This window comes from Variovorax atrisoli, assembly GCF_014195185.1.
Lineage (GTDB): Bacteria > Pseudomonadota > Gammaproteobacteria > Burkholderiales > Burkholderiaceae_C > Variovorax > Variovorax atrisoli.
Genome location: NZ_JACIBG010000003.1, coordinates 441,193 through 497,526, shown reverse-complemented (window position 1 = coordinate 497,526; position 56,334 = coordinate 441,193). Strand labels below are relative to the sequence as shown.

General features: G+C 61.5%; 52 protein-coding genes and 3 pseudogenes (2 of these 55 cut by a window edge). 30 read left to right on the top strand and 25 right to left on the bottom strand.

Annotated features, from left to right (window positions below; genetic code table 11):
- Positions 1 to 751 carry the 3' portion of a 2-methylaconitate cis-trans isomerase PrpF family protein gene (locus tag FHY06_RS13490; protein ID WP_184605452.1) on the top strand. Its footprint begins 443 nt before the window's first position, so 751 of the gene's 1,194 nt are visible here — the last part of the coding sequence; its start codon lies off the left edge, out of view; the stop codon is at positions 749 to 751.
- Positions 748 to 1,527: an SDR family oxidoreductase gene (locus FHY06_RS13485; RefSeq protein WP_184605451.1), complete on the top strand. Its 780-nt coding sequence runs from the start codon at positions 748 to 750 to the stop codon at positions 1,525 to 1,527. The genes FHY06_RS13490 and FHY06_RS13485 overlap by 4 nt, the downstream gene beginning before the upstream one ends.
- A gap of 74 nt (positions 1,528 to 1,601) precedes the next feature.
- On the opposite strand, the gene FHY06_RS13480 is transcribed toward FHY06_RS13485, so the two are convergent.
- Entirely contained in the window at positions 1,602 to 2,408 is an 807-nt protein-coding gene (locus tag FHY06_RS13480) for an AraC family transcriptional regulator (RefSeq protein WP_184605450.1), read from the bottom strand.
- A 145-nt stretch (positions 2,409 to 2,553) separates the two neighbouring features.
- Between FHY06_RS13480 and FHY06_RS13475 the strand changes: the two genes are divergently transcribed.
- The 8 genes and pseudogenes from FHY06_RS13475 to FHY06_RS13440 all read left to right on the top strand — a co-directional run bounded on the left by FHY06_RS13475 (position 2,554) and on the right by FHY06_RS13440 (position 10,633).
- The gene (locus FHY06_RS13475) at positions 2,554 to 4,575 is read left to right on the top strand and encodes an FUSC family protein (RefSeq protein ID WP_184605449.1); all 2,022 of its coding nucleotides are present in this window, start codon (positions 2,554 to 2,556) and stop codon (positions 4,573 to 4,575) included.
- Positions 4,572 to 4,778 carry a DUF1656 domain-containing protein gene (locus FHY06_RS13470; protein ID WP_184605448.1) on the top strand — a complete coding sequence of 69 codons (207 nt, stop codon included), beginning with the start codon at positions 4,572 to 4,574 and terminating at the stop codon, positions 4,776 to 4,778. Before FHY06_RS13475 ends, FHY06_RS13470 begins: the two co-directional genes overlap by 4 nt.
- A 27-nt stretch (positions 4,779 to 4,805) precedes the next feature.
- Complete coding sequence (locus FHY06_RS13465) at positions 4,806 to 5,792, top strand: HlyD family secretion protein (protein ID WP_184605447.1); 987 nt, start codon at positions 4,806 to 4,808, stop codon at positions 5,790 to 5,792.
- Positions 5,789 to 7,243, top strand: a complete 1,455-nt coding sequence (locus FHY06_RS13460; protein WP_260310333.1) for an efflux transporter outer membrane subunit — start codon at positions 5,789 to 5,791, stop codon at positions 7,241 to 7,243. The genes FHY06_RS13465 and FHY06_RS13460 overlap by 4 nt, the downstream gene beginning before the upstream one ends.
- Positions 7,244 to 7,293: 50 nt before the next feature.
- On the top strand, positions 7,294 to 8,232 hold the full coding sequence (locus tag FHY06_RS13455; protein ID WP_311733689.1) for a LysR family transcriptional regulator: 939 nt from the start codon (positions 7,294 to 7,296) through the stop codon (positions 8,230 to 8,232).
- A 118-nt stretch (positions 8,233 to 8,350) separates the two neighbouring features.
- Positions 8,351 to 8,956: pseudogene (locus tag FHY06_RS13450) on the top strand (transposase).
- Between the two features lie 64 nt (positions 8,957 to 9,020).
- Entirely contained in the window at positions 9,021 to 10,247 is a 1,227-nt protein-coding gene (locus tag FHY06_RS13445; RefSeq protein WP_260310332.1) for an NAD(P)/FAD-dependent oxidoreductase, read from the top strand.
- A gap of 56 nt (positions 10,248 to 10,303) precedes the next feature.
- A complete protein-coding gene (locus FHY06_RS13440; protein WP_184605444.1) occupies positions 10,304 to 10,633 on the top strand; it encodes a EutQ-related cupin domain-containing protein in 330 nt (109 codons plus the stop codon).
- Between the two features lie 19 nt (positions 10,634 to 10,652).
- Here FHY06_RS13440 and FHY06_RS13435 read toward each other — a convergent pair whose 3' ends face one another.
- Positions 10,653 to 11,303, bottom strand: coding sequence for a TetR/AcrR family transcriptional regulator (locus FHY06_RS13435; protein WP_184605443.1), 651 nt, complete (start codon positions 11,301 to 11,303; stop codon positions 10,653 to 10,655).
- Between the two features lie 204 nt (positions 11,304 to 11,507).
- On the opposite strand from FHY06_RS13435, the gene FHY06_RS13430 reads away from it, so the two are divergent.
- The 3 genes from FHY06_RS13430 (at position 11,508) to FHY06_RS13420 (ending at position 16,370) form a co-directional block, all read left to right on the top strand.
- Positions 11,508 to 12,842 carry an MFS transporter gene (locus FHY06_RS13430; RefSeq protein WP_184605442.1) on the top strand — a complete coding sequence of 445 codons (1,335 nt, stop codon included), beginning with the start codon at positions 11,508 to 11,510 and terminating at the stop codon, positions 12,840 to 12,842.
- A gap of 58 nt (positions 12,843 to 12,900) precedes the next feature.
- Positions 12,901 to 13,935 carry a dipeptidase gene (locus FHY06_RS13425; RefSeq protein ID WP_260310330.1) on the top strand — a complete coding sequence of 345 codons (1,035 nt, stop codon included), beginning with the start codon at positions 12,901 to 12,903 and terminating at the stop codon, positions 13,933 to 13,935.
- 263 nt (positions 13,936 to 14,198) lie between these two features.
- Positions 14,199 to 16,370: a DUF6351 family protein gene (locus tag FHY06_RS13420; RefSeq protein WP_184605441.1), complete on the top strand. Its 2,172-nt coding sequence runs from the start codon at positions 14,199 to 14,201 to the stop codon at positions 16,368 to 16,370.
- 389 nt (positions 16,371 to 16,759) lie between these two features.
- Here the strand turns inward: FHY06_RS13420 and FHY06_RS13415 are convergent.
- Positions 16,760 to 17,032, bottom strand: a pseudogene (locus tag FHY06_RS13415) (IS66 family transposase); the annotation flags it as partial.
- 380 nt (positions 17,033 to 17,412) lie between these two features.
- Here FHY06_RS13415 and FHY06_RS13410 point away from each other — a divergent pair.
- Positions 17,413 to 18,708, top strand: a complete 1,296-nt coding sequence (locus tag FHY06_RS13410; protein WP_184605440.1) for an MFS transporter — start codon at positions 17,413 to 17,415, stop codon at positions 18,706 to 18,708.
- 203 nt (positions 18,709 to 18,911) lie between these two features.
- On the opposite strand, the gene FHY06_RS13405 is transcribed toward FHY06_RS13410, so the two are convergent.
- Complete coding sequence (locus tag FHY06_RS13405; protein WP_184605671.1) at positions 18,912 to 20,585, bottom strand: FAD-dependent oxidoreductase; 1,674 nt, start codon at positions 20,583 to 20,585, stop codon at positions 18,912 to 18,914.
- Between the two features lie 71 nt (positions 20,586 to 20,656).
- On the opposite strand from FHY06_RS13405, the gene FHY06_RS13400 reads away from it, so the two are divergent.
- Positions 20,657 to 21,595 (top strand): LysR family transcriptional regulator, encoded by a 939-nt coding sequence (locus tag FHY06_RS13400; RefSeq protein WP_184605439.1) that lies wholly within the window; start codon positions 20,657 to 20,659, stop codon positions 21,593 to 21,595.
- A 20-nt stretch (positions 21,596 to 21,615) separates the two neighbouring features.
- Here the strand turns inward: FHY06_RS13400 and FHY06_RS13395 are convergent, their stop codons facing one another.
- From FHY06_RS13395 to FHY06_RS13330, 14 genes are read right to left on the bottom strand one after another with little or no spacing between them, the layout of a single operon-like run.
- Positions 21,616 to 22,335, bottom strand: a complete 720-nt coding sequence (locus FHY06_RS13395) for a class II aldolase/adducin family protein (protein ID WP_184605438.1) — start codon at positions 22,333 to 22,335, stop codon at positions 21,616 to 21,618.
- A 7-nt stretch (positions 22,336 to 22,342) separates the two neighbouring features.
- Complete coding sequence (locus tag FHY06_RS13390) at positions 22,343 to 23,812, bottom strand: NAD-dependent succinate-semialdehyde dehydrogenase (protein WP_184605437.1); 1,470 nt, start codon at positions 23,810 to 23,812, stop codon at positions 22,343 to 22,345.
- Positions 23,812 to 24,615, bottom strand: a complete 804-nt coding sequence (gene hpaI, locus FHY06_RS13385) for a 4-hydroxy-2-oxoheptanedioate aldolase (RefSeq protein WP_184605436.1) — start codon at positions 24,613 to 24,615, stop codon at positions 23,812 to 23,814. Before hpaI ends, FHY06_RS13390 begins: the two co-directional genes overlap by 1 nt.
- Positions 24,616 to 24,624: 9 nt before the next feature.
- Positions 24,625 to 25,425 carry a 2-oxo-hept-4-ene-1,7-dioate hydratase gene (hpaH, locus tag FHY06_RS13380; RefSeq protein ID WP_184605435.1) on the bottom strand — a complete coding sequence of 267 codons (801 nt, stop codon included), beginning with the start codon at positions 25,423 to 25,425 and terminating at the stop codon, positions 24,625 to 24,627.
- A 5-nt stretch (positions 25,426 to 25,430) separates the two neighbouring features.
- Positions 25,431 to 25,841 (bottom strand): 5-carboxymethyl-2-hydroxymuconate Delta-isomerase, encoded by a 411-nt coding sequence (locus tag FHY06_RS13375; protein ID WP_184605434.1) that lies wholly within the window; start codon positions 25,839 to 25,841, stop codon positions 25,431 to 25,433.
- Between the two features lie 22 nt (positions 25,842 to 25,863).
- Positions 25,864 to 26,787 (bottom strand): 3,4-dihydroxyphenylacetate 2,3-dioxygenase, encoded by a 924-nt coding sequence (gene hpaD, locus FHY06_RS13370; protein ID WP_184605433.1) that lies wholly within the window; start codon positions 26,785 to 26,787, stop codon positions 25,864 to 25,866.
- Between the two features lie 2 nt (positions 26,788 to 26,789).
- Positions 26,790 to 28,250 carry a 5-carboxymethyl-2-hydroxymuconate semialdehyde dehydrogenase gene (gene hpaE, locus FHY06_RS13365; protein WP_184605432.1) on the bottom strand — a complete coding sequence of 487 codons (1,461 nt, stop codon included), beginning with the start codon at positions 28,248 to 28,250 and terminating at the stop codon, positions 26,790 to 26,792.
- A 17-nt stretch (positions 28,251 to 28,267) separates the two neighbouring features.
- A complete protein-coding gene (locus FHY06_RS13360; protein ID WP_184605431.1) occupies positions 28,268 to 29,038 on the bottom strand; it encodes a fumarylacetoacetate hydrolase family protein in 771 nt (256 codons plus the stop codon).
- Positions 29,035 to 29,718, bottom strand: coding sequence for a fumarylacetoacetate hydrolase family protein (locus tag FHY06_RS13355; RefSeq protein ID WP_311733688.1), 684 nt, complete (start codon positions 29,716 to 29,718; stop codon positions 29,035 to 29,037). Before FHY06_RS13355 ends, FHY06_RS13360 begins: the two co-directional genes overlap by 4 nt.
- A 56-nt stretch (positions 29,719 to 29,774) precedes the next feature.
- On the bottom strand, positions 29,775 to 29,957 hold the full coding sequence (locus FHY06_RS13350) for a hypothetical protein (protein ID WP_184605429.1): 183 nt from the start codon (positions 29,955 to 29,957) through the stop codon (positions 29,775 to 29,777).
- Between the two features lie 13 nt (positions 29,958 to 29,970).
- Positions 29,971 to 30,552 (bottom strand): 3-phenylpropionate/cinnamic acid dioxygenase subunit beta, encoded by a 582-nt coding sequence (locus FHY06_RS13345; protein WP_184605428.1) that lies wholly within the window; start codon positions 30,550 to 30,552, stop codon positions 29,971 to 29,973.
- Positions 30,553 to 30,574: 22 nt separating this feature from the next.
- Entirely contained in the window at positions 30,575 to 31,363 is a 789-nt protein-coding gene (locus FHY06_RS13340) for an SDR family NAD(P)-dependent oxidoreductase (RefSeq protein WP_184605427.1), read from the bottom strand.
- Between the two features lie 2 nt (positions 31,364 to 31,365).
- Positions 31,366 to 32,733, bottom strand: a complete 1,368-nt coding sequence (locus FHY06_RS13335; protein WP_184605426.1) for an aromatic ring-hydroxylating oxygenase subunit alpha — start codon at positions 32,731 to 32,733, stop codon at positions 31,366 to 31,368.
- A gap of 37 nt (positions 32,734 to 32,770) precedes the next feature.
- Entirely contained in the window at positions 32,771 to 33,766 is a 996-nt protein-coding gene (locus FHY06_RS13330) for a 2Fe-2S iron-sulfur cluster-binding protein (protein ID WP_184605425.1), read from the bottom strand.
- Between the two features lie 126 nt (positions 33,767 to 33,892).
- Between FHY06_RS13330 and FHY06_RS13325 the strand changes: the two genes are divergently transcribed.
- The 7 genes from FHY06_RS13325 to FHY06_RS13295 all read left to right on the top strand — a co-directional run bounded on the left by FHY06_RS13325 (position 33,893) and on the right by FHY06_RS13295 (position 42,021).
- Entirely contained in the window at positions 33,893 to 34,666 is a 774-nt protein-coding gene (locus FHY06_RS13325) for an IclR family transcriptional regulator (protein WP_184605424.1), read from the top strand.
- A gap of 152 nt (positions 34,667 to 34,818) precedes the next feature.
- Entirely contained in the window at positions 34,819 to 35,820 is a 1,002-nt protein-coding gene (locus FHY06_RS13320) for a Bug family tripartite tricarboxylate transporter substrate binding protein (RefSeq protein WP_184605423.1), read from the top strand.
- Positions 35,821 to 35,840: 20 nt separating this feature from the next.
- Positions 35,841 to 36,815: a tripartite tricarboxylate transporter substrate binding protein gene (locus FHY06_RS13315; RefSeq protein ID WP_184605422.1), complete on the top strand. Its 975-nt coding sequence runs from the start codon at positions 35,841 to 35,843 to the stop codon at positions 36,813 to 36,815.
- An 11-nt stretch (positions 36,816 to 36,826) separates the two neighbouring features.
- Positions 36,827 to 37,798, top strand: coding sequence for a Bug family tripartite tricarboxylate transporter substrate binding protein (locus tag FHY06_RS13310; protein WP_184605421.1), 972 nt, complete (start codon positions 36,827 to 36,829; stop codon positions 37,796 to 37,798).
- Positions 37,799 to 37,913: 115 nt separating this feature from the next.
- Positions 37,914 to 39,605: a thiamine pyrophosphate-dependent enzyme gene (locus FHY06_RS13305; protein WP_184605420.1), complete on the top strand. Its 1,692-nt coding sequence runs from the start codon at positions 37,914 to 37,916 to the stop codon at positions 39,603 to 39,605.
- On the top strand, positions 39,602 to 41,020 hold the full coding sequence (locus tag FHY06_RS13300; RefSeq protein ID WP_184605419.1) for an aldehyde dehydrogenase family protein: 1,419 nt from the start codon (positions 39,602 to 39,604) through the stop codon (positions 41,018 to 41,020). The genes FHY06_RS13305 and FHY06_RS13300 overlap by 4 nt, the downstream gene beginning before the upstream one ends.
- A gap of 125 nt (positions 41,021 to 41,145) precedes the next feature.
- Positions 41,146 to 42,021, top strand: coding sequence for a Bug family tripartite tricarboxylate transporter substrate binding protein (locus FHY06_RS13295; protein WP_221404238.1), 876 nt, complete (start codon positions 41,146 to 41,148; stop codon positions 42,019 to 42,021).
- Between the two features lie 192 nt (positions 42,022 to 42,213).
- Here the strand turns inward: FHY06_RS13295 and hisC are convergent, their stop codons facing one another.
- Positions 42,214 to 43,326: a histidinol-phosphate transaminase gene (gene hisC, locus FHY06_RS13290; protein WP_184605417.1), complete on the bottom strand. Its 1,113-nt coding sequence runs from the start codon at positions 43,324 to 43,326 to the stop codon at positions 42,214 to 42,216.
- A 94-nt stretch (positions 43,327 to 43,420) separates the two neighbouring features.
- On the opposite strand from hisC, the gene FHY06_RS13285 reads away from it, so the two are divergent.
- Entirely contained in the window at positions 43,421 to 44,350 is a 930-nt protein-coding gene (locus tag FHY06_RS13285) for a LysR family transcriptional regulator (protein WP_184605416.1), read from the top strand.
- Between the two features lie 21 nt (positions 44,351 to 44,371).
- Here FHY06_RS13285 and FHY06_RS13280 read toward each other — a convergent pair whose 3' ends face one another.
- The 3 genes from FHY06_RS13280 to FHY06_RS13270 all read right to left on the bottom strand — a co-directional run bounded on the left by FHY06_RS13280 (position 44,372) and on the right by FHY06_RS13270 (position 48,620).
- Positions 44,372 to 45,346: a Bug family tripartite tricarboxylate transporter substrate binding protein gene (locus FHY06_RS13280; RefSeq protein ID WP_184605415.1), complete on the bottom strand. Its 975-nt coding sequence runs from the start codon at positions 45,344 to 45,346 to the stop codon at positions 44,372 to 44,374.
- Positions 45,347 to 46,246: 900 nt separating this feature from the next.
- On the bottom strand, positions 46,247 to 47,188 hold the full coding sequence (locus FHY06_RS13275; RefSeq protein ID WP_184605414.1) for a hypothetical protein: 942 nt from the start codon (positions 47,186 to 47,188) through the stop codon (positions 46,247 to 46,249).
- A 1,006-nt stretch (positions 47,189 to 48,194) separates the two neighbouring features.
- Positions 48,195 to 48,620 (bottom strand): low affinity iron permease family protein, encoded by a 426-nt coding sequence (locus tag FHY06_RS13270; protein ID WP_132797368.1) that lies wholly within the window; start codon positions 48,618 to 48,620, stop codon positions 48,195 to 48,197.
- 408 nt (positions 48,621 to 49,028) lie between these two features.
- On the opposite strand from FHY06_RS13270, the gene FHY06_RS13265 reads away from it, so the two are divergent.
- The 4 genes and pseudogenes from FHY06_RS13265 to FHY06_RS13250 all read left to right on the top strand — a co-directional run.
- Positions 49,029 to 49,364, top strand: coding sequence for a hypothetical protein (locus FHY06_RS13265; RefSeq protein WP_126185469.1), 336 nt, complete (start codon positions 49,029 to 49,031; stop codon positions 49,362 to 49,364).
- Positions 49,365 to 49,419: 55 nt separating this feature from the next.
- Entirely contained in the window at positions 49,420 to 49,857 is a 438-nt protein-coding gene (locus FHY06_RS13260; protein ID WP_184605413.1) for an Hsp20/alpha crystallin family protein, read from the top strand.
- Positions 49,858 to 49,923: 66 nt separating this feature from the next.
- Entirely contained in the window at positions 49,924 to 50,298 is a 375-nt protein-coding gene (locus FHY06_RS13255) for an Hsp20/alpha crystallin family protein (RefSeq protein ID WP_051127589.1), read from the top strand.
- 39 nt (positions 50,299 to 50,337) lie between these two features.
- Positions 50,338 to 50,508, top strand: a pseudogene (locus FHY06_RS13250) (Hsp20/alpha crystallin family protein); the annotation flags it as partial.
- Between the two features lie 291 nt (positions 50,509 to 50,799).
- Here the strand turns inward: FHY06_RS13250 and FHY06_RS13245 are convergent.
- The 3 genes from FHY06_RS13245 to FHY06_RS13235 all read right to left on the bottom strand — a co-directional run bounded on the left by FHY06_RS13245 (position 50,800) and on the right by FHY06_RS13235 (position 51,674).
- Complete coding sequence (locus FHY06_RS13245) at positions 50,800 to 51,033, bottom strand: hypothetical protein (RefSeq protein WP_184605412.1); 234 nt, start codon at positions 51,031 to 51,033, stop codon at positions 50,800 to 50,802.
- Between the two features lie 149 nt (positions 51,034 to 51,182).
- Positions 51,183 to 51,320 carry a hypothetical protein gene (locus FHY06_RS13240; RefSeq protein WP_260310324.1) on the bottom strand — a complete coding sequence of 46 codons (138 nt, stop codon included), beginning with the start codon at positions 51,318 to 51,320 and terminating at the stop codon, positions 51,183 to 51,185.
- Between the two features lie 78 nt (positions 51,321 to 51,398).
- Positions 51,399 to 51,674 carry a hypothetical protein gene (locus tag FHY06_RS13235; protein ID WP_019654781.1) on the bottom strand — a complete coding sequence of 92 codons (276 nt, stop codon included), beginning with the start codon at positions 51,672 to 51,674 and terminating at the stop codon, positions 51,399 to 51,401.
- Positions 51,675 to 52,187: 513 nt separating this feature from the next.
- Here FHY06_RS13235 and FHY06_RS13230 point away from each other — a divergent pair.
- The 3 genes from FHY06_RS13230 to FHY06_RS13220 form a co-directional block, all read left to right on the top strand.
- On the top strand, positions 52,188 to 53,783 hold the full coding sequence (locus FHY06_RS13230) for a methyltransferase regulatory domain-containing protein (RefSeq protein WP_184605411.1): 1,596 nt from the start codon (positions 52,188 to 52,190) through the stop codon (positions 53,781 to 53,783).
- Between the two features lie 58 nt (positions 53,784 to 53,841).
- Positions 53,842 to 55,578, top strand: coding sequence for a gamma-glutamyltransferase (gene ggt / locus FHY06_RS13225; RefSeq protein ID WP_126185474.1), 1,737 nt, complete (start codon positions 53,842 to 53,844; stop codon positions 55,576 to 55,578).
- Between the two features lie 61 nt (positions 55,579 to 55,639).
- Positions 55,640 to 56,334: the 5' portion of a pseudouridine synthase gene (locus tag FHY06_RS13220; protein WP_019654785.1), read on the top strand. 55 nt of this gene lie beyond the right edge of the window; only the first 695 of its 750 coding nucleotides appear in the window; its start codon is at positions 55,640 to 55,642; its stop codon lies off the right edge, out of view.

Here is a 56,334-nt window from a genome sequence, read left to right as displayed (position 1 = left end):
AGACAGCGAAGTGGATGGCGTGCCCGGCACCGGCGCAGAGGTGGCGCTGGATTACTCCGACACCAGCGGCTCCACGACCGGCAAGCTGCTGCCCACCGGGCAGGCGCGCGATTGGGTCCACGTGTCGAAGCTCGGCCGCGAAATACCGGTGTCGGTGGTCGATGTCGGCACGGCGTGCGTGTTCATCCGCGCGGCGGACCTGGGCATCAACGGCACGGAACTGCCGGGCCAGCTCGGCCCCGAGATCTACGAGATGGCCGAGGAGGTGAGGCGCTGGGTTGTCGAACGCTGCAATCTTCCTTCGTCGGGCATCCTGACGCCGTACCAGATCCTGATCAGCGAAGCCCAGGACTACCGGACCATTGCCGGCGACCGCATCGTGCAGTCATCGGAAATCGACTTCGTCGCGCGCATGGTGCTCAACGGTGGCGCCATGCACAAGGCGTTTCCTGGCGGCGGCTCGGTATGCCTCTCGGTCGCGGCGCAGATCGCGGGAACCATTCCGGCCGAAGCGCGAGGCACGCACGCCGGCCCGACGCGCATCCGCATCGGCCATCCGAGCGGGGTGCTCAAGATCTTCGCGAATGTCGAGCATGCGGGCGATAACGAATGGACTGTGCGCGAAGTGCACTTCACGCGCACGGCGCGGCGGCTTTTCGACGGAACGGCCTATGTGCGGCGATCGCGCCTCGAGGTGCCCGCAGAAGAAGGCACGTCCATGCGTGCGAGTACGGCGGTGATGTCGCCATGAGTACCCAGGATCTTTTCTCGCTGCAGGGCCGAACGGCGCTCATCACCGGTGGCTCGCGAGGCATCGGCCGCATGATCGCCGAGGGGTTCCTGGCGCACGGCGCACGTGTCTACATCAGCGCGAGAAAGGCCGAGGCCTGCGACTTGGCCGCGCGCGAACTCGCGGGCACGGGCCACTGCGTATCGCTGCCGCACGACGTGTCCACGGTCGCGGGCTGCCAAGCGATGGCCGACGCCTACGCCCGCCATGAATCGACGCTGGACATCCTGGTCAACAACGCCGGAGCCGCATGGGGAGAAGACTTCGATGCTTTTTCGGAGAGCGGCTGGGATAAGGTGGTCGACCTGAACCTGAAGACGCCTTTCTTCCTGACGAAGGCGCTCGCCGGACCGCTGCGCGCCGCGGCCAAGGCGCGGGTCGGGAAGATCATCAACATCGCTTCGACCGACGGCATCGGGCTCAACCCACAGGAGAACTACTCCTACGTTGCGAGCAAGGCAGGACTGGTTCACCTGACGCGACGCATGGCGATGCGCCTGGCACAGGACAACATCGCGGTCAGCGCCATTGCGCCGGGTGCATTTCCCTCCGAGATGAACCGCAATGCTCGCGACCATGGGGAGGTGCTGTCTGGGCACATTCCCGCCCGTCGCATCGGCACGCCGGACGACATCGCAGGCGCAGCCATATTCCTGGCTTCGCGCGCGGGAGACTACGTGATGGGTGCCACCCTGGTGGTGGACGGCGGCGTGACCCACGCGCGCCCCTACCGGTGAAGTCCTGAGGCGGAACTTCGGCTGCGTTCATGCCGGCACGACGTGATGCCGGCCGATGAGCGCCCCGGGGGGCCTCATCCTCCGGCCATCAGCCGGTCATTGATGTACGTGGCGGGAGGCTTGCCGAACGCCTTCTTGAACATCGTGATGAAGGCCGAGGGCGACTCGTAGCCGAGGTCGTAGGCGACCTGCTGCACGGTCGCTCCTCCGGACAGTTCCCGAAGCGCGACCATCATGTGCAGCTGGCGCCGCCAGCGTCCGAAGCTCAGGCCGGTCAAGGCTGTGCACAGCCGGTTCAGCGTCCGCTCGCTCATGCCGAGCTGGCGCGCCCAATCTTGCTGCGTACGGCGGTCGGACGGATCCCGCATCATGGCGCGGGACACCTTTCGCAGCCGCGCATCCTCGGGCATGGGCAAGGAGACTTCCTCCTTTGGCATGGCGCAGAGCTGGTCCAGCAGCACATGGGCGAGCCGATCGGTCGGCCCGCCTGGCTCGTAGGAGGGCGGTTGTTCCGCCAGGTACTGGATCATCTCGCCGAGCATCGGGCTGATGCGCAAGGTGCAGCAGCTGGCAGGCAAGGGCGCGGCATCGCGCGCAACGAACAGATAGAAGATCACCGCGTTCGCCGTGCTGTGGTTGCTGTGCGGCGTGCCGCCCGGAATCCACACGCCCGCCTGGGGCGGAACCATCCACATTGCACCGGGTACGTCGCAGGAGACCGCCCCCCGCAGCGCCATCACCAACTGGCCCGATCGATGCACGTGAATCGGAACCTCGCGCTCGCGCTCCTCGACATCCACGCGATGTGCCATGACGGGCACCGAAGGTTCGTAGTCCAGGTCGAGGTTGGCGCGAGACGTGGTACGGACGGAGCGGTTCATTCCCGGTGACCGAAAAGAGAAATCATTTGTCCAAGTTTACGATTCTTGCCTCGCATGAGGATGCCTAGCATCTGCACATGCAAATGATTCGCAACAAGTTCGAAGCCGGATCGACGCCCTCGAACACGATCTCCAGGGGCGCCGCATGATCACGCGGCCTCGTTTCTCCAGGCAGGAGTGGCTCTTCTCGCTCAAGAGCTTTTTCGCGGCCATGCTCGCGCTTTACCTGTCCAGCCGTTTCGGGCTGCCCCGACCCTTCTGGTCCATGATGACCGCGTACATCGTCGCCCATCCCCTGGCAGGCCATGTGCGGTCGAAGTCGCTTTACCGCCTGTGCGGCACCGTGCTGGGATGTGCGGCCACCGTAGTGCTGATCCCGTCGCTGTCCGGGTCGCCGGTGCTTCTGTCGCTCGCGCTGGCGCTGTGGGTGGGCTCGTGCCTCTACCTGTCGCTGATGGACCGGAGCGCGCGCTCCTATGCCTTCATGCTCGCAGGCTACTCTGCGGCGCTGATCGGCTTTCCGCTGGTGGAGGCACCCGCGGCGATGTTCGACACCGCCATCGCCCGAACCGAGGAGATCGCGCTCGGCATCGTCTGCGCGAGTCTCGTGCACAGCGTCGTGTTGCCCACCAGCCTTGCGCCTTCACTCCTCGGGCTGATCGACCGCACGCTGGGCGATGTACGCCGGTGGGCCGGCGACCTGATGAGCGCTGGTGCCGAGGAGGAGGTTCGCAAGCGGCTGGCACAGGACAGGCGGCGTATCGCCACCGACATCACCCAGTTGCGCCTGCTCGCAACCCACGTGCCTTTCGATACCGGCGGCCTGCGATGGACTCGACATGCCGTGGGCGACCTGCACGACGGCCTTGCGGCACTGGCGCCATCGCTTTCGGCCCTGGAGGACCGGCTCGCAGCATTGCGCGATGCAACAGGCGGTGTGCCCGAACCGGTCACGCGGGCCATGGCGCAAGGCAGCGCCTGCCTCGATGCCGAGGCACCACCCGTGGCCGTGGACGGCGTCCTCGCCGCTGTCCGGGCTGAGGGCGTGGACTGGCGGAATTCGCTCTGGGTGCGTGCGCTGAGCATCGACGTGGCCGCTCATGTCGACGAGCTGGTCGCGGGATGGCGCCGGTGCAACGCGCTTCGCGCCGACATCGCCGCCGGGCTGGTCGGCCATGCGTCGCCTCCGAAGCGGGCAGAGGCTTCGCGGCCTTCGGTCCTCCACGTGGACAGGGGCCTGGCGCTGCGCTCCGCGTTCACGGTCGTGCTTTCCACCTGCACTGCATGCACGGCGTGGATCTTCAGCGGTTGGCGCGCGGGATCGTCCATGGCCATGGCGGCAGCGGTCTTCTGCAGTTTCTTCGCCACCATGGACGACCCCGTGCCCGGCATGCACAAGTTCCTGATCGCCCTGCTGTGGTCGATGCCGGTGTCTGCCTTCTACATCCTTGGCGTCATGCCGCTGGCGCACGACTTCGGCATGCTGGTGCTGTGTATTGCGCCCCTGTTCCTGGTCGTGGGCGGCTACCTCGCTCGTCCGGCAAGCAGCCTCACGGCACTTGGGATGTTTTTCGGCGTGGCCGGCACGCTGGCCCTGCACGACATTGCCAGCGCCGACTGGGTCAGCTTTCTCGAGGGCAATCTGGCGCTCTTCGCCGGTGCCCTGATTGCCGCACGCGTTACCGCCATCGTGCGCAGCGTGAGCAGCGAATGGAGCGCGCGGCGCATCCACCGGGCCACCTGGCGCGATCTTTCCGGGATGGCGGCGCGCCCGAAGCGCGCGCTGGCGCGTGACGCATTCGCCGGCCGCATGCTGGACCGCATCGCGCTGCTGGTTCCGCGCACGGCTGGCGGCGCGGCGGACCAGGGCAGCGAGGCGGTGCAGCTCGCCATGCGCGAACTTCGCATCGGCGCGAGCATCGGCGTCCTTCAGCAGCATCGCCACCTGCTGCCCGAAACGCCTGTGCGCGAGCTGCTGGCCGCGCTCGAGCGAGCCTTCCTCGCCCAAGCCACGGAATCGCTGACGCGGCTAGACGCGCTGTTGCCGCAGATCGACCGGCTGCTGGCCCTTTGCCTCGCAAGCACCGGGTGCGAACCCGCTGTCTCGGCCCTCGTGGGGCTGCGCAGGGATCTCTTTCCTTCTGCGCCTTCGGACCTCCACCCATGATCGAAACGAGCTTCTTCGGCATCTACGTTCCCGGCCTGCTCCTGCTTGCAGGAGGCGCGATGGCTTGCGCCTGGTGGGTTCGCCGCCTGCTGTCGCTGCTCGGTGTCTACCGGTGGGTGTGGCATCCACCGCTCTTCGATCTGGGGCTGTATCTCCTGTCGCTTTATGCGCTGGTCCGGCTGGCCGGCGCCATCTCCTCCTGAACTGATCCGTTGTCCTGCTGCTCGATCATGAATACCAAATCCGTCCGCCTTCCCGCCTGGCTGTCGCACCCGGCTCCATCTCTCTTGCGCATGCTGTTGACCGCGCTGGTTGCTGCGGCAGCCTGCTGGGCCGGCCTGCAACTCTGGGACCACTATGAGCTGGCGCCCTGGACGCGCAACGGCCGGGTGCGCGCCGACGTCGTCCAGGTGGCGCCCGATGTTTCCGGCATGGTGGCCGTCGTGGCGGTGCGCGACAACCAGCCGGTCGTGGCGGGCGAGTTGCTCTTCTCGATCGACGAAGCCCGCTTCGCGCTGGCGCTGCAGCAGGCCGAAGCTGCAGTCGCCGCTCAGCGGATCGTCATCGGCAATCAGCAGGTCGCGCTGGCCCAGGCGCAGCGCGAGCGCCGCCGCAACGACGAACTGGAGGGCCTTGTCGCGCAGGAGGTGCGCGAGCAGTCGCGCCTGCGTGTCGAGCAAGCCAGGGGGGCGCTGCTGGCGGCCGAAACGGCCCTGCGCCAGGCGCAGGTGGCGCTTGACGTGGCGCGCCTGAACCTGCAACGCGCAGAAGTGCGCGCGCCGGCGGCGGGCCGTGTCACCAATCTCGACCTGCGCCGGGGCGCCTATGCGACCGCAGGCCACCCTGCATTGGCGCTTGTGGCTGACGGTTCGATCTACGTCGAGGGCTACTTCGAGGAAAACAAGCTGTCGCGCATCCGGCTGGGTGACCGGGTGCGAGTGACCCCCATGGACGCGCCCTCGCTCGAAGGCGAGGTCGACAGCATTGCCGCAGGCATCGGCGACCGCGACCGCAGCACCGGTGCCAACCTGCTGTCCAGCGTGAACCCTACATTCAACTGGGTGCGGCTCGCCCAGCGCGTTCCGGTGCGAGTGAAGCTCGACCCGCTGCCCGCCAATGCTCGCCTGGTCGTCGGGCAGACTGTCTCTGTCGAGGTGATGGAGGCCCGAGCAGCCTCCACCGCCGCCGCGGCTCGCGTTCAGGAGCCGCGGTCATGAAGCCGCCTCTCGTCCTCGCGCTTGCAACCGCTGCCGCATGCGTGATGTTGGCTGGCTGTGCACATGGTCCCGTCGGCCCCGACTACGTCGCACCGGCCGCGATCACCGCAGCGCAGTCCGCTTCGGCCGGGCCGTTCCTCTCCGGCGGCGCGGCCACATCGGATGCAACGATGCCCGCGCACTGGTGGCGCCTTTTCGACGACCCGCAGCTCGAGGGCCTGATCGCCCGGGCCCTGGCGCACAACACCGATCTGCGGCAAGCCCTGGCTACCTTCGAGCGTGCCATGGCCCTCGAGGCAGAGGCGCACGGGAGCGAACAGCCCTCGATCACCCTCAATGGCGGTCCGAGCTTCGGTCATAGCTCGGGCTTGTCGGTGCTGCAACCCGGCCATGCGCCGCCGAGCCGGCTCAACTACAGCATGGGCATGGCCGTGTCCTACCAGCTGGACCTCTTCGGCCAACTGCATCGCGCCATCGAGGCTGCCGAAGCGGATGCCGGCGCCGCGCGCGCCGCGGTGGACCTGGTGCGCGTGAGCGTTGCCGGCGGCACGGCGCAGGCATATGGCGCAGTGTGCGCCACCGGGCTGCAGTTGCGCGTGGCACAGGTGTCGATGCGCCTGCAGGAGGACGCGCTCGGGCTGGCGCTGCGGCTGCAGCGCGCGGGCAAGGCCGGCACCATGGACGCCGCGCGTGCGCGCGCCCAGCTCGAAACCCTCCGCGCCGCGATTCCCCCGCTGGAATCCCGGCGCCAGCAGGCGCTGTATCGGCTCGCCACGCTCACGGGTGCGCCGCCGCGCGACCTTCCCGAGGCCGTCGGCCATTGCGAGCAGCCTCCACGCGTAGCCGGACTGCTGCCCGTGGGCGACGGTGCGGCGCTGCTCGCCCGGCGCCCCGACGTGCGGCAGGCCGAGCGAAGCCTGGCCTCCGCGACGGCGCGAATCGGTGTCGCGACGGGCGATCTGTATCCCAAGGTGACGCTGGGCCTCTCATCGGCGTCCACCGGCTTTGTCGAACGGTTCGCCAACCGCGAGGCCTTCAGCTACAGCGTGGGCCCGCTGATCAGCTGGTCCTTTCCCAACACGGGTGTCGCACGAGCGCGCATCACCCAGGCAGAAGCAACGGCTCACGTCGCAGTCGCGCGGTTCGAGGGCACCGTGCTGAATGCGCTGCGAGAAGCCGAAGCCGCGCTGGACACCTACGGCCGCGAGCTCGATCGGCATGCGGCTCTGGCTGCCGCGCGTGACCAGAGCCTGATCGTGGCCGACCAGGCGCAGGCGCTGCTGATCAACGGAAAGGTCGGCCAGTTCGATGCGCTGGACGCCCAACGCACCCTGGCCTCGCACGAAGCCGCGCTGGCTGAGTCCGACGCCCGGCTGGCGGAGTACCAAGTCGGGGTTTTCATGGCCCTGGGTGGCGGATGGGAGAGTGGCCCCGCTGCGTCGCACCCGTGAGGGTGAAGGGCAGTTATCTGCAATGGGACGCTTCGCGAGTGACGGGATGAATGATGGACGGATTCGAGCTTCTCAGGACATTTTCGGAAGTGGCCTTCCAAGGCAGCTTCTCGCGCGCGGCCGGCAGGCTCGGTATCTCGAAGGCCAGCGTGAGCAAGCACGTTGCAGCACTGGAGTCGCGCTTCAATGTCCGCTTGCTCAACCGCTCGACGCGTTCAGTCTCCCTCACCGACGCAGGCCGCTTGCTGCAGGCGCGATGTGCGCCCCTGATGGAGATGATCGAGCAGACCACGAGCGAACTGCAGGCACGCGGCTCGCACCCCAGCGGTCGCCTGTTGATCACCGCGCCCCACGGAATGGTCCAGACGGCGTTTCCGCGCCTGCTGGGAGACTTCCTCACTTGCTATCCCGACGTGCAGCTCGACCTGAAACTGAGCAACCGCATGATCGATCTTGTCGACGAGGGAGTGGACATCGCCTTGCGGTTCGGGCGGATCGGCGACGAGAACCTGATCGTGCGGCGCCTGCGCCGGATGGGTCTCACACTTTGCGCCACGCCGCGCTACTGGGCGCGGCGCGGCATTCCGTTGAAGCCTGATGACATGCGAAAGCACGATGTCCTCGCATACTCCGTCACGCCAGGGCCTCCACAGATCGCATTCGAAGTGGACGGCCAGCCGTACAACGTTCCCGTTCGGGGACGCATGGACGCCAACGATGCGAGTGCGTTGATTGGCGCAGCACTGGCGGATATCGGCGCGGTGTGCGTTCCCGACCTGCTTGCGCAACCCTACGTGGAAAGCGCTCACTTGGTTCCGGTTCTCAGAGACTTCATGCCCAGCGACATCTGGCTCTATGCAGTCTACACACAGCGCCGCCAGAACAGCGCCGCTCTCCGTGTCCTTCTCGCGATGCTGGAAGTTCGTATGCGCGACAGCGCTGCTTCCCTTCCGATCTTGATAGGTGCCGCGCCTATACCTCCTCTGTAACGGCGAACCGTGAGCCTCTTCAATTCGCGCTTCGGTACGGAACAGCTAACAGAAGGATGCCGCGTGCGGGTAGTTCAAAACTAGGTATTCGGAGCACCTGAGCGCGGGCTTGGGTCACATGGATCGGCACGCCGGCCTTCGTGGGTACTGCACGGGCCTGATGCTTCTCTCGTCGCGCTAGAGCGGAGAGCGCATGGCCACGCGGGTGGATCCGACGCACGCCAGCGCGCGGCACCAGTTCGTGGCCAAGGCCGAGTGGTCACACACGCCGCAGCTGCGTCGTACGTGCCAGTGGGTAATGCCCAGGATGGACTTCAGGCAGGGCGGTCGGTGGATCATCGAGGGCACCGGCCTTTCGAAGAAGGGTTGCCATTCGGTGCGCGTTACACGCCAGTATCGCGGGAAGCAGGGCAAGCAGGGCAAGCAGGGCAGTCTGCCCGTGGCCCGCCAGTTGTACCTGCCCGAGGACTGGGCGTCGGAGCCTGAGCGTCCCGCCAATGCCCATCGGCAAGCGTCCGAAACGCATATTCAGCCCCCGCACTTCACAGATGGCGAAAAAGCTGCGATTGCATGTCTGATTTATTTAATATACATTAAATGCTTATTGTTATATTCTGCATTCCAGAACGACATTCATCTGCAGTCTTTTCCTGTGGAAGGTCGCACTGGGGGCTATTCAGGAATTCGACATGTCGGTTCGCGTTGGGCGTTTGCCCATAGATGATCAAAGCAATGGGTGGAGCGCTTTGCTGCCGCCGCGGCGAGCAAACGCTGAGGTACGGGGTGAGTTGGACTTCGACTGGGTGGTCGTCGGTGCAGGGTACGCGGGTGTTGCTGCAGCCCGGCAACTTGCTCGGCTCCGGCCCAACGCGACAATCGCGCTTGTTGAAGCCGGGCTGGTCGGAGAGAACGCTTCCGGCAGAAACTCCGGCTTCGCTATCGATCTTCCGCATGCAGCAGGGACGTCGGAAGAATGGACGGAGCAGGGCCGTAGCGCGATCCGCGTGGGACGATTCGCGCTCAACGAATTGGATTGCCTCGTCAAAGAGCACAGCATCGACTGCGGCTGGGAGAAGCGTGGGCGATACCATGTTGCCGTCACGGAGAACGTCGCGAAGCGTTCTCTCGCCGCGTACGAGGCCAGTCTCAAAGTATGGCAAGAGCCGTACCGGTGGGTCGACCGAAGCGAGCTGCGAGAAGCGCTGGGCACGGCCTACTACGCCGCTGCCATTCACACCCCTGGCACCTACCTGGTCAATCCGGCGAGTCTTATCCGCGGGCTCGCCGATAGCCTCCCTCGGCAGGTCAAGCTATTCGAAAACTCACCAGTGATCGAAGCAGACATCCGCGGCCAGACGCCCAGCGTACGGACCCCGCATGGCCGAATTCGCGCGAACGCACTCATCCTGACGGTCAACGCCTTCTCGCAGTCCTTCGGCGTCTATCGCACCCGTCAGATCCCCATATTGTTGTTCGCGAGCCTGACGCCCGCGTTAAGCGATGAACAACTCGGCCAACTTGGCAGAGAGTCGACTTGGGGCTTGACGCCGGCGCATTCCGTGGTCGGATCGACGCTAAGGCTGACTCGGGAGCGACGCCTGATGATTCGTCAGGGATTCGAGTACTCGCCGTCATTAGGCACCACTGACGCTCGACGCGCGAAGGCTCGGGAGATCAATCTGGCACTCCTGCGTCGGCGATTTCCTCAGCTCGGTCCGATTGAGCTCGAACACTTCTGGGCTGGCTGGCTTGCCGTGTCGCACAACCACGCGCCTGCGTTCGGTCGCGTGGGACCGAACTCTTTTGCCGCCTCGTGCTGCAACGGATCCGGCATCGTGCGGCACACCGCGGCGGGGACGTTCATCGCGGACCTGGCCCTCGGCCGCGATCATTCCCTGATGACAGATTTTCTCTCGCAAGGAACGGCCAACTACATCCCGCCGCGCCCACTGCGCGACATCGGTGTCGGCATGGCCCTTTCCTACGGTGTTTGGACCGGGCGAGGCGAACGATGAAGTCGTGGACGACGCGCAGCCGCACGGACTTTCATTTTTTCACTCGGAGCACCTGAATGACTTCTCTTCGCCTGATCCCTGGACACACAGTCGTCTCCGAGGCGCGCGGGGGCGCATCTGACGGCTTGGCCGAAATCTCTTGGGTGGTCTCGGACGGCGAGGACGCCGCGCTGCTTTGCGGATTCGGTCGATGGCATGAGGCAGCCTGTGAGCCGAAGACGCTCGACTATGACGAAATCATCCTGGTGCTGGAGGGCGTTTTCGGCGTCGAGACTGGCGACGGAGAACGCGTTGAAGGTCGCCCCGGTGACGTGATTGAAATCCGCAACGGGACCACGGTCAAATACTTCGGGCGCCAAGCCCGGCTCTTCTTCGTGACGAACTAGGATGCAGGCGCGGGGAGGGCTACGATCTGCCTGTCTTGCGTGGCTTCTCTTGGCCTGCGGCGACGATCATCCCGGCAAGGCATTCGAGCTGGGAAGCGATGGATTCTTCCGTCACCGGGAACAACTTGAACACTGCAATCCCGCGAAGCGTGGAAAACACCATTTCGGCGAATCCGGCGGGGTCGCTATGGTTCGCGGAAACCTCAGGAAAGAGCGCGAGAAAATGGGCGAACGACACCGGGTCTTCTGCCTGCCGTTTCGCATCGATGCGCTTGAAAAGTGAGGGGATGGACTTGCAGCCAAAGAACACTCCCCAGGCAGCCACATAAGAGTCCGCACCGTAGATGTGCTGCCATGCGCGTTCCACGAACTCCGCGGCACGCTCACTGAGCGGGATGGCTGAATCCGGCCACACAGGGCCCTTGTCAGATAGCGGTGCCATCACCTCTTCCACGACCTGCTCTAGCAGCGCCTGCCGTGTTCCGAACTGATGCTGCAACGCACCGAGCGTGACCTTCGCGCCGGACGCAATGTTCTGCAGGTTGGCTTTCTGAAAGCCTTGCCGCCGAATCAGCGATATCGCTGAATTCAGGATGCGGCGCCGGGTCGTTTCGCTGCGTTCCGCTTGGGTTCTGACGACGCGCCGGGGTTTGTTTGGGGAAGTGGCCATCTTCCGTGCATTGTATTCACAGCTTCACGGGGGGCACGTAAACCCTATACATGTTGCGTTAAATGCTTATTGTTTTATGCAGGATTGAAACGTACCATGCAGCCTCTGCAAGTCGACCATCAAGCGCCGAGCGTGCCCGCAGCGACAGCTCGACTGTCGGGGAAGAAGCGCGTGGTCCCCATCTCAGGAATGCGATCTGCTGTCATGAAATCTGCCCATATAGAAGACATTGCCCAACTGCAAGTGCCATTGCAGGGATCAGAAGATTCCGTTCAAGCGGTCCACAAGAAAAGGGCGCTCGTCGCCGCCATCATCGGCAACGCGCTGGAGTGGTACGACTTCATCGTCTACGGGTTTCTGGCGGTTTTCATTGCCAAGCAGTTCTTCCCGCCCGGCGATGACGCAGCAGCGCTCCTTTTGACCTTTGCCACATTCGCCCTCTCCTTCGTCGTAAGGCCGCTCGGTGGTGTGTTGATCGGTCTGTATGCCGACCGTTTCGGGCGACGTCCTGCGCTGAGCTTCATCATGGCGTCGATGACCGTGTCGATGCTCATCATGGTCTTCGTCCCCTCCTACGCTTCCATCGGGGTGACTGCCACCGTGTTGATGGTCATCGCGCGCATCCTTCAGGCGCTGTCTGCGGGCGGCGAATTCGCCAGTGCCGCGACTTACCTTCTCGAGTCCGTTCCGGCGAAGAAACGAGGCCTCTACAGCGGCCTCTACAGCAGCGGCCCGTTGCTCGCAACCGTCATGGCAGCTCTTGTCGGACTGCTGATGACCCAGGTAATGACACCGGAATCCAGAGACAGCTGGGGATGGCGGGTTCCCTTCGCCTTCGGCCTGCTGATTGCACCGGTCGGCTACTACATCAGGAGATACCTGCCGGAGTCAGAAGCGTTCGAAAAAAACGCCGGCGACCGGGGAACCATGGAGATGCTTCGAATCGTTTTCAGGGAACACCGCCGTGCACTCATGGTCGCGCTGTCTCTGGCGGCGATCGGCACGTCGGTGCAATACGTTCTTCTCGTGTATGCGCCCACCTACGCCGTGCGTGAGCTCAAGCTGCCGGCCAATGTTCCGTTTCTGGCCCTGTTGGTCTGTGGCGCCATCGGGACGGTCCTCACACCGCTGCTGGGAATGGTTGCTGACAGGCTGGGCGCGAAAAGGCAGTTGCACATCAGCCTTGCCGCACTGATCGTGATGATCGTACCGCTCTATGTCTGGATGACCTCCGGGCCAACGACGGCCAAGTTCATCATTTGCTCGGCAATCTTCACCACTGTGACGTCGGCCTCCAACGCGGTCTATCCAAAGCTAATGGCGTATCTCTTTCCGCCTGACCTTCGCTCCACAGGCATGGCGATCTCCTACAACTTGAGCGCAACCATCTTTGGCGGTTTCTCGTTGTATGCGATCACCGTCATGCTGAATGCTGTCCAAAGCGCTCTGGTACCTGCCTTCTATGTGGTTGCCGTGACGGCCGTCTTCTGGATCTTTCTTGTTGTGCTGCATCGACCCGGCTCGGACTTCAAGGTCTGAGGATAACCGTGGGCAGGACACCGACGCCCCATCCCTTCATCTCCCAAGCAAATCCACCATGCTCAATCCATCCAATGCAATGAAACCCGCTGCCTCGGATCAAGCGAGAGAACTGTATTCCCGCCTGCTCGTCTGCGATATGACTTCGCCCTTCTGCGCTCCCGCGGACCAGCGGCTCAAGGACGCATTCGTTTCGCGGCTCATTAACGAAGGCTTCACTTATGTGTCCTTCACGCTGGTAGCCGACAACAGCGACACGATCGGTGCGATCCAGGCCATCGCGGCGTACCGGAAGTTCTTCCTTGACCAAAGCGACCTTTGCATGCTCGTCAACACGGTGGACGACATCCATCGGGCCAGGAAGGAGGGCAAGCTCGCCGTGGGCTTTCATTTTCAAGGTTCTGTTCCGGTCGGTCGGGACCTTTCGATGGTGGAAGTCTTCTACAAGCTCGGGATTCGCCACATGCTGCTGGCCTACAACCAGAAGAACTTCGTGGCAGACGGATGCCACGAACTTGGAGAGGGTGGGATAAGCCGATTCGGGCGGACGTTGATCGCCGAGATGAATCGGGTCGGGATGCTCGTGGACGTCGCCCATGCCGGCTATCGCTCCTGCATGGAGGCCATCGAGTACTCCGATCATCCGGTGATCTGCAGCCACGGCAACATCTGGAACATCCACCAACATCCGCGTTGCTACCGAGACGATCAGATCAAGGCGGTGGCAGCCAGCGGCGGCGTGTTCGGTCTGACGGGCCTTTCGATCTTCACCGGTGACGATGACGCATCGCCTTCGAAGTTCGCCGAACAGATCGACTACATCGCGCAGTTGGTCGGGCCTCAACATGTCGGTCTGGGGCTCGACTACATCGTCGATTTACCCGCGATCACAGCCGACGCTGCGGCCCACGCGGACAAGCTGCCGCCAGATGGCGGCTACACGCGCAGCGATATGAAGCAGGTGGAACTGGGCGCCATGCCCGAAGTGGTGGATGCGCTCTTGAGCAAGGGCTATTCCGACTCGGATATTGGCCTGGTCATGGGCGAAAACTGGCTGCGTGTGATGAAGGAGGTCTGGAAGGCGCCGATGTAGGGCTCATTGGCGGCACACAGAGGCTCTTGAGCCTTCTTGGGCGGGTGCCTCCCCGACTTCGCATGTCTCCATCGATCAACGATTCCGCCAGGAGTCGTCGCGTCGAAAGACGAGCGCGGTGGTTGTTGCTTCGTCATTTCACGCCTTGTGCAGGAGAAAAAATGAGTTCTTGGTCATCAAAGAAACCGTCTTGGCACTCCCTGTTCCTAAAGTTCAGAACTCTTCAGAAGATCCAGTGCCCGTCGCCTCGCCGCAAGGTTTGGATGTTGCTGGCCTTCGCCACTGTCGTGGGCGGATGTGGTGGTTCTGATCCAACGCCAGGCTACGCGCTGCCCGTTGCTTCAGAGTCGTTCTCCCCGGAAGGCCGAGCGCCTCGAGTCGAGCTTCTGTCGTCGCGCCGGGATACGGTCAGCGGAGGCGATGCCGTCATTGCGGTGAGCAATGATCCGGCTTCTGAATCGGCTCCGGCGACGGATCTGAAAGTCAGCCTCAACGGCGTTGATGTCAGTTCGTCGTTGGAGCACGACCCGTCAGGCAAACGCCTCGTCGGTCGTATTGCAGGCTTTCATGTGGGGGAGAACACGATTTCTGCGCAGAGCAAGTATGGACCTGCAACCTTGGTGACGGTCAAGAACCATTCCTCATCCGGCCCCATCATCTCAGGTCCTCACCAAGTCCCTTGGATTTGCGAAACCGAAAGCTCCGGGCTCGGCGCAGCATCCGATGCGAGTTGTACCGTTTCGAGTCGATTGGACTGGTATTACGTCACCACTTCCAACGCCTTCAAGCCGCTGACCAGCTTGGTTGCTCCGTATCCCGCAGATCTCGCTACGACAGAGACCATCGATGGAAACAAGGTGAACTTCATAGTGCGGGTCGAATCGGGCACGATCGATCAATCCATATACCGAATTGCCATCCTCGATGACCCCGCCAATCCGATCTCGAATCCGTGGGCGAAAGGCGGCAAAAAGCCCGGTGCGGGCTGGAATGGAAAACTCAATCTTGTGTATGGCGGAGGATGTTCCCCTGGTTATCGATCCGGTTCGAACACCTTGCCGGACGCTCTCGCAATGCTGCCTCTTAGCGTGGATAACGCCATAGACCCGCTCGGTCTTGGCTTCGCCGTTGCATTCGCTTCACGGATGGCGATGGACAACGGTTGTGATCCCGTGATGGCCGCGGAGAATTCGATGATGCTCAAAGAGCACTTCATCAAGTCATACGGAGTGCCTAAATTCACCATCGGCACCGGGCCCTCCGGCGGCGCGATGATTCAGCACTTCATCGCTCAAAACTATCCTGGTGTACTTGACGCGATCACGCCCGGCCTGTCCTTTCCGGATACACCGTCAGTCATACTTGATGTTGTCGACTGCGCCCTGCTTAACCGATACTTCGATGATGCGGGGCCGAGTGCCTGGCCTGTATCGATTCAGGCCAAGGTGGCCGGCTATCCGGTGAGCGGCACATCGACCACTTGTCGAAGCTGGGATGCGGCTGGTCATGCTTTCGTGACGCCCACCCAAGGCTTTTCACCGGTCGTACCCCCAACAGCAATCTTCGACCCGATCACAAACCCCACCGGGGCTCGCGGCGGATACGTCGATGGACTGGTCAATGTTTTTGGCGTTGATGCAAACACCGGTTTTGCACGCTCGATCTATGACAACGTCGGCGTTCAATACGGGCTCCAGGCGCTGAACAGCGGGGACATCACCATCGAACAGTTCCTTGATCTCAACAAAAATATCGGAGGGTTCGATGTCAATGGATCCTATGCAAGAAAACGGGCGGTTGCGAACATCCAAGGTGTGGAAAATGCGTACAAATCGGGGCTCGTCAACTCGGGCGAGGGCATCACGTTGCCGGTCATCGACACGCGCCTCTACACCGAAGGTTTAAACACGCACACCAGGGTTCGTACCTTTGCAACCCGCTCGAGAATTCAAGCTGCACACGGAACCTCCGCAAATCACGTGAGCTGGCTGTCCGCAAGTGTTGAGGGGTATCAGGGCGTGGTCAATCTAACGAAGATGGCGCTCGTGGCTCAAAACGAATGGCTTGAAAGAATAGCCGCGGATACGTCGTCAGACGATTTAGCGAGAAAGGTCATTAGAAACAGGCCTCCTGCGCTTGTCGATTCCTGCTGGGATTCGAGCGGCGTGTCCCATGCAGAGCCCGCGACCCTGGAGCCTGGCGGTGTCTGCAATACGATCTTTCCGATCTATTCGACGCCTCGAATCGCAGCGGGTGAAGGCGTTGCGCAAGACATTATGAAGTGCGAGCTCAAGGCCCCGGAGGCTTCGAGCTACGCGGTCGCCTTTTCGCCGATGCAATGGGCCGAGCTTCACTCTATTTTTTCGGAGGGAGTGTGCGACTGGACAAAGCCAAGCGTGGGAAGGGTTGCTGCTATTCCATGGCAACGGCATTGAAGCGCTTGCTCGGGCTAAAAGTAGATGGCGTACCAGAGCAGTGCTGCCAGAATCTCTTGCTGCCAGGATGGTTCAGGAACTGTCCATCAGCGAGCGCCGCGCCTGTCGCTATGCGGGGTTGTCCAGAACCAGCTACCGGGAACCGCCCAGCATGAACGAGTCCACGGCCAGCCTAAGCACGCGCATCGTCGAGTTGGCGCACGAGCGCCGGTGCTTTGGCTACCGGTGTAGATTTTCGCGCCCATTTGACCCAAAGTTCCATAAAGCGCCGACCCAGCGTGCTTGCCTTCACCCTTTTGCTCGGAGACGCGTGTGTCCAACAGCATGCGGGTCAAGGCTCCGTGAAGAAGCGGTGCGCCTCTGGGTGGAAATCAACAATGGGTAGTGAGAACGCGCTTACGCTCCTCTCGCATCAGGTCGGCGACCTCGCGTTCGACAGCGTAGAGCTCGCCGAAAAACTTCAGCGCCTGCTCCCCGGCGAGGCTGCCGTGATTGGCCCAGAGCTCGTGTAACTTGCGCCTCGCATACGCCAGGCGGCCGGCCTCGGTGACGCCGAGCTCGAAGCACGCCTTGTAGCCACTGAAGTCGTCGCACACGAGAGTGCCGCGCCAACCATCCTCGTCTGGCAGATCGAGGAAGTCGCGAGCATGCCGGCCGCCGCGGCCGCCGCGGCCGCCGCGGCCGTCGGCGAAGCCGACGTAGGCAACGCCGAAAAATGCGAATGGGGACAAACCTGCTGTCACTAAATGCGAACGAGCTCGCACAAAACGGTGACACAGGGCGACAGTTGGCGGTCAAACAGCAGCGATTCCTTGGATGCGTCCTGGTCGACGCGATCGATGAGATGAGTGTGCGTTGCTTGATGAGTAAAAGCAATCATGATCCGTGAATCGCAGTAGGCGTCTCCGAACGTGCGTCACATACTTGTATTGCCGTCATGTTTGGCGGCGATGAACAAGGTGCCAACCGAAATCCCGCTTGCTGAAAACGGGGCTTTGGTTACCTCTGGTTGGATGGACACGATGAAGAGGAAATTGCTGTAGTGGAAACAGAATCGACGGCCAAGGCCTGGGAAAAAAAGCCGTGGAAAATTATCCTCGCGGCAACGATCGGAAATGCACTGGAGTGGTACGACTTCATCGTCTATGGCTTCCTGGCTGCGACCATCAGCAAGTTGTTCTTTCCGCAAAGCGACCCTCAGGCGGCGCTATTGCTTGCGACGCTGAGCATCGGGATCGGCTTCATCGCCCGTCCGCTGGGCGCCATACTTCTGGGCTGGTACGCAGACAAGGTTGGCAGAAAACCTGCAATGACGCTGGTGATATGGCTGATGTTCGTATCGACGGCAATGATCGCCTTCGCGCCAACCTTTGCACAAGCGGGTCTTTGGGCCACAGCGCTGATTGCAGTGGCCAGGCTGCTCCAGGGGTTTTCAGCGGGCGGAGAGTTTGGCAGTGCAACCTCGTATCTGATCGAGATGGCCCCTGCACACCGGAAGGGCTATTACGGAAGCTGGCAGATGTTTGCTCAGGCCTCTGGCGCGCTGCTGTCTACGGTGGTGGGAGCGTTGCTGTTTAAAGTCTTCTCGCAGGAGACCATTGATAGCTGGGCGTGGCGACTGCCATTTTTCGTCGGCCTCCTAATTGGGCCTGCAGGCTTGTATATCCGCCGCCACCTGCACGAGCCGGAAGAGTTCACGCGAGTAGCGATGGCGCCTGCTCCGTCTGTAAAGATCTGGCGTCACTTCGTACCGGAGATCATTACTGGAACAACAGTGAGTGCCTCAATCAATGTGATGTCTTATGTGATCATCACCTACTTGCCTCTGTACGCACAACAGACGCTAGGAATGCCGCAAGGCGATGCATTTATCGCACTGCTGGTGGCTATTGTCTTCCGTATGATGCTGATCCCGATATTCGGCTTGGCGTGCGACATGTTTGGACGTCGAATTATGCTGCTCGGTGCACTGGCACTTTTTACTCTCACGATCTATCCGGCGTATATGTACATCATCGCCGCGCCGAGCTTCGTTTCATTGCTTCTCGTGGAGCTTTGGTTCGCCATCCTGATTGCGGCTGCCTACGCTCCGTGTCCTACCTATCTCTCCGAGCTTTTTCCAACACAGATCCGCGGATTGGGCCTGTCTATCGTCTACAACATTGCCGCAACGATCTTCGGGGGATTCTCCCTCTTCTTCGTGACCTTGATTCAGCAGATGACGCGAAGCGCCTTCGCGCCAGCGCATTACTCGGTGATCTTCTTTTTGGCTGCGCTCGTCGCAGTATTGAAGATGGGGCCTCGCTCCTCCAAAAAAGTGCTTCCAGTCGGAGGGTGAGCATTCTCTGTGGTTGATGAGGCGGTGCGGCTCTGGAAACTCAGTAAACCGTCTCGATTGAATAGAGCGGTAACGGGGCTAGCAGGCCGATGCCCTTGGTAAGGGAGAAGACTCTTGTCGGTGTACCAGCTTGCTCAGCATCACCTTCAGGCTGACCGGATTGGTGTGTGCCACCTGTTTGGTCGAGTCTGCTCAGAGCCAACTCACTTGTCTTGAGTCGAGTGGGCTTGTGTGGCGCATCCTCGGACAAGGTCAACGAGCTGAATAGCGTTGTCTGGAACAGCATTGCCGCGCCAAGCAATGTGCTGATCCGGCCGTGAGAGGACAAGCTTGTACGGGTAGAGCCGAACTGTTTCGGGTGAAATGACGTCAAGGACTTTCAGCGGAACACCGCGTTGCATAGCTGCTGCACGAATGGCATCAATTTGGATCGTAGGATCCATCCGTAGGAGGGTGTACTCAGGTCCGAGGACATCATAGAGAGAGGTGCCGTCTTCCAGCCAGAAGTGCGGAGTACGGCATCCTGGAACGGTAGACGGCGTGAACTGGTCCATGGAGTAATCGGGTGGCTCCTGTCCGTCGTAGACTATCAAGGGCGATGCGTCGTAGAAGTAGCCGAAATTCAAGCCGCCACAACAGTATTGCTTGACGTTCAAGTCGTATAGCGCCTGGCCTGCTATCTTTCGCGCGGCCTGTCCTTCCGCGCCAAGCTGTTCGATGTCCGCCGGCACGCCCTCGCGCTCCTTCTGTAACGCGAGAGCGTGGTTCATCGCGAATTTCGACACCTGCTCGGTGAGGGGCATCCTTTCGGCTTCGTAGGCGTTGAGAATGCCTTCGCCACCCCATCCGTTCAGTCGCGCGGCCAGTTGCCATGAAAGGTTCATCGCGTCGGCAATCCCCGCATTCATGCCGTAGCCTGCCATGGGAATCCAGAGATGGCAGGCGTCGCCGCAAATGAAGACGCGCCGATCTCGAAACTTGTCGGCTACCAGACGACGTCCAATCCAGTCCTCCTTGGAGATGACTTCGTACTGGAAATCTTGCCCTACGCCCAGGATCGTGCGGATCGCCCAGTCGCGATCAACGGCTTCAAAGTCCGTTTCGTCCGCGCGCAGGTAGTTGTGCAAAAGGAACGTTTCCCGACCATCGATTGCGTACACGTTGCCACTGCGCCTGGGGTTCAGTGAAAACGTAGCCCATGCCGGAGCGTCCTTGGCCCGAGAAAGCAGATCCGGTGCTCGAAAGAATGTCGACTGGACGCGGCCAACCACATCGGTGCCTGAGAACTTGGCACCGATCGCTTTTCTCACGAAAGATTTGCCGCCATCGCAGCCGATCATGTATTGGCAGCGAATCCGAATCCTCTTGCCGTCATCCAAGAGGATTCCGATGGCGTCTACGCCTTCAGCGTCCTGAGTGAACCCATCGACACGCACGCGATTGAGGATTCGAACTCCGGCTGTAGCTTGCGCGTGTGCGAACAGGATCGGTTCAAGATAGATCTGATTGATCCGATGCGGGGGTTCGGGTGTCGGCCACCAGCCGTCTGGCCCGCTCTTGTCGGTGTATCGATGCTCGCGGGCCGGTATCTTGATGCGAGAGAGCTCGTCTCCTGTGAAAGTAGTCCGGTAGGAGACGTCGTTGGGATAGTGGGGCGGAAGGCCTGCGTTCCGAACCGCATGGGCTACTCCCAATCGACGGAAGATCTCCATGGAGCGAGCCGAAACATGATTGCATTTGACGTTTGGCGCCTCGCCCCGATGGCGAATCTCTGCGACGAGCACCGAGATGCCACGTTGAGCCAAGTCGATAGCGAGTGTCAGTCCAACTGGGCCGGCGCCCACGATCAGTACCTGAGAATGAAGAGGTGGCGACATTGTTTTCCTTGATCTTGAGAGCAGTCCCCTGATTACAGTCAGAGCCAAAGAAAATAGGAAATGAATCTTCCATGTCGATTCATAAAGCATCTTTATATTTTCTGCCCTCAGTACGCCAGCTGCGAGCTTTCGTGGCGGTCTATCGATCTGGCAGTGTCTCGGCCGCAGCTCGGGAGTTATCTCTGACGCAGCCGGCGGTGAGCGTTCTCCTGAAGGAACTGGAAGAGCGCTTGGGATTGCGCTTGTTCGATCGCAGTACGAGGATTCTGCGAAGAACCGAAGCCGCATCGCAGGTCATCGACTATGCGGAGCGCGCCCTGACAGAGCTCCATGCGATGGCGGCGGCGACGCGGCGGCTGACGGATGTATCAGAGGGACGAATCCGAGTCGCGGCCACCGCCGCGGTCGCTCAGACTTTGCTGCCGCATGCACTTCGGCAGTTCGAGCGTGAGCACCCCGGCATCACCATCGAGATCTTCGAAGTAACACCAAGTGATTTTGTGGAAGCTGTCGCTGCGGAGCGTGTCGATTTTGCGGTTGGAACCCTAGAGGCTCCAGTTCCCGGTCTTCGGGAGGACGCCGTGATGCACGACGTTCTGGTCGCTGCGGCGGGCACTTCGGATGGTTTTCCGGAAGGGACGTCAATGACATGGAGGCAGCTTTCCGCGCTGCCGATTGTGACCGTTCGCCCTGGCTATGGGATTCGTCGAAAGATAGAAATCGCGGCTGCAGAAGCGGGAGTGAGCCTACGGATCGTCCATGAGGTCACGCTGTTGGGGACCGCGGTCGCCCTTGCGGCTAGTGGCCTGGGTGTCACCGTCGTTCCCTCTTCTGTCGTTGCGCGCACGCCGGGTCTTGCCATCCGGCGCCTGACACGCCCTATCGTCGAGCGTGTCATCTCCATCGTGACCAAGCACGAGAGATCTCTCTCGCCGGCAAGCGAAGCTTTCGCCAAGTTCCTTCGTCGAACTAGCCTTGAATTTGCAACGCGGCACCGCGGCCGACGCTAGATGAGGAATGCCGGCGCTGATTACCCTGCGATGCCCGCTCGTCGCAGCATTGCATCGAAGATCAGGCGATGGATCTCACTGCCGCTAGCGACGCGCGTTTCCGGAACGGTCTTGAGGATTTCAGCCGGGATTTCCCGATTGGAGCCGCGACCACCGTCAGAGGCCAGTTGTATTTCGCAGCCGCGCTGCAAAATCCACAACCTGTTGAATGCCGTGGGAATGTCGGGACCGACGACCAGCAGGCCATGGTTGCGAAGGATCAGATGGCACTTCTTCCCGAGGGAAGCAACCAGCCGAGGCTGCTCGTCTTCATTGGTCGTGACGCCCTCGTAGTCGTGATAAGCGACATCCCCATACAGCATGGCGCTGTAGAAGTTGTCGTGACGCAGCCCTTCTTCCTTGCAAGAGATAGCGCACCCCGCAGTGGTATGCACGTGCATGATGCAGTGGGCGTCATCCCGTGCAGCATGGATGGCGCTGTGGATGATGAAGCCAGCCTTGTTCACGCGTGCGGTGCTGCCGTCTCGGATATTCCCGTCGACGTCGATGCGCACCAGATTGTGTGGCGTGACCTCTGAATAGTGCAGGCCGAACGGGTTGATCAGGTACTGCGGCTTTTCCTCCGCAGGCGCCGGTACGCGGATCGTGATGTGGTTGAAGATGAGTTCGCTCCAGCCCAGCCAGTCGAAGAGCCGGTAGCAATTGGCGAGATCGGTTCGAAGGTTTGCTTCGGTTTCCATCGTGCGTTCACCTCTTTTCCTGGTTCAAACCGCCGACACACATGTACTTGGTGTGCATGTACTCTTCGATGCCCACTCGCGATCCCTCGCGGCCCATGCCCGATTGCTTGATGCCGCCAAAAGGGGCGACCGCGGTGCTGATGATCCCCGTGTTGATGCCGACCATCCCGGCTTGCATGGCATCGGCCACTCTCCAGACACGAGCGATATCGCGCGAGTAGAAGTAAGAGGCAAGACCGAACTCCGATGAGTTGGCGATCGTGACGGCCTCTTCTTCTGTACCGAACCGGATGATCGGGGCCACCGGACCGAAGATTTCTTCATTGGCAATCTTCATCTCGCCCGTCACGTCAGCAATAACCGTCGGCTCGAAGAAGGTACCTCCCAGAAGATGGGGTGTTCCACCCGCGACGATCCGGGCGCCCTTGCCGAGCGCGTCTGCGAGCAGCGCCTGCACCTTGTCCAACGCATCGGTGTCGATCAGCGGGCCTTGCTGAACATTGGCGTCCCGACCATCGCCGACCTTAAGGGCTTTCACGGCGGCAGACAGCTTGGCGACGAAGACGTCGTGGATGCCTTCTTGCACAAGAAGTCGGTTCGCACAGACGCAAGTCTGGCCGCTGTTGCGGTACTTGGAGGCGATTGCACCCTCGACGGCAGCGTCGACATCCGCATCGTCGAAGACGATGAATGGCGCATTGCCACCGAGCTCGAGCGAAAGCCTCTTGAGAGACGGAGCGCACTGAGCCGCAAGGATGCGGCCAACCTCCGTGGAGCCCGTGAAGCTGAGCTTGCGAACGACCGGATTGCTCGTCAGCTCTGCGCCGATTTCCCGCGCCTTTCCTGTTATCACGTTCAAGACGCCTGCAGGAACGCCGGCTCGTTGTGCGAGGGCCACCAAGGCCAGCGCTGAAAGCGGCGTCTGTTCCGCCGGTTTGACGATGATCGTGCATCCCGCGGCCAAAGCCGGTGCCACCTTGCGGGTGATCATGGCTGCAGGGAAGTTCCAGGGCGTGATGGCTGCACAAACACCCACCGGCTCGCGTTTGACCAGAATCTGCTTGTCGGACCAGGGGGATGGCACGACGTCCCCGTAAGTGCGTTTGGCCTCCTCGGCGAACCATTCGATGTAAGAGGCGGCATAGCCAATCTCGCCCTTGGCCTCCGCGAGCGGCTTTCCCTGCTCTGCGGTCATGATCGCTGCCAGGTCGTCCTGGTGCGCAAGCATCAGCTCGTACCAGCGGCGCAAGATGCGCGCCCGGTGCTCGGCGGTGGTGCGGCTCCAGTCGCGGAAGGCTGCATCTGCGGCCAGGATTGCTCGACGAGTTTCGAGTCCGCCGGCGCACGGGACAGTTCCGACAAGGGAGCCATTGGAAGGATTGCGAACCTCGATGGGTTGGGTGCCCGCATCGTTGAGCCACTGGCCGTCCACGAAGATCTGCGAGCGCAGCAGAGATGAGTCTTGAAGCTGCAGCATCAGTATGCTCCTGAAGAAAGAGCGGGCGCGGCAGGCGCTCCCCTGAACTGGCCCAGCAGATCCTTGGCTGCGCGCACCAGAAGCGTCGTATCGACGCCTACGGCAACGAAGGTCGCACCTGCCTCCAGATACTTTCTGGACAGCGACTGGTCTGCGGACAATACGCCTGCCGCCTTGCCTGCGGCGACAACCGAGCGGATGCCCTGGATGATGGCTTCCTGGACTTTAGGATGGCCAGGCTGACCCAGCAGGCCCATCGAAGCTGACAGGTCCGCCGGTCCGAAGAACACGCCATCCACGCCATCGACCATCGCAATTTCACCAACCTGGGTGAGTGCTGCAGCGCTTTCGACTTGAACCAGAAGGCAAATGTCGTCTGCGGCCTTGGTGAGATACCCGTCGATCTGGTTCCAGCGGGAGGATCGCGCGAGAGCGCTACCCACGCCCCGGATGCCTTCGGGCGGGTAGCGCGTTGCAGCCACGAGTTGCCCAGCCTGCTGTGCTGTCTCCACCATTGGGATCAGCAGAGTCTGTGCACCGAGATCTAGAAGCTGCTTGATACCGGCCACCGTTCCCTCGGGAGGACGCACGACCGGGTGAGACCTGTACGCGGCGACTGCCTGCAGTTGAGCCAGGACGCTCCTCAGATCGTTGGGGGCATGTTCTCCATCGATGAGGAGCCAGTCATAGCCAGTTGTCGCGAGTGCTTCTGCGACATAGGGGTCGGCGAATCCGACCCAGAGACCCAGTTGGACTTGTGCGCTGCGAATCGCTTGCTTGAAGGTGTTCAGAGGCATATGCATGACCAGCCCTCAAATGAAGCGGAACTCGAACCGGCCCAACGTACCGTAGTCGGCATCGAAAACGTCGCCACGTTTCGCCGCGACGGGCCGGGTGAACGATCCTGCGAGGACGACCTGACCGCGCTGCAGGGACTCACCCCAAGGCGCAAGCTTTTGAGCCAACCAAGCAATCCCGACCGCGGGGTGCCCTTGGACGCCGGCGGCAAGACCGGTCTCCTCGACGACGCCGTTCTGCCTCAACACGGCACCGCACCAGGGGAGATCGATCTCGGAAGGTGTGGCCTTTCGGCCACCGAGAATGATCCCCGCGTTGGCGGCGTTGTCGCTGATCGTGTCGTACACCTTCCGCATGACCTTCGTGTGCCGGTCGAACTGTTCGATCCGAGAGTCGATGATCTCAATCGCGGGCTGGACATACTCGGTGGCCGCGAGCACATCGGCGACCGTCGTACCTTCGCCTTCGAGCTTGTCCTTCAGGATGAAGGCGAGCTCGACTTCCACGCGAGGTGCTATGAAGCGGTCGGAGGGGATGTCGCCGGGCTCGAAGAACATGTCGTCGAGCAGTGTTCCGTAGTCGGGCTCGGTGATCTGGCTGGCTTGCTGCATGGCGCGAGAAGTCAGGCCGATCTTGTGTCCCTTGATGATGCGGCCTTCGGCCAGCTTGAGCTTCATCCAGGCGCGCGAGATGGCGTAACCATCCTGGATGTTCATTTCCGGAAAACGCTTGGAGAAATGCTCGACCTGTACGCGGGATTTCTCGCTCGCGTGAAGCTCAGTCGCGAGCTGATGAATCAAGTTGTCATTGAGCATGAAGATCACTTTTCCTTGTTGAAGAGGGGGTGCAGGTTGCTGTGCTTTCCGTCGTAAACCTGTCCTGGACTCTCGTCGATCTGCAGAGTGCAGCCCATCAACTGACTGCTGAAGATCGGTTCGAAATGGGCTTTGACTGCATCCATGAGTTCGTCGCCGGCCCTTTTTTTCACTGCCGCCGAACGGCCTGAGCCCATTCGCAGATTCAGGTAGACGAACGCATAGTCGTTCTTGCAGTCGGCCACGGCATGGTGCGTAGCCGGATAGGCCAACACTCGTGTACCGCCCGTCGGGAAAACTTGACGGCCCGTCTCGTCGCGCTGATCGAGCATGACGTCGGCCAGGCGCCGACATAGCGCTGTCAAATCGGTGCGGCTTTCGATGTTCGGTGTGTAGAGAACGATCAGATGAGGCATTGTTCGATAGATGCTGGACAGCCTACAGTCGAGAGACTGTCTGGAAGCCGTCGGCACTGGACGCTTGTGGCTTCGGAATGGCTCGACCGTCTTGCGGCGTCACTGGGAAGAGCGCGTTGATCTGTCCTGTGGCCGAAGAGCCGAAGTAGGGTGTAACCACCTCGGCCCTGCCGTCATAGGCAGACCACCCCAGTGCGCCAAGCACCATGGCTGTGTCGTGCATGAACCCCTCGCCGTGGCCTTTGGACGCGTACTCGGGAAGCATTGCGCAGAAGTCGGCCCATTCGCCGTCCTCCCACATCTTCACGACGTCATGATCCATGCGCTCGAGCAGCGGACTCCAGACCCGGTCGGCATACTGTGGCGCGAGCCCGTTCTGGGCAAATCGATGAGACAGGGAGCCGCTCGCAAAAAATGCCACGGTCCCGTCGTAGTGCTCCTCCACCGCGCGGCGCATGGCCCAACCCAATCTGGCGCTGTCGTTCAAGTAGTGGCTGGTGCACAGGGCCGAAACGCAGATCACCTTGAAATACAGGTCCTCGTTCATGTATCGCATGGGAACCAGGGTGCCGTATTCCGGGCCCAGCGTAGTGGCATCATGTGCGAGCGTCTCGACGCCCCATTCGTTGCAGGATTTCGCTAACAGCCTGCCGAGACCCGGGTTGCCTGGAATCTCATACGGCATGTTGCTGATGAAATGGGGAAGCTCGTTGCTGGTATAGACACCTTTGAAATGAGGGGCGCAATTCAGGTGGTAACTCGCGTTGACCAGCCAATGTGTGTCGAAGACCACGATGGTGTCGACGCCCAGCTCGCGGCAGCGCAAACCGATCGTCTTCAGGCCGTCTATCGCAGATTGACGACTGCCCTTGCGCGGTCCATCCAGCTCGCTGAGATAAAGCGAGGGAACGTGCGTGATCTTGGCCGCGAGGGCGAGCGTCCCCATGCTCAGACTCCCCAGTGCGGAATGTGGTGCGAGCCCAGCGACACCGCCACGTTCTTCGGCTCGCAGAACACCTCGTAGCTCCAGGTGCCGCCTTCGCGGCCGGTGCCCGATGCCTTGGTGCCGCCGAAGGGCTGGCGCAGGTCGCGCACGTTCTGGCTGTTGACGAAGCACATGCCGGCCTCGACGGCGGCGGCCACGCGGTGGGCCTTGCCGATGTTCTCGGTCCACACGTAGCTGGAGAGGCCGTACTGGATGTCGTTGGCCAGCTCGATGGCGTGCGCCTCGTCCTTGAAGGGAATGAGGCATGCGACGGGTCCGAAGATCTCGTCCTGCGCGATCTTCATGCGGTTGTCCACGTCGGCGAACACGGTGGGCACCACGTAGTTGCCTTTCTTCACGCGATCCGGCAGGTTCGACGGCGCATCCAGCCCGCCGCACAGCAGCGTCGCGCCTTCCTTCGGGCCCAGCTCGATGTAGCTGCGCACCTTGGCCAGGTGGGCCTGCGAGATCATCGGGCCGACGATGGTCTTCTCGTCCAGCGGGTCGCCCACCGTGATGCGCTTGGCGCGCTCGGCGAACTTGGCTGCGAAGTCGGCGTAGATCGATTGCTGCACCAGGATGCGCGAGCCGGCGGTGCAGCGCTCGCCGTTGTTGCTGAAGATCATGAACACGGCCGCGTCGAGCGCGCGGTCGAGGTCAGCGTCGTCGAAGATCACGAAGGGGCTCTTGCCGCCGAGTTCCATGCTGAACTTCTTCAGGCCCGCGCTCTTCACGATGCGGTTGCCGGTGGCGGTGGAGCCGGTGAACGAGATGGCGCGCACGTCGGGGTGCGCCACCAGCGGCTCGCCGGCTTCCTTGCCGTAGCCGTGCACCAGGTTCAGCACGCCTGGCGGAATGCCGGCTTCCAGCGCCAGCTCGCCCAGGCGCGCGGCTGTCAGCGGCGAGAGTTCGCTCATCTTCAGCACGGCGGTGTTGCCGAAGGCCAGGCAGGGCGCGACCTTCCAGGTGGCCGTCATGAAGGGCACGTTCCACGGGCTGATGAGCGCGCACACGCCCACCGGATGGAACAGCGTGTAGTTCAGGTGCGTGGGCGTGGGATAGGTGTGGCCGTCCACGCGCGTGCACATCTCTGCGAAGTAGTAGAAGTTGTCGGCCGCGCGCGGCACCAGCTGCTTGCCGGTCTGGGCGATGACCTGGCCGCAGTCGTTGGTCTCGGTCTGTGCGATCTCGGGCACGTTCTTCGCGATCAGGTCGCCGAGCTTGCGGATCAGCTTCGCGCGCTCGGGCGCGGGCATGCCGGCCCACTTTGGAAAGGCTTCCTTGGCCGCGGCCACCGCGGCGTTGACCTCGGCTTCGCCGCCCGAGGCGACTTCGGCCAGCACTTCCTGCGTGGCGGGGTTGACGGTCTCGAAGTAGTCCGAGCCCTTGACGGACTTGCCGCCGATGAGATGATCAACTCGCATGTGTGATTCCAATGGTTTCAAATGGGGGCGCCTTGGCGACCAAAGAGTTCGTCGCCAGCGATGGTGTTCACGAGACAACCGATGCCGTCGATTTCGCAAACGACCTCATCCCCGACCTTGACGTCGACCACACCCTCGGGCGTCCCTGTGAGGATGACGTCGCCCGGAGAGAGCGTCATGAACGCGCTCAGGTATTCGATGAGGTACGGAATGTCGAACACGAAGTCGCGCGTATTGCCTTGCTGTGTCACTTGTCCGTTGACCAACGTGCGCAGCTGTAGCTCTACCTTCTCTCCGATATCGGCTGCATCGACAAACCAGGGGCCTAGTACGGTGCCGCCGTCGCGGTTCTTGACGCGCAGGTTGGGGCGATACCAGTTCTCAAGGTAATCCCGGATCGCGTAGTCATTTGCCACCGTGTAGCCGGCCACATGTTCCATTGCGTTGGCGCGATTGACATTGCGTGCCTCCTTGCCGATCACGACGGCGAGTTCGCACTCGTAGTGCATGAACTTGACGTCTGCAGGGCGTCTGGTCACAGCTCGATGTCCGATCACGCTGCCAGGGCCCTTGAGGAAGGCCAAAGGCTCTTCCTGCGCTCCGAACGACAGTTCCTTGGCGTGGTCGGCGTAGTTGAGACCCAAAGCGATGATGGTGCCGACTTCGAAAGGAGGAAGCCAGACCACGGATTCTTCGCTGACGATCCGGCCATCGGCGAGAAGCAACCCATCTGAATGAGGAATTGCCTCGTGGATGGCGCCTGCGTAGGCGACGCGTGCGCGTTTCATTCAGCACCTCCAACGAAGCTGGCATGTGCGGTGCCGACTTGGTCGATCTCGACTGCGACGTCCTGTCCCGCACGTGCGCGCGGCGCACCATTCGGTACACCGAGCAGCAAGATGTCTCCAGGGGACAGCGTCATGAAATCCGTGACGTCTGCCAGAAGTTGTGCCGCCGGCCGGATCATTGCGTCGAGACGCCCCTCTTGAACAAGCTTGTTGTCGAGATAGGTTCTCAAGGTCAATGCGTTGGGATCTACGATGCTTGCGCTTGACACAACGCCATTGCTCAGGATCAGTGATCCATCCCTGGCCTTGAATCGGATGGCGGGGCGGTAGAAGCTTGCATGAGGTACGCTCAAGTCGATCGCCACGGTGTAGCCGGCGATGTAGTCCAGTGCATCGCCCGCGGAAATGCGGCAAGCGGTGCGTCCGACGATCAAGGCGAGCGAGCCACCGACCTCCCACTCGGGAATCGTCTTTGTCGTGGCGACATTCATGCCGGAAAGACGGAACGTGTTTCGTGGCTTGACATACAGCACCGGCGCCTGAGGGGGCGCCTTGTAGGGGGGCTGCAACGCACTCTCACCCAGTGCTTCGAGTGAGTTGCGGTCGTTCAGAAGGGGACCGTAGACCGTGCCGGTCAGGCGGTACGGTGCAAATGCAAATTGATAGTCGTGGGGATTCACGCTTAGAGCTCCGCGGGCCGCGGACGCGGCCATCGAGTCATTGGTTGACGGTGGTGTCAATCGGCCGCCAGCTCGGCCAACTCCACCATTTCTTCGCAGTGGACGAGTTCGTCGTCTCCGCTTTCGGGGTTGCGCAGCATCAGCCAGATTCCGTCACCGATGTTCTCGACGACTTCAGCCACCGTGCCGTTTTTCAGCCGGATACCTTGTCCCGGCTTGACACTCATGAGATTGAGCATGGCGTGAACCTCCTCAGAAAAAGATGCTGAGGTTCTTGGCCAGAAGCACGTTCTGGTGAATGCGGATCTCGCGTCGGCAGAGCTTCCAGCCGTCAGCAGTCTTGCGGATTCGATCCTTTCGGTCACCCACGAAGAAGTATTGTTCATACTCGCAACGGTTCTGGTAGGTCAGGAAGCGACTCGACACATCGACCTCCAGATCGCCGTCGCCGTTGGCCTGCATGGCCGTGAGCTGCACGTTGCTCACGAGGCGGCTGACGCGAGACAAGGGCTCTTCGGCCCAGTGCACGCCGGTCATGATCTGCTCTGCGCGTTTGGTCAGGGTCCACTTGCCTTCGTTGAACCAGCTCATCTGCTTCTCACGCGTGGTGAGCTCGCGGCGAGCGTGTTCGCCCGCCTTGACGTTGTACTCCATGGGCATGAAGTACTCGAGGTCCTCCGCGAGTGTGTCGATCCACTCCTTGAACTGCCTGTCGTCCAGCAGGTTGGCCTCGTCGTAGAGGAACTCCTCGATCTCGCGCTTGACTTCGTAGTATTTGGCGTCGCGCGAAAGACGGGTGGCGAGTTCAACCACCGGTTCTGCGAGTTCAGACATGATTTCTCCTGGTATTTGGGGGTCAGTGGGTGACTGGAATGGGGCCGCCCTGGTGAGCGAAGCAGCCGACGTCAATGATGGTTCCCGAGATTGCCGCTGCATCTTCGGAAAGCAGAAACGCGACGGCGTTGGCGAGGTCTCGCCCATTGGCGGGACGGCCGGCGACTGTTCCGGGCGCCGGTTTGCTCTTGAAGGCGTTCACATCTCCGCCCACGCGGCCAACGCTCATGCCGGACACGATGCCGCCCCCTCCTGGAATCGCGACGTTGACACGGACGTGATCATGGAAGTGGTCATATGCCATGGCGGTGCTCAAGGCGACGATGGCCCCCTTGCTGGCGCTGTAGATCGCCATGTTGGGCTTTCCCCAGCCTGCACCGGAACCGATGTTGACGATCGAGCCGCCGCCGGCGCGGATCATGTGAGGCAGGACGGCGCGCGACATCAAGTAGGTGCCCTTGAGGTTCACGTCCACGATGCGATCGAATGTCGACTCGTCTGTCGTGAGGACCGTTCCCAGCGGTCCAATCGCCGCGTTGTTGACCAAGCCATTGATCGCGCCATACTTCTTGAGCGCGTGCTCGACGACCTTTTGGACGTCCGCCGGATTGGAGACGTCCGCCTCCAGAACCTCGGCCTCGCAGTCCACGCTTTTGAGCTCAGCCTTCACATGGTCGAAACCGTGAGCGGTACTGGATACCTGCGGCTGAGCCAAGCCAAAGGCCACGACCTGATGCCCCCGCTTGGCGAGCTCGACCGTGATCGATTGACCCAGGCCGAACGTGCCGCCAGTGACGATAACAACGCCCATGATCAGGCGGCGAAGCTCGCCGGCTCCTTGTCCTTGCGTCCCAGCAGGGTGTCCCAATCGGCACCATTCATGTAGTCGCGCCAACGGCGATAGAACTGCCGCGGGTTTTCTTCGCTGACCTGCAAGCTCACATTGCCTGCCACAGGGCTGTTGACCTCGACCTTGCCCAGCGACTGGGCATAGTTGTACGGGTAGCGCTTGGCAATCACCCCGCGGCTGCCCGCCGTGGCGTAGTTCCAGTTCTCCATGTCGTCTTGCTCCGTCATGCCAGCCGGACCTGAATAGCGCATGTAATAGGTGCGCAGGAAGTCTTTGACTTCCTGGGGTGCGTCAGCGTCCACAAGGAAGAAGCGCCAGGCTTCTGTCGACTCGGGACCATGCGGATGCCATACGCACAGGTTGCGCGGCTGGTTGCCGTGGAACGAGACATTCGGATAGATCGTGCCGACGAATGGCACAAGCCGATGTTGTTCGGCGCCCAGCCGTTCCTTGCGCTTGGCGTGAGCCTCCCGGAAGTATTCGGCGACGATGGGGTTGTTCTGGTAGGTGTCCAGGAACTCCCATGTCTCGGGCATGATCGCGCTGTGGACGCCGTGGCCGGCTGGGAAGTTCACCCACAGATGCTTGGCTTTCTCCAGCTCATTGTCGCGGCGACCCTTGGCGCCCGCTTCAGCGGAGGGGCCGATACCGATCATGTCCACGGAGCGGTGGCTGACGTTGTGATAGGTGTCGCCGAGGAAGTTCTCCGCTGCGAATTTCCAGTTGCACGGGATGATCCACTTGTGCACGCCGAACAGCACCTCAGAGCCGCCTTCGCGGCCGTCTCTGCAGTCGAGCGCGAGATCCAGGTGCATCTTGGCATCGCCAAGGTACGTCATGAAGTCCGGCGCGTCCTTGTCCCAGGTTGCCCACACCGTGCCTTTGTAGATTTCCATCTTCGGCACTTCGATCAGCGACCAGTCTTCCTTTTCCAAGCAGCCTTCGTAGAGGTTCTTGTATTGGGGCACGCCGAACAGCTTGCCGTCCGTGGTGTAGCTCCAGCTGTGATACGGGCAGGTGAACATCTGCGTGTTGCCGTGGTCGTACTGGCAGACCTTCATCCCGCGATGGCGGCACGAGTTCAGGAACACGTGGACTTTCTTTTTCTTGTCGCGAGCCAGGATCACCGACTCACCCCCCATGCGGGAGGTGAAGAAGTCACCGGGATTGGGCACTTGGCTCTCGTGGCCGACGAACAGCCACGCACGGGTAAAGACCTTCTCCAGTTCTTCCTGGTAGATCTCCTTGTCGGAGAAGATTTCGCGGCTGATCTCGCCCTTGCGCAGGTTGATCATCGCGTTGTAGCGGGATTCGGTAGTGATCGGAATCATGGGTTATCTCGGTTGGGATTGAGCGAGGGCTGGGTAATCAGGCAAATCGTTCGCAGAGCACGTCCTGCTTAGGCAGGCCAGCCGCTTCCGCGGCCTTGCGGCCGGCTTCGACCATCGGCGGTGGACCGCAGAGGTAGACCCTGGTGGCAGGGTCGAGGCCAAGGCCGGAGATGAGATCGGTCGCATAGCCTTCATGGCACTCCGCATTCGCGTCTTGCTCCACAGCCAGCCTTACCTGCACATGTGGCACTGCTTCACGAAGTGCCTTGAGTTCGTCCAGCGCGAACAGGTGCCCGGGGGTGCGAGCACCAATCAGCACCGTGGTCGGCTGGCTCTGGCTCTTTCCATTCATGCTGCGCAACATCGAAAGAAAGGGGGCTACGCCGGTGCCACCCGCGACGAAGAGTCGTGGGCGTTCTTCATCGCGCAAGAAGAACGTCCCATGGGGAACGCTCAACTCGACTTTGTCGCCCGCCTTGGCGCCGTTCAGCCAGTTGGAGAACGAACCATCAGGCACAAGGCGGACGAAGAACTCCAGATGGTTGCTGCCAGGCAGATTGGCCATCGAGTACGAGCGATGGAAATCGGTACCCGCCGGGTGAATGCGGACGTACTGCCCCGGTTCAAACTGAATGCTCTCAGGAATGGAGATTTCGAGCCGCATGGTCTCGCTCGCGATCCGACTGACAGCGACGACCTCGCCATCGATGGGGGCGGGCTCTTCTGCGAGTGCTTCCGCGGACTCGTAGGGGAGCTCGACTGCACAGGGACCGGTCACGCGGCAGACGCAGGGCAGGACGGTGCCGGCGTCGCGGTCTTCGTCAGGCAGTACTGCAGTGTCGTAGTCCTCCATCTCCACCGTACCCGAGAGGAGTTGTGCGGTACAGGTGCCGCACTGTCCATTGGAGCAGTCGGTCAGGAGATTCAGTCCGGCCTCGCTGGCAGCTTCGACGATTTTCTTGCCGCACGGCACGTCCAAGCGATGCGCGACGCCGTCTGAAAAGAGCAACGTGACCGGGACGATCGAACTCATGGTGGGTCTCCTTTTTTGTCCGCTTAATGGACTTGAAATCCATTGTATGGACTTTCTTGGTTTTGGGTCAACATGTCCATGTGGCGGACAATATGACCTCGCCCATCAAAATTGAGAGGAGTTCCCTTGGCTACTGCGGAGAAGAACGAAAACGTGCGCGCTGTAGGACGTGCGCTGGAAATCCTGCTGGCATTCACGGCGCAGGATTTCGAGCTTTCACCGTCCGAATTGCTCAAGCGCGTAGACCTGTCGCGGCCGACGCTGTATCGGTTGCTCTACACCCTGGAGGAGCAGGGATTTCTTGTCTCTGTTGGCGAGCCCCAGCGCTTTCGGCTCGGTCCTGCGGTCGCTCGGCTTGCGCATGTGTGGACGTCAAGCCTGGATCTCGCAGCCGTGGCTGAGCCAGTCTTGAGACGGATTTGGCGGACCACCAACGAGACGGTGGCCATGTTCATTCCGCAGCGCGAACTGCGCTTGTGCGTGGCCGAGTTGCCAAGTCCGCAGCCCCTGAATTTCAAGCGTGGAGTTGGCTACACCGAGCGCATCGCCCTCGGGGCGACAGGGCGCGCAATCCTGGCTTACATGGAGGCGAGTTCCGAAGAACTGCGTGACTACGTGCAGGGCACCAAAGTCAACGTCAAGGAGTTGGAGGCGGAGCTGGTGCAGACCCGGAAACGGGGATTTGCAAGCAGCCATAGCGAACTGATTCCCGGCGCGGTGGCTGTCGCAGTCCCCTTCTTTGACAGGCATGCCCAAGTCGCCGGCTCGATCGGGGTGTTCGGACCCGAAGTCAGGTTGGACGGTGCGCGTCTCAAGCAGATCACGAAGCTATTGCAGACGGAAGCCCAGAGTCTGTCGGCAATGCTGGGCTATGGAAGCAAGGAGGCTGCTGTCTCATGAATTAAATCAGTTGCCTGCGATTTGTCCGCCAGGCGGACGACATGATCAGAATTTGACGCAAGTCGAACGATGTCCATAAAATGGACTATCGATCCACCCTGCGGACATGGATTGATTACGTCGCCCCTACCGGCCCAACGGAGACAAACGCAATGCATAAGCCACCGGCACACTCGCGCAGGATCATCCTGCGCATTCTTGGCAGCACGCTCGCCACCACTACTTTTCTTGGAGTTGCGCCTCTCGCGGCTGCACAGGAGTACCCCGACAAGGCTGTCAAGATCGTCGTGGGTTTCGCCCCTGGCGGCACCAACGACATCCTGGCCCGCTTGGTTGCGGCCAAACTTCAAGACCGCCTGAAGCAGGCGTTCGTGGTCGACAACAAGCCTGGCGCGAACTCAGCCGTTGCCACCGACTTCGTGGCGAAAGCCAAGCCGGATGGCTACACGCTGCTTGTGTCATCCAGTGGAGGGCTGACAGTGAATCCGGTGCTCATGAAGAGCATCGGATACGACTCTGTCAAAGATTTCGAACCGATCGCGCTGCTCGGCTCATTTCCGCTTGTCGTGACGGTTCCCGCAGGGCTGCCTGTGAAGAGTCTCTCGGAGCTGCTCAGCTACAGCAAGAAGACCAAGGACGGCATGCTTGACCACGGTGTGGCTTCCTCGTCGTTTCAACTGGTTGCCGAGACGCTTTCCAGCGCGTCGAACGTCAAGTTCAATCACATCAACTACCGCGGCTCGGGCCCGGTGGTTGCAGCGCTTTTGGGGGGAGAGGTCCAAGTCGGGATCCTCGACAGCGCCGCCGTAATGCCCCAGGTCAAGGCGGGCAAGCTCAAGGCATTGGCGGTGACGACCGGCAAGCGCTCGGCCGTCTTCCCGGACATTCCCACGGTAGCTGAATCAGGGTTCCCCGGCTACGACGTCCCCATCTGGACTGCATTGATGGCCCCGAAAGGGACGCCCGAGCCGGTGCTCATCAAGCTGCGCGCCTCGGTGGCCGAGATCCTCAAGGAAAAGGACATGGTGGACAAGATGCACGCGCAGGGCATGGACCCCGGGGACACCGATGCATCTGCGCTGTCCAAGCGCATCGCCAGTGACATTGCGCGTTGGACCAAGGTGGCCAAGGCCGCCAACCTCCAGCCCGAATAAGAAAACCCAGGAGACAAACCATGAAAACTTCAATCTGGCGTCTGATCGCCACGTTCGCCCTTTCGTCCGCTGCCTTCGCGACAGCGAGCGCGCAGCAGTTTCCCTCGAAACCCATCACCCTGGTCGTGCCGTTCGCTCCTGGGGCTTCTGCCGACGCCATCGCACGCGTGGTCGGCAAGGAGATGTCCCAGCTGTTGGGCCAGCCGGTTGTCGTCGACAACAAGCCAGGCGCAGGCGGCGCCTTGGGGCTGATGGCGGTGGCACGCGCAAGCGCGGACGGCTACACCATCGGCCTGGGGGCCACGGGTGCTATCGCGGTGAATTCTCATCTGCCAGATGCGCCGCCTTTGAAGCCTCAGAGCGATCTGTCTCCCCTCGGAAAGATGGCCGACATCCCGCTGGTCGTCGTAGCCTCCGGCTCCGCCGGGTACGGCAACCTGCAGGCGTTCCTGGCCGATGCGAAAGCAAAGCCCGGCAAGATCTCGTACGCAACTCCTGGACAGTACACGTCCCAGCATCTGTCGGGGGAACTGCTCGCGAAGATGGGTAATGTCTCCATCTCGGCGGTGCCTTATCGCGGAAGCGGCCCTGCGGTCACCGATCTGCTTGGCGGCGTCGTGCCGGTCGCCGTCGTCGACCTCACGTCTGCCTACCCCCACATCAAGGCGGGAAAACTCGTTGCACTGGGTGTGACCAGTGCGGAGCGAAGCAAGGTTGCCCCGGAGCTTCCGACGATTGCGGAGGCAGGTGTGAAGGGATATGCAGCGCCCGCGTGGATGGGGCTTTTTGTCGCCGCAAAGACCCCGGCCGATGTGAAGGCGAAGCTCTCCGGTGCACTGCAGAAGGCGCTGTCCAACCAGGAGGTGCGTCACCAAATCTCGAATTTAGCTGCAGAGCCTGCCTACATGGATCCGCAGGACTTCGGTCAGTTCATCGCCGGCGAATCCAGGAAATGGGGTGACCTCATTTCGCAGATGCCTCCACCCGCGAAATAGGAGGACGCGTCATGATGCTCAGAGCATTCGCCGCTTGGCTTGGGATGATGGTTCTGGCCTTGTCCTTTCCTTCGATGGCTCAGGAATGGGCGCCGTCGAAGCCGATCAAGATCGTGGTGCCGATCGTAGGCAGCACCAATGATGCGCTGGCTCGGCTGATCGCACCGAAGCTTCAGGAAGCATTGGGCCAGCCTGTGATCGTCGACAACAAACCCGGCGCAGGGGGCAACATCGGCGCGGAGTTCGTCGCGAAAGCTCCGCCCGATGGGCACACGCTGCTCGTAGGGTACAACGGGCCACTGGCCATCAATCCGTCGCTCTTCGAGAAGATGCCCTTCGACCCGAAGACGGATCTGGCGCCGATCACGCTGGCGGTGAAGTCACCGCAGTACCTGGTGGCGGGACCCGCGGCGGATTTCTCCACCGCCAAGGAGTTCATCGCCAAGGCCAAGGCGAATCCGGGCAAATATTCCTATGCCTCAGTGGCCATGGGTAGTGCTTCCCATCTGACGATGGAAATGCTCAAGGCGGCGGCGCGTATCAATGTCACGCACATCCCCTATAGGGGTGCCACTCCCGCCGTGACGGACCTGCTTGCAGGCAATGTGCATGTCGCATTCATGGTGCCCGGAAATGTCCAGCAATTCGTGGCCACCGGGCGGCTGAAGCTGCTGGCAACAACGGGAGAAAAGCGGTTCCGGAGCTCTCCCGAAATTCCCACGCTCATGGAACTCGGCTACAGAGATCTCGAAGCCACCAGCTGGGTTGGATTGCTCGCTCCGGCGGGAACGCCCAAGCCGATCATTGACCGCTACCACGCCGAGCTCGTCAAGATTCTGAATTCCCCGGAGATCACTGCGCGGCTTCAAGACATGGAGTTCGAGGTTGTCGCTAGCACGCCGGCCCAGTTCGCAACCTGGATTGCATCCGAGTCCAAGAAATGGGGCGCCGTCGTCAAGTCGACCGGAGCCAAGGCCGAATGAGCGAGGTGATTGCCCCAGTTCGGCTGGACGCCTGCTTTCCCTTCGAGCGCGGAGTCAAAGTCTTGCGCTCGACTTTTTTTCTTCCACATACCTTTTCACTTCACGCGATATACACATGACCGCCAAACCGCAATCCACCGGGGGCCAAGCATTGGTCGATGGCCTGATCAAGCACGGCATCAAGGATCTCTTTCTGATTCCAGGCATTCAGCTCGACTGGGCCGTTGACGCATTGCGCCAGCGAAGCGAGGAAATCCGTCTGTTCATTCCGCGACACGAGCAAACGACTACCTACATGGCAGACGGCTACTACCGCGTGACCGGCAAGGTCGGTGCCGCCATGGTGGTGCCAGGCCCCGGAGCGCTCAATGCCGGGGCGGGGTTGGCGACGGCCTATGCGTCTAACTCGAAGGTCCTTTTCGTGACCGGTCAAATTCATTCCAGCGGCATTGGCAAGGGCTGCGGTTTACTGCACGAGATCAAGGACCAGTCTGGCTTCGTTCGAGGGCTGACCAAATGGAATCACATGGTCACCGGGCCTTCCGATATCCGCGTCTCTCTGGACAACGCATTTCGCGAACTTGATCGCGGTCGCCCGCGTCCGGTTGGCCTGGAGATTCCGCATGACTATCTCAGTGCGTCGGCCAGCATCGATCCAAGAGCCGCAGATGCCGCACAACCGTCAACCACACTGAGCCCGGAAGATCTGATTCAGATTCAAGGCGCGGCCAAACTGTTGGACGGCGCGCGCTTCCCAGTGATCTATGTGGGTGGCGGCGTGATCGCAAGTGGGGCTCACGCCGAACTGCAGCGCCTTGCAGAACGGATCGGTGCACCAGTTGTCATGAGCGACAACGGAAGGGGCGCCCTTGACGACAACCATCCGCTGGCGATGAACGCGCTGGCAGGACGCGCGGTGTTCGAGCATGCTGATGTGGTGCTCGTCGTCGGCAGCCGGTTCGTGGACGTGCTCACTCCCACAGCTTCGTGGCCGGCCGGAAAGGTGCAGTACATCCACATCAATATCGATGAAGCGGACTTGGGTGCACCGAGGACGCCCGAAGTCTCTCTTATGGCCGATGCGCTGCCGGCCTTGCGCGAACTCGCAGAACGAGTCAAAGCGAATGTCCGCTTGTCCAACGAAAGCGCAGAGTCGGTCAAGGCCTGGGCGCAGGGTCAGATCGACTCGGTCGAGCCGCAAGCATCCTATGTGCGAGCAATCCGCAGAGCGATGCCGCACGACGGTGTTTTCGTCAACGAGCTGACTCAGGTCGGCTATCTGGCCCGAATCGCATTCCCCGTGCATGCACCGCGCACCTACATCGGACCAGGGTATCAGGGCACATTGGGCTACGGTTTTCCCGTTGCGCTGGGCGCAGCGGTCGGTGCAGCAGGCCGCAGGGTCGTCTCCATCACTGGCGATGGAGGCTTCGGTTGGAACATGCAGGAGCTGGCGACTGCGCAACGCTATCGGCTTCCCCTTACGTTGATCGTTTTCAACGACGGGCACTATGGCAATGTCCGCGCCATCCAGAAGCGGGAGTTCGGCGCGGAAGTCGGTGTTGACCTGACCAATCCAGATTTCGAATTGCTGGCGCGCGCTTTCGGTGTCGCGTTCCAGGCGGTTGGCTCGCCGTCGCAGTTGGAGGCGGCAGTGCGCGAAGCGAATGCACATCCTGGGCCTGTACTGATCGAAGCGAAGGTGGGCGTGATGCCGAGCCCGTGGCACCTGCTGCGGCTTCAACCCATGAAGGGAATGAGCGGTCCGGCGGCACCAGCCAATCCGCTGGGCGAGGCTGCACGATGAGATCCTATGACAGCTTCTATGCCGATGGCGCTTTCGTTAGATCCGGCGGTGGCGCTGCAATGCCCGTGGCGGACCCTTCGACCGGGCGTGTCATTGGCGAAGTTGTCCCCTGCTCGCCGGAGGACGTCGATCAAGCTGTCAGAAGTGCTTCCGCTGGTTTTCAACTGTGGTCCCGGTCTTCGCAGGAAGAACGCAGCGAAGCCCTGACTCGTCTGCATGCAGAGCTTCACAAGCGTGTCGATCAGGCGGTCTCGGCGCTGGCCCTTGAAATGGGATGTCCTGTCTGGCTGGGCCAGCTCATGCAGCTTCCGATGGCCTTGAAGGGCCTGGAGTTCGCGAGAGACGGTATCGAGCAGATCATCTGGACCGAGCAGATCGGCAATGGGAAGGTTGAAAGGGTCCCGGCTGGAGTCGTTGCCGCAATCACGCCCTGGAACTTTCCGCTGCATCAGATCGTCGCCAAGGTCGCACCGGCGATTGCTGCCGGGTGTTCGGTCGTCTTGAAGCCGAGCGAGGTGTCCCCGGGGGCCGCGCAGGTGTTCATGGAGGCAGTCCACTCTGCCGGCATTCCTCCCGGCGTGGTGAACCTGGTTTGGGGCGGTCCCGACGTTGGCGAAAGGCTCGTTCGGCATGCCGATGTTCACCACATCAGCTTCACCGGGTCCACGGCCGTCGGCCGCCGCATCATGATCGCGGCGGCGGAAGATCTGAAACCAGTCACGCTCGAGTTGGGCGGAAAGTCTGCTGCGGTCCTTCTCGATGATGCGGATCTGGACGCAGCTCTGGCCGCCGTGGTTCGCTTGAGCATGGCCAATTCCGGGCAAGCGTGCGTGAGCCAATCGCGCCTCATCGCACCGCGCGGACTGCTCGGTCAGATTGAAGAACGCCTTGAAGCCGCATTGACGCAGTGGCCGATGGGAAATCCGCTGGATATGCGGACACGTTTGGGGCCCGTGGCGAGCCGCGGTCAGCAGGAGCGCGTACTGAGCATGATCGCTCATGCACGTGAGCAGGGTGCTCGTCTTGTCTTAGGTGGGGACAAGATGCCGGAACACCTCGCTCAGGGCTGCTATGTCTTGCCAACCGTTTTCTCGGATGTCCGGTCCGACATGGAGATTGCCCAGGAGGAAGTCTTTGGCCCCGTCCTCTCGGTGATTTCCTATGACTCGGAGGAGGAGGCTGTGGCGTTGGCCAATTCGACCCGTTACGGACTGTCTGGCGCCGTGTGGTCAGCAGACCCTCTCCGAGCCCTCGCGGTTGCCCGAGATATGAAGACTGGCCAGGTAGTGATCAATGGTGCGGCGCAAAACCTTGCGACGCCGTTTGGCGGATGGGGATGGTCTGGTTTCGGACGAGAAAACGGCCGATTCGGGATCGAGGATCTCTTACGGTACCGCGCCTTGCACGGAGCTTGATTCAGGCTCTTGGTGCCATGCACAGGTAAGAAATGCTTAGAAGAAATTTCCTCGCAGCCACCGCGGCTGGCTTGCTCGCTCCCGCTGTGCATGCCGCTCAGAGCTATCCGCAGCGGCCAGTCAAGATGATCGTCCCCTTCGCCGCTGGCGGAGGGACCGACATCGTGGCCAGACTCGTGGCGGCGGAGATGGGGGCCGCGTTGGGGCAGCCCGTGATTGTCGACAACCGTGCGGGCGCCGGGGGAAGTCTGGGTTCCGATGTCGTTGCCAAGTCACCTACGGATGGATACACCATCCTGATGGCGACCGTATCTACGCACGCGATCAATCCGGCTCTTTATGCGAAGCTGCCCTATGACCCGATACGAAGCTTTGCACCCATCTCCTTGATCGCGCGTGTAGGTGGAGTAGTCGTAGTTCAGGCCTCTTCGCCGTACAAGTCCTTGCGGCAACTTGCCGATGCAATGCGAAAAGATCCTGGCAAGTTGACTTTCGGTAGCCAAGGCGTTGGCGGGGTAAGCCATCTCATGGGAGAAATGTTCAACACCCAGGCACACGTGCAATCCACGCATGTCCCGTACAAAGGGGCCGCGCCTGCACTGCAAGATCTGCTGGCGGGAAACATCGACATCGTCTACGACACTGTGCCCGCGCTGCTACCCCATATCCAGTCGGGGAAGTTGCGCGCCCTGGCAGTCACCACGCCGCAGCGGCTCAGCAATCTTCCGGAAACCCCCACTTCTTCCGAGGCTGGATTCCCTGAATTTCTTGTCGCGACGTGGAACGCGTTGCTGGCGCCTGCCAACACGCCGCAGGCCGTTGTGGACCGACTCAATGGCGCCGCCTTGCTCGCGCTGAAGAATCCGGCAATGCGCAGGCGAATGGATGAACTGAGCGCGGAGGCGGTAGGTTCAAGTCCCGCCGAGCTGGCGCGCTTCATGAAAGATGAAGTGAAGCGCTGGGCTCCCGTGGTGCGCGCTTCTGGGGCCCGGGTCGAATAGGGCTGGCATTTCGACCTGCCTACGCCCAGAGGAAAGACCGGACCGATCAGAGCGCGTCTTGCGGCGATGCCTTGTGCCAGCAGTCAAGCGAGAAGGATCTTTGGGTACTGCCGTCTTTCGACGGCACCGGCAAAAAATCTTCTCCTCTCTATCGAGCACTGGAGGCGGCAGCACTCCAAGATAACTGCCCGGCTAGGCCGCAGTCACCGGCGGCTTGCCCAGTTCAGCCTTGCATGCTTCGATGAGCAGTTGCGTGTCTTCCATCGTGCCAATGCTGATCCGAATCCACTCGCCGAGGCCGTACGAACCTACGGGACGAACGATCAGGCCACGCTGTTCGAGGCGGCGAGCCCAGTCCGCTCCATCCGCCACCTTTACAAGAAGAAAATTCGTGTGCGAATTGATGACCTTAAGCCCCAATGCCACCAAGCCTTCTTGCATGGCTGCCTTGGAGCGAGCATTTGTCTCCACCGTTCGAGTGAGGAACTCCTGATCATCAAGCGCTGCGATCGCTGCTCGCTGAGCCGCCTCGGAGACGGTGAATGGTGCCCTCACTCGGCGCAGCATTTCAGCGAGACCGGGGTGTGCGATGCCGTACCCGATCCTCAGCCCTGCAAGACCGTACGCCTTGGAGAAGGTCCGGGTGACCAGGACGTTTGGCAACGTGGTCGCCAGCCGGATCGAGTCCAGCCGCCGATCTGCTGGCATGTATTCGTAGTAAGCCTCGTCGAGCAGTACCACGACATGGGACGGAACCGAACGGATGAATGACTCAAGCTCCATCGGATCCACGCAGGTCCCGGTCGGATTTCCAGGATTGGCGATATAGATCAGCGTCGGGTCTTGTGCCAGCGTCTGCCGCAGGCCGGGGAGGTCGACGTGAAAATCCGGCGAAGCCACTTGCAAAGGGGTTGCTCCTACGCGCTGAGCCGCGTTCACGTAGGCTTGAAAGGAATATTGAGAAAAGGAGGTTCGCCTGCCGATCGAAAGCAAGGTCGAAACAGAGGTGCCGATGATGCTCTCGGAGCCCGCACCGACGACGACCGTCTCGCGGCCCACGCCGTGGAACTGAGCGATAGCCGACACCAGATCTGCGCAATCGTTGTCTGGGTACAGCGACAGATTGATCTGGGCTTGGGCGAGAGCTTCCATGGCCTTGGGGCTGGCGCCAAGTGGGTTCTCATTGGAAGCAAGCTTGACGATTCGCGCACCCGGCAGAAGCCGCGCGACTTCGCTGATGGGTTTGCCCGGAATGTAGGGCTTGATGGCGGCGATGTGATCGGGGTAGGAAACAGGAGAGGTCATTCAACGAATATGCTTGAGGTAACGCAGGATTGCCACCGCTTGCAGCACTTCGTGATTGCCTATGGTTATCGCTTCGGACTACTATTGCAGAACGATGACTTTGCAGCAGTTAAGAGATCTCCTCGCCGTTGTTGCGTATGGCGGATATCGCGCAGCGGCCAGAGCGCTGGATGTCTCGCAGGCGGGTCTTACGAAGAGCCTTGCCAATCTCGAAGCTGAGTACTCTGTCACCTTCTTGCAGCGCACTGCCAAGGGAGTTCTGTTGACTCCCGTGGGGGAGGAGTTTGTTGCCCAGGCCAGAGCCATTCTGCAAGAGGCAGAGAGAGCCGAGGAATGGCTGCAGAACGTCAATCGGCCGGCGACAGGCCAGATCCGATTGGGGGTTTCCATCGATCCCTCGCTGCGTTTGGCGCCGGCGGTCCTCAAGGATTTTCGACTGGCGTTTCCGAGCACGACAATTCACATCACTCAACGTTCGACGTCGGAACTGCTTGCAGGCATCCGGGACAATAGACTGGATCTTGCGGTCACCCGACTACCGGAGTCATTCGAATCCGGTGATCTGACCATCCACTTTCTCTACGAAGGCCGGGCTGCCATCGCTGCGCGCAAGGGGCATCCCCTCGGTGCGGCCCGCTCAGTGCGAGATCTTGCGGCGAGCGAGTGGATCGTCGTCGGAAACCCTAGTATGGCGGGACAGCATGACGAAAGCGTCCAAGAGTTGTTCCTCCGGCATCAGCTTGGTAGCCCGCGATTCGCGGCAGTTTCGGATTCGCTGTTCGGCGCCATCTCGATGCTTCTCGAATCGGACTGCGTAGCCCGTCTGCCGTCCGTGCTGCTCCAGCACCCGCTAGCGATCGGGAACCTGTCCGAGATCAGAATCAAGGAGCAGGTGGATCTGGCCTATCAAGTTGGAATCGTCTTCAAGGCGGGGCGGCGCCTGGGCCGTGAAGCCACTCAGTTGGTGTCCATGCTCAAGTCGTTCTCGCGGCTTGCTCGCGCGCTGGAGACGCGCCGCACGTGAAGTATGACGCCGGCTCGATAATCAGTCGGGTGTGAAGCCCGAGGCCTTCACAACAGGCTCCCACTGCTGCAGCTCGGCCACTTGGAGCTTCGTGAACTCCTGCGAGGGAAGATAGCTCGGCTCCAGCATGAGCTTGTTCAGTCTGGCTTTGAAATCCTTTTCCTGGATGACCTTGGCGATCGCTGCATCGATGCGCGCAACGGTTTCCTTCGGTGTGCGTGCGGGAACGAATGCGCCGAACCAGCCCTCCACGGGTGCCACCTTCAGCCCCTGTTCAGCCAGCGTGGGAATCTCCGGTGCCAGCGCGTAGCGATGAGGACTGAAGATGCCCAGGATACGAATCTTTCCTCCTCGCTGGTGCTCGATCTGATCGACCAATGTATCTACGCCCACCGGAATGTGACCGCCGATGAGGTCTGTGACCAGCGGCGCGCCACCTTTGAAGGCCACATGAGTCCAGTCGACACCCGCTTCCTTGCCGAGCGCGATCGCTGCAAAGTGGGCCATACCTCCGGCTCCGGATGTGCCATAGGATGCCACGGAGGGGTTGGCCTTCATGGCCTTCAGCAGGTCAGGGACGGACTTTGCCGGGGAGTTCGTGGGTACTGCAACACCAAAAGGATAGGACGCGAGACGTGAAACGGGAGTGAAGTCCCGCGTGACGCTGTAGTCGATCTTCCCTGCATAAGTGAGCGACTGGATCGTTGTCAGTGCATTCGGTGCGATAAGAATCACACTGCCGTCGGCGGTGTCTCGCTTTAGTTGCGAGGCTGCAATCCGCCCACCTGCGCCTGGCCGATTGTCGACGACCACGGACGTCTTGAGTTCATCGGAAAGGGGCTGCGCCAGCAGACGGGCCATCGTGTCGACACTCCCTCCCGGCGGATAGGGAACTACGAGCTTGATGAGTGCTGGCGTTTGTGCAGTTGCCGGCATAGCGGCCGCGGCGCTGAGCGAGAGAAAAAGGACCACTACACGGCGCGAAAAATTAAACATGGGATCTACTCCACCGGAACAAAGGAACTCGCATGGTCACTCGCGGCCCTTTGGTTGATCAATGCAAGCAAGTGGCATCGTGATCACTCAAGGCAATCGCATGGATGAGGGCAAACGCATGAGTGCGTCACAGTGGAAGTTTGAAACTTTGGTTGGATTGCACTGACTTGGCGCATCCTGAAGTCCGAGTCCTATTGGCAGAAGTTCCGCGAGCAATTTCGCACCTTATGTACGCAGCTTGATGCACCACATTGCTGCAGCACACGACCGTCAGCTTCAACTTAAGAAAAACTGATAATGGTTATCCCTCGATGCTGAGGCGCAACACTGTGTTTTCCGCAATCTGTGCACTGGGTGACACCGCCGCGCCCATAGAGGGGGGGCAGGCGGCCCTGCTTCGCGAGGCGACGGCGACTCGACGAGAATGATCAAAACTGTGGCCGCCGATGTTCTGTGCGTGCAGCAGGCAAAAACTCGGTGTACGCAAAATTCCTTGCATGGTGTTTTGTGACCTCGACATACCACGGCGTCTGCTCGGCTGGTTGGACGATGCACCAATGCTGCTGACGCAGTGCCGTGCTGCGGCTACGCCGTGGCATCACGGCGATTCTGATTTCGGTCGATAGCTCGAAGGAGCCGCCCGCATTTAGGCGTTACTAGAAATTGTGGAATCCCGAGGAAACGCTGCTTGATATCAGGTCAGTGATGAGCGGTGACGCCAAATGAATTTCTGCCATAGGACACTGATATGGTCGCTCTCGTCAATAGGCGCGCACCTTGAAACGCGAGTTCAGTGGCACGGGGTCTAAGCAACGTCGAAAAACGCGAATAGCGAAGAAATTGCTGCCATTAAATGCGAGCAGGTTCGCTCAAGACGTCGTGAAGATGATGCCGCAGCATCTACCGAGCCTTGTAATGAGGCAGCGTCGTCGCGTACTTTTTTACGTCCTGACGGCGCAGTTGTTCCATGACGTCGGCGATTTCTGTTTCTATGGTCGCGCGGTGTCTAGCCCAATAATTTTTGGCGTTCAGCAAAACAGGACTGCTCATATCCTGAAGATTCAAGCTGTCAAATAGGAGTTGATAGTGTGCGGTCCCTGCCCTGGTGGATTGTTTTGTCGCGAATAAGATTTTTTCGTATTTCCTGAGCATCTGGGAGGCGTCATACGATCTGCTTTCCTCTCCCCTTAGCTTGCTCATGGTGTTTTCCATTTGTTCTTCTCTCTTTTTGAGCTTCGCTGTGAATGGAGAATAAATTTTTTCCAATCCCGGAAGATCTTCCCCTTTCAATCTATTTTCAGTCACTTGTTCATCTTCGGGATAAAGCTGTGCAGAAATTTGCATGCCCACTGTGCGATTCTTGGTCGTTGACGCCATTTCCCCATGAAGATCGGTAGATATTGCGCCATCCGAATGCAGCATCAAGAGATGCGGGTCGAGCATGTTCCGATTGTTTCGTGTGTTGGTTAGTGACCAGCCAGGGAACAAGTTCATAGGCTCGGCGTCGTAGATGGAGCCAAACTTGTGTGTTTTGTTGGGATCCCAATGAGGAGTGACCATGGCATCCGCGAGCTTTCCAATAGGCGCAGACGTGATTGGTTCCAAAGTACTGTATGCCGAGCCTGCAAATAGCTGCAAGGTGCTTGCATAATAGTGCCGCCTTATTGAATTGGGTCGCGCCCCATTGGCAAGGTCAAAAATCTTTTGAAGATCGACGTCTCGAATTTTGTGGCGGATTTGCAGCGCACTGGCCAAGGTGCCTTCCAATTCGATTTCTTTTCTGAGCGTTGTCGCCATACACTCCTCGAGAAACAACTTCAGGGCTGCCTTGTGCATCGTCATGGCCATGGCTCCAGGAAAGTGAAAAAGATGATGGGTCGCGAGTGCCTTTGCTCAGGCACAGGACTCAATCAACCTTTAATGTCAACCCCTGCTGAGATGTGATCAATACCAAGAAGTCGGTAGGTGGTCCGCAAATATGGTGGGAATTTTTGAACTTCGGTACTAGGGGTGGCGCATTGAGCTGTGCTGATGCTGTGACAACAAAGCGAACTTCTCAGGGCTCGCTCACGTCGAGGCTAAACCGCTCGATAAATTGCTGCGTCGGACACATCGTCGTTGTGGGTCAGATTTTTTTCTGAATCCCGAGCGAGTCCAGACGGCCCGATCTGATCTTTCCGCCGACATAGTTCCGCCCGGTATTCGCATCGATGGCCGCGCGAAGCTTTCTTCGAACGCTGGGCTCGATGCGCTCGCGAGAGTGACCTGCCCCCTGTAGACGTGCCAATGTTGAGTTAGCGAGTCCAAGGTTGTGGAGACTACTTGATCTCCGGTGATTGCCTTGCATCGCCAGCGCGCTGGCGATGCAAGGCAGCGAAGCTGGCCGGCGGGATGTTTTGTGGCGGGCGGTCCAGTCCACACCAATATCTCGACATCCCGTACGCAGTTCGATCAGCCCAACTCAACTTCGCGCAATGCAAACCTGCTCGCAGCCTTGGATCGATCCCGAAACGGGCATCGCCCTCCGACCGGTCGACTGCAAGCGATGTGTTGCGAGATTGCAGCAGTTTGGTTTAACCCATCACGGAAAGGCGTACGCGGCTTTCGCCGATCTTGTGGCCGTTAGATTAGTTCTGTTCCGAGCAGGTGATAAACCATCAACGAGATCGACAGCGGCTCCCAAACCGGGGAACAACTCGGGGAACAAATTCTTGAAATTGAAGATTGGCTCCAGTATCGATGGGCCTTTCAGATGATCATTCAGTAGACCCCAGCCCACCAACATGACGTCCGAGGGCGTTCACCGAAGTCCGGTGAACGCCCTTTTCACTTGGACGTTCTCCCTCGGCTATTTCGCCTCTGAATCTTCTTTTCCGTGCCCGCGCCGGCGGCGTTCGGCACGGGTGCGCTCCAGCGTCGCGTGGCTTTTCCTTGCCGCTGCTTCGCACTTCTGGTGCAGGACGCTCAACTCCTGATCGGTGAGCTTCTCGATGCCCATGAATTCGTCTTGGGCGTCGGACGAGCGGATGAGTTCGTCGAGCTTGGTCTGCAGCGCCGCGCCGTCGCGGTTCTGGGTGTTCTGGATCAGGAACACCATCAGGAAGGTCACGATCGTGGTGCCGGTGTTGATGAGAAGCTGCCAGGTCTCCGAGAAGCCGAAGAATGGTCCCGAAATCGCCCATGCCACGACGATGGCCACGCACGCCAGGAAGGTGATCGGACTTCCTGCGATGTGGGCGATCCGATTGGCGAAGCGGGCGAAGAGCTGGTCCATGGTTCTTCAAGTTGTTATGCGTTTTGCCGCGAAGGTTGACCGCATCGGCGGCGCCCGTGCGTCGGCCGGCGCCGCAGAAGTTGCTCAGGTAAAGCCGAGATGTTCGTCAGTTCGAGCCATTGCCTTCCAGCGGTCGCGCCATGCAGGGCGCACGTTGCCGGAGTCGGATTTGTCCGACACCGCGGGCACGAACCGTGTCGTAGATTCTGGCTCCCTGCGGTCTCCCCGTAGGCTTGCTGTAAACCTCAGCCCGGCCCGAGCGGCCGGGCTTTTTTTCGCGTGGGGCATCGTCCCTGCACGGCCTTCGTGCTCGGGCCCGGGCGTCGAGAAACTCCCTCTTGAAAACGGCGAGGCGCCGCCTATCTTCACCTCCGTCGGAAATTGGTCGACCGAAAAGGAGGTAATGCAATGACCATGAACTTGCTCAAGCAAATCGCCGGCTCCCGCCTACCTGTCACGTTCTATCGCACTGAAGACATCGACCAGGTCAGGGTACTGCGCGCCGCCGGGCTCGTCGTCGCCCTCGTGCCGTCGCCTTCGGATCCTCTTTCCCTGTCTGGTGCAGCCTCGGCTGCGCAGGTGCTTGCCATCACCCAGAAGGGACGCGAGGAACTGGCGAAATTCAACTATCCGGACTCACGCGCCCCGCGCTGGCGAAGCCGTTCGCCGCGCTTCACCGCACGGCTGCGCTCGTTCGCCCGCGGCTCCTCGCAGGCTGCCAGCGCTTCCCGCCTGCCCCAGTGAGGGCTCCGGCCCTTTCCCAGGTTTTCACAGGTTCCAGATTTTTGGAGGTTCAGCCATGTACCGAGCTTTCTTCCCGCGCGACATGCTCGCGGAAATGGACCGTCTGCAGCGAGACATGCGGCAGGCGTTCGATGTTGCACCCACCATCCGGGGCTTCGGCAGCAACGGGTTTCCCGCGCTGAATGTCGGTGCGACGCCGCAGGCGGTGGAAATCTATGCCTTCGCTCCCGGCGTCGATCCGTCCACGCTGGAGGTCCATCTCGAGCGCGGCCTGCTGACCATCGCCGGCGAGCGCAAGAGCGTGCTGCCCGAAGCGGATGCGAAGGCGGCCGTGCACATCAACGAATGCTTCGAAGGTTCGTTCCGCCGCATGTTGACGCTGCCCGACGATGCGGACCCCGAGGCGGTCGATGCCAAGCTGCGTGACGGCTTGCTGCACATCACCGTCCGCCGCCGCGCATCGGCCCAGCCGCGCCGCATCGCCGTCCAGTGATCGCTGTCCAGTGATATCGAGGAGATGAACACCATGAGCAACGACATCCAGACCCGTTCTTCCGGCATGCCGGAGAACCACGAGCCGAAGAAGGCTCCGCGCTATGGCAGCGCCGCGCTGACGCCTCCTGTCGACGTGATCGAAGATGCGGGAGGCATCACGCTCTATGCCGACCTTCCAGGGGTTTCGCGCGAGAACCTGAACCTCCACGTTGAAGCGGAGACTCTGACCATCGAGGCCGAGTCGAGCCTGACCGTGCCCGAAGGCCTGAAGACCAGCCATACGGAAGTCGGCCTCGGGCGGTTCCAGCGCGTCTTCACGCTCAGCAAGGAGCTGGACACCGAGAAGGTGTCCGCGGAGCTTGCGCAGGGCGTGCTGAAGCTGCGGATCCCCAAGGCCGAGCACGCGAAGCCCAGGCGCATCAACGTCGAGGTGGCTTGAGCGATGGTGGGCGGGGCGGTTCGCCGTGCCCGAAGGCCTAAGACCAGCCATACGGAAGTTGGCCTCGGGCGGTTCCAGCGCGTCTTCACGCTCAGCAAGGAGCTGGACACCGAGAAAGTGTCCGCGGAGCTTGCGCAGGGCGTGCTGAAGCTGCGGATCCCCAAGGCCGAGCACGCGAAGCCCAGGCGCATCCACGTGGAGGTGGCTTGAGCGATGGTGGGCGGGGCGGTTCGCTGCCCCGCCGAGGTGGATTCGACGCAGCTCAAGCAGGTCTTTCGCGATCGTGCGTCGCAATGCGCTGCCGCTGCGGCGGCCCGCTATCGGAAGGCGCTGAAGGCACCGATTCCGCCGGGAGTGCGCGGGTGGTCGAGCGCCAGGCTGAGGGCGCCCAGCAACCATGACCAGATCAAGGCGCTGCGGGACGAGCTGTGCGAACGGTCTTGAGTTCGTATGTGCCCAGCCTGACGACCAGGCACTTGCTGGTAGGCATCGATCGGGAGATCAGGCCAGAACGGCTGGCCCCCGGTCGGGGCCGATCGGGGAGCTTATGGTTGTTGGTCCGACCGGCTGTACGTCGAGCGGATCGCAAGGGCTGCTGATCTGGTTTCCGTCGAACTTCACTCGCAGGAACCTTCCGTTCGCGCCGGCTACAGTGCCGAGCCTGCCGTCACACAATACGCGGCTTCCTCGCTCGAGATCGAGCCCGTGCAGCCGGCAAATCTCCTTGATGGTCATCTTTCTTGCTCACGGCGTAGTTGTCAGCAAATTGTTTTCGGATGACAGGGAGGCGTCTTCTTCCGGGATTCGTCCGCTTGTGTAGGACGGGCGCGTGGGCGCTTGAAGTCGTGCGCCGCGTCCGGCGACGTCAGCTCAGGCGGGCGCTGTCAATAGCACTGGAAGAGGACGCCCTGTTCCGCAGGAGCCTTGCCCAGCCAGCGCGGCGTCTTGTCGCGCGCATCGCAATAGTCTGATGCCTGGACATAGGTCATGGCGCGCAGCACGCCTTCACGGACTTGCGTCACCTCGTTCGGGGGAGTGGAACAGCCGGCGACGAGGACCAGAGTGAGCGGAAGCAGTGTGCGCCAAATCATCGGGGCATTCTAAGACCGGGGATCGTTGGAGCTGCGCCCGCGGCCCGGGTAGAGATACCTGAAGTACTCGCCCGACCGGCCGAACAATTGCCTGGCGAGCTGGACCGGATCTTCGTCCTTGTGCTTTTCGTAGAGCACGGGTCCCCAGATGATGAAGCCGTCGATGCTGAGGCTCCTGGGTGAAGGCTCGATGGCCTTCCATGCATGTGCGAACTTCGAGATCCAGGCAAGCGCTTCCTTGAGCGGGTAGTTCGGCGGCGGGGTCGTTTCGTCGGTCGCGGGCATGGCGGACTTTCTTGTTGAAAAGACTGTATGAATATACAGTAAACTACGCCCATGGAAAACATGCCCGCCACTCTCTGGATCGCCGCCTGCGCGCACCGGCTGCAGCAGCGGTGGCACACGGTGGACGCCCTCGAGCTCGAGGACGTCGCACGAACCCTGTGGCGCGACGCGCGCCTGCGTGCGATGTGGCCTGAAGACGCCGCGGCAGACTGGCTCCGCCCGGTGGCCCGCCTCGAGGAATGCGGCGAATGTTCTTCCGGTCCCGGTCCTTCCCATCCCAGTTTCTCCTTGACGGGTAAACCGTCCCCCGCTGGTCAACCTGTGCGGGGGCCTTGACGCAATGCCAAGCAGATAGGCTTTTCACGCCCGGCCATTTGGCCGGGCTTTTTTATTGCGCGATGGCCTGTGGTCACGGCTATAGTCGGCGAGCACTGTCACATCGCAGTCACCGTCTGTGATCGTCTCTGCGCTCCTTCCTGCCACCTGCCCAGATCCCGAAGAAAAAGGACGCCCGTGCCGGACTCCCTGACTTCCGAGTTGACCAGCTACTACGACACGGTGCCCTACGACTCGCATCCGTTTCCGCAATCGGCGATGGAGCACCTGGAAGCGCTGGCCTTTCTCTTTGGTCTGGACGTTCCTCCTCCCGCGACGGCCCGCGTGCTGGAACTCGGCTGCGCCGCCGGCGGCAATCTGATTCCCTTCGCGGCGCGCCATCCCGAGGCGCGCGCGGTCGGCGTCGACCTCTCGACGGTGCAGGTGGCCCAGGGCGCTGCCGCCATCGCGCGCGCGGGGCTGTCGAACATCGAACTCAAGGCGTTCAACCTGGCGGAGATCGACGCCTCGTTCGGCCAGTTCGACTACATCGTCTGCCACGGCGTCTACAGCTGGGTGCCAGGCGAGGTGCAGGACGCGATCCTGCGCATCTGCAGCGAGAACCTCGCGCCCAACGGCGTGGCCTACGTCAGCTACAACGTTTACCCCGGCTGGAAGGCGCGCGAGATCGTGCGCGACGCGATGATCCTGCGCGGCGGCCCGCGCGATACGCCGGAAGAAAAGCTCTCCTATGCGCGAGGCATGCTCGACTTCCTCGAGCAGTCGGCCCGTGCCGACAGCGTGCTCAAGAAGACGCTCGAAGAGGCGATGCCCATCGTGCGCAACGCCAACAGCTCCTACCTGCTGCACGAGTTCCTCGAGCCATGCAACGCGCCGTGCTATTTCAAGGAGTTCGTTGCGCGCGCGCAGACCCGCGGCCTGGCCTACCTGTGCGACGCCGAGCCGTCGACGATGTTCGTGCAGAACTACGGCGAGAAGGTGCGCGATCCGCTGCTGCGCGAGTGCGGGGGCAGCCAGGTGCTCATGGAGCAGTACCTCGATTTCCTGGTCAATCGCACGTTCCGCCAGACGCTGCTGGTCGGGCAGGCCCACGCCCAGGGCGTCCGCTACAGGCTGGAGCCTGCGCGCATCCGCCAGCTCGAGCTCGCGGGTGCCTTCAAGACGGAAGACGGTTCTGCGCTCGCGCTCGATGCGCGCGAGCAGCCCTGCAATGCGCAGCGCGGCCTCAAGGTGACGCTGCGGCTGCCGGTGCACAAGGCGGTGGCGCATCTGCTCGACACGCGCTATCCGGCCACGATGTCTGCCGGATCGCTCATCGAGGCGGTGGCCGCGCTGGTGGGGCAGCCTGCGGCGGCGGTCGAGCCGGCTGTGATGGCCATGGTCGAGGAGCTGCTGATCCTCGGTGCCCTGCGTTTTAGGCGCTCGCCGGTGCGCACCGCCGAAACGGTCTCCAGCCTGCCGCGGGCCTTGTCCGCGGTGCGAAGCGCGGTGGCTCTCGTGCCCGGTGCCAGTCCCGCCGCCAGCACCTGCAACCAGTGGCATGAGCATGTGACGGTGTCGCTGCTCGAACGCAGCCTGCTGCCGCTGCTCGACGGCACCCGTTCGCACGAGGCGCTGGCAGAGCATCTCGAAGCCGAGGTGCGCAGCGACAGGCTGCGCTTCGTCAAGGACGAAAAGCCGCTGACCGATCCGGCGGCCGTCAGGGAGTTCGCGCGCCAGCAGGTTGCGGTCGCGCTCGACGCGCTTCGCCGCAAGGGGCTGCTCACGGCATGAGCTGCCGGCAGGGCACCACACCAAAGATTCTTCAACACGCTCTAGAGGAGACTTCAACATGCAACAAATCCACTGGACTCCCAAGCTGAGGGGCGCCGTCGCGGCGGTGCTCGCGCTGGCCGCGGCCGGCGCGACGCACGCGGCGTCGGTGGCGCCCGTCGCCGCCGAGAACGGTATGGTCGTGAGTGCCCAGCACCTGGCCACCAAGGTCGGCGTCGACGTGCTCAAGCGCGGCGGCAACGCGGTCGACGCGGCGGTGGCCGTGGGCTATGCGCTTGCGGTGGTCTATCCCGCGGCGGGCAACCTCGGCGGCGGCGGCTTCATGACCGTGCAGCTGGCCGACGGCCGCAAGACCTTCCTCGACTTCCGCGAGAAGGCCCCGCTGGCCGCCACGGCCAACATGTACCTCGACAAGGACGGCAACGTCATCAAGGGCCTGAGCACCAAGGGCCACCTCGCCGTGGGCGTGCCCGGCAGCGTCTCGGGCATGGAATACGCGCGCGAGAAGTACGGCACCATGAAGCGCGGCGAGCTGCTCGCCCCGTCGATCCAGCTGGCGGAGAAGGGCTTCGCGCTGGAGCAGGGCGACATCGACCTGCTCGCCACCGCCACGGCCGACTTCAAGGAAGACCCGGCCACGGCCGCCATCTTCCTGAACAAGGGCGAGCCCTACAAGGTGGGCGACAAGCTGGTGCAGAAGGACCTGGCCAAGACCCTGCGCGAGATCAGCGCCAAGGGCACCGACGGCTTCTACAAGGGCTGGGTCGGCAACGCCATCGTGGCCTCCAGCCAGGCTGGCAAGGGCCTGATCACGCAGGCCGACCTCGATCAGTACAAGACGCGCGAAATGGCACCCGTGGAGTGCGACTACCGCGGCTACCGCGTCGTGTCGGCGCCCCCGCCGAGCTCGGGCGGCGTGATCATCTGCGAGATGCTCAACATCCTCGAGGGCTATCCGCTCAAGGACCTGGGCTACCGCTCGGCACAGGCCGTGCACTACCAGATCGAGGCCATGCGCCACGCCTACGTGGACCGCAACAGCTACCTGGGCGACCCCGACTTCGTGAAGAACCCGCTCGACCGGCTGCTCGACAAGGGCTACGCCGAGAAGATCCGCGCCGTCATCGACCCGAAGAAGGCCGGTGTCTCCAAGGACATCAAGCCCGGCGTCGCACCGCATGAAGGCAGCAACACCACCCACTACTCGATCGCCGACAAGTGGGGCAACGCGGTCTCGGTGACCTACACGCTGAACGACTGGTTCGGCGCCAAGGTCACGGCCGCCAAGACCGGCGTGCTGCTGAACGACGAGATGGACGACTTCACCTCGAAGGTGGGCGTGCCCAACCTCTACGGCCTGGTGCAGGGCGAGGCCAACAAGATCGAGCCGGGCAAGCGCCCGCTGAGCTCGATGAGCCCGACCATCGTGTCCAAGGACGGCAAGCCGGTGATGGTGGTCGGCACCCCGGGTGGCAGCCGCATCATCACCGCGGTGATGCTGACCATGATCAATGCCATCGACTACGGCATGAACGTGCAGGAAGCCGTCGACGCGCCGCGCTTCCACCAGCAGTGGCTGCCCGACGTCACCAACGTCGAGACCTACGCGCTGAGCCCCGACACGCGCAAGATCCTGACCGACATGGGCCACAACCTGGGCGTGCCGCAGCCGGCCAACCACCTCGCCGCGATCATCGTCGGCGCGCCCTCGCTGGGCGGCAAGCCGGTGGGCAACAACCGCTTCTACGGCGCGAACGACCCGCGCCGCAACACGGGCCTGGCGGCAGGCTACTGATCCTGCGGCAAACTCGAAGGCGGTCGTGCCCTTGACGGCGCGGCCGCTTTTTTCATTTCCCATGCACCTGCAAGACATCCTATTCACCCAGGGCTTCGGCACGCGCCGCGTGTGCGCGGGCCTTGTCCAGCAAGGCCTCGTGACCATCGACGGCAAGGCGGTGATCGACCCCTTCGCCGATCTCGACCCCGAGGGCCTTCAGTACACAGTGCAGGGCACCCCGTGGGAGTACCACGAGAAGGCCTACCTGATGCTGCACAAGCCCGCCGGCACCGAGTGCTCGCAGAAGCCCTCGACATATCCGAGCATCTACACGCTGCTGCCGTCGCCGCTGCGGTTGCGGCCCAACAAGGGCGCAGTGCAGGGCGTGCAGGCCATCGGCCGGCTCGACCAGGACACCACCGGCCTGCTGCTCCTGACCGACGACGGCCAGTTCATCCACAAGATGGGCTCGCCCAAGCACCACGTGCCCAAGGTCTACGAGGTGACGGCCAAGCACCCGGTGGACGAGGCGCAGATCGCGAAACTGCTGGCCGGCGTGGTGCTCGACGACGATCCGAAGCCGGTACGCGCCGCCGCCTGCGAGTCCGATGGCCCGCTGCACCTGCGGCTCACCCTCACCGAGGGCAAGTACCACCAGGTCAAGCGCATGCTGGCGGCGGTCGGCAACCGGGTGGAGGGGCTGCATCGCTCGCGCATCGGCGACCTGGCGCTGCCAGCCGACCTCGCGCCCGGGCAGTGGCGCTGGCTGACGGC

Excerpts from the sequence above, each read along its gene's own strand:
- FHY06_RS13485 (WP_184605451.1), top strand. The coding sequence starts at position 748 with ATGAGTACCCAGGATCTTTTCTCGCTGCAGGGCCGAACGGCGCTCATC.
- FHY06_RS13480 (WP_184605450.1), bottom strand. The coding sequence starts at position 2,408 with ATGAACCGCTCCGTCCGTACCACGTCTCGCGCCAACCTCGACCTGGAC.
- FHY06_RS13475 (WP_184605449.1), top strand. The coding sequence starts at position 2,554 with ATGATCACGCGGCCTCGTTTCTCCAGGCAGGAGTGGCTCTTCTCGCTC.
- FHY06_RS13470 (WP_184605448.1), top strand. The coding sequence starts at position 4,572 with ATGATCGAAACGAGCTTCTTCGGCATCTACGTTCCCGGCCTGCTCCTG.
- FHY06_RS13465 (WP_184605447.1), top strand. The coding sequence starts at position 4,806 with ATGAATACCAAATCCGTCCGCCTTCCCGCCTGGCTGTCGCACCCGGCT.
- FHY06_RS13460 (WP_260310333.1), top strand. The coding sequence starts at position 5,789 with ATGAAGCCGCCTCTCGTCCTCGCGCTTGCAACCGCTGCCGCATGCGTG.
- FHY06_RS13455 (WP_311733689.1), top strand. The coding sequence starts at position 7,294 with ATGATGGACGGATTCGAGCTTCTCAGGACATTTTCGGAAGTGGCCTTC.
- FHY06_RS13440 (WP_184605444.1), top strand. The coding sequence starts at position 10,304 with ATGACTTCTCTTCGCCTGATCCCTGGACACACAGTCGTCTCCGAGGCG.
- FHY06_RS13435 (WP_184605443.1), bottom strand. The coding sequence starts at position 11,303 with ATGGCCACTTCCCCAAACAAACCCCGGCGCGTCGTCAGAACCCAAGCG.
- FHY06_RS13430 (WP_184605442.1), top strand. The coding sequence starts at position 11,508 with ATGAAATCTGCCCATATAGAAGACATTGCCCAACTGCAAGTGCCATTG.
- FHY06_RS13425 (WP_260310330.1), top strand. The coding sequence starts at position 12,901 with ATGCTCAATCCATCCAATGCAATGAAACCCGCTGCCTCGGATCAAGCG.
- FHY06_RS13420 (WP_184605441.1), top strand. The coding sequence starts at position 14,199 with ATGTTGCTGGCCTTCGCCACTGTCGTGGGCGGATGTGGTGGTTCTGAT.
- FHY06_RS13405 (WP_184605671.1), bottom strand. The coding sequence starts at position 20,585 with ATGTCGCCACCTCTTCATTCTCAGGTACTGATCGTGGGCGCCGGCCCA.
- FHY06_RS13400 (WP_184605439.1), top strand. The coding sequence starts at position 20,657 with ATGTCGATTCATAAAGCATCTTTATATTTTCTGCCCTCAGTACGCCAG.
- FHY06_RS13395 (WP_184605438.1), bottom strand. The coding sequence starts at position 22,335 with ATGGAAACCGAAGCAAACCTTCGAACCGATCTCGCCAATTGCTACCGG.
- FHY06_RS13390 (WP_184605437.1), bottom strand. The coding sequence starts at position 23,812 with ATGCTGCAGCTTCAAGACTCATCTCTGCTGCGCTCGCAGATCTTCGTG.
- hpaI (WP_184605436.1), bottom strand. The coding sequence starts at position 24,615 with ATGCATATGCCTCTGAACACCTTCAAGCAAGCGATTCGCAGCGCACAA.
- hpaH (WP_184605435.1), bottom strand. The coding sequence starts at position 25,425 with ATGCTCAATGACAACTTGATTCATCAGCTCGCGACTGAGCTTCACGCG.
- FHY06_RS13375 (WP_184605434.1), bottom strand. The coding sequence starts at position 25,841 with ATGCCTCATCTGATCGTTCTCTACACACCGAACATCGAAAGCCGCACC.
- hpaD (WP_184605433.1), bottom strand. The coding sequence starts at position 26,787 with ATGGGGACGCTCGCCCTCGCGGCCAAGATCACGCACGTTCCCTCGCTT.
- hpaE (WP_184605432.1), bottom strand. The coding sequence starts at position 28,250 with ATGCGAGTTGATCATCTCATCGGCGGCAAGTCCGTCAAGGGCTCGGAC.
- FHY06_RS13360 (WP_184605431.1), bottom strand. The coding sequence starts at position 29,038 with ATGAAACGCGCACGCGTCGCCTACGCAGGCGCCATCCACGAGGCAATT.
- FHY06_RS13350 (WP_184605429.1), bottom strand. The coding sequence starts at position 29,957 with ATGCTCAATCTCATGAGTGTCAAGCCGGGACAAGGTATCCGGCTGAAA.
- FHY06_RS13345 (WP_184605428.1), bottom strand. The coding sequence starts at position 30,552 with ATGTCTGAACTCGCAGAACCGGTGGTTGAACTCGCCACCCGTCTTTCG.
- FHY06_RS13340 (WP_184605427.1), bottom strand. The coding sequence starts at position 31,363 with ATGGGCGTTGTTATCGTCACTGGCGGCACGTTCGGCCTGGGTCAATCG.
- FHY06_RS13335 (WP_184605426.1), bottom strand. The coding sequence starts at position 32,733 with ATGATTCCGATCACTACCGAATCCCGCTACAACGCGATGATCAACCTG.
- FHY06_RS13330 (WP_184605425.1), bottom strand. The coding sequence starts at position 33,766 with ATGAGTTCGATCGTCCCGGTCACGTTGCTCTTTTCAGACGGCGTCGCG.
- FHY06_RS13320 (WP_184605423.1), top strand. The coding sequence starts at position 34,819 with ATGCATAAGCCACCGGCACACTCGCGCAGGATCATCCTGCGCATTCTT.
- FHY06_RS13315 (WP_184605422.1), top strand. The coding sequence starts at position 35,841 with ATGAAAACTTCAATCTGGCGTCTGATCGCCACGTTCGCCCTTTCGTCC.
- FHY06_RS13310 (WP_184605421.1), top strand. The coding sequence starts at position 36,827 with ATGATGCTCAGAGCATTCGCCGCTTGGCTTGGGATGATGGTTCTGGCC.
- FHY06_RS13305 (WP_184605420.1), top strand. The coding sequence starts at position 37,914 with ATGACCGCCAAACCGCAATCCACCGGGGGCCAAGCATTGGTCGATGGC.
- FHY06_RS13300 (WP_184605419.1), top strand. The coding sequence starts at position 39,602 with ATGAGATCCTATGACAGCTTCTATGCCGATGGCGCTTTCGTTAGATCC.
- FHY06_RS13295 (WP_221404238.1), top strand. The coding sequence starts at position 41,146 with ATGATCGTCCCCTTCGCCGCTGGCGGAGGGACCGACATCGTGGCCAGA.
- hisC (WP_184605417.1), bottom strand. The coding sequence starts at position 43,326 with ATGACCTCTCCTGTTTCCTACCCCGATCACATCGCCGCCATCAAGCCC.
- FHY06_RS13285 (WP_184605416.1), top strand. The coding sequence starts at position 43,421 with ATGACTTTGCAGCAGTTAAGAGATCTCCTCGCCGTTGTTGCGTATGGC.
- FHY06_RS13280 (WP_184605415.1), bottom strand. The coding sequence starts at position 45,346 with ATGTTTAATTTTTCGCGCCGTGTAGTGGTCCTTTTTCTCTCGCTCAGC.
- FHY06_RS13275 (WP_184605414.1), bottom strand. The coding sequence starts at position 47,188 with ATGACGATGCACAAGGCAGCCCTGAAGTTGTTTCTCGAGGAGTGTATG.
- FHY06_RS13270 (WP_132797368.1), bottom strand. The coding sequence starts at position 48,620 with ATGGACCAGCTCTTCGCCCGCTTCGCCAATCGGATCGCCCACATCGCA.
- FHY06_RS13265 (WP_126185469.1), top strand. The coding sequence starts at position 49,029 with ATGACCATGAACTTGCTCAAGCAAATCGCCGGCTCCCGCCTACCTGTC.
- FHY06_RS13260 (WP_184605413.1), top strand. The coding sequence starts at position 49,420 with ATGTACCGAGCTTTCTTCCCGCGCGACATGCTCGCGGAAATGGACCGT.
- FHY06_RS13255 (WP_051127589.1), top strand. The coding sequence starts at position 49,924 with ATGCCGGAGAACCACGAGCCGAAGAAGGCTCCGCGCTATGGCAGCGCC.
- FHY06_RS13245 (WP_184605412.1), bottom strand. The coding sequence starts at position 51,033 with ATGACCATCAAGGAGATTTGCCGGCTGCACGGGCTCGATCTCGAGCGA.
- FHY06_RS13235 (WP_019654781.1), bottom strand. The coding sequence starts at position 51,674 with ATGCCCGCGACCGACGAAACGACCCCGCCGCCGAACTACCCGCTCAAG.
- ggt (WP_126185474.1), top strand. The coding sequence starts at position 53,842 with ATGCAACAAATCCACTGGACTCCCAAGCTGAGGGGCGCCGTCGCGGCG.